Here is a 57,671-nt window from a genome sequence, read left to right on the forward strand (position 1 = left end):
GAATGTAAATTCGACAAATACCTTATAGATACGTTATTTCAGGGTTTTTACGAAAAAAATGTATATTGATTTTATCGTGCCGACTTACTTATATTTGGCATTGAGTTAGGTAAATTAAAATGTACCAATTAGGGCATTAGATACAGCAATCATGCGATCGCTACACTGTCGGTTCGCAGACTAATTGAAAAAATTTCAACGGAATAATCAGGGTTCTAACTTACTTTGTCGCAGACAAAGTGAAAATCTGTCACGGAGTAGATGAAAAATTCCTACCAAAATCGCGGACTAATTGAAATTTTCGGGGTGAAATGAGCATCCATTCCGAAACTTACGCTAAGGATTTGATGACCTGTTTTTAACATCCTCTTTACCTACGAGAAACCTGTACCAATTGAAGTCTCTGAAATTTAGGAGCCTCAAACCAGTGCTGTGTCGTATGAAATTGTTGTACCAAATAGAGTTTGGGTTAATTGGTACGTTGAGAATTACCAAAAATATTGATTAACAGAATGCTTATCCAGTATGGGTTACAGCCTTAGCGTAACTTTCTGTACGATTGCTCATTTACCCCCATACCCAACCCCATACAGGCTTTTAGTTAAGCCCAAAAATTAAACATAGCATTAGCCGATTCTATCTCTAATAGTAGCACAAAAAGTCAAGGGGTATTAATCAATCTTGTAAAAACGTATTTTCGTTAACTTATTGATAACATTCTCAATAATATTGAGAATAGAGAGAGATATTCTCAATAAACATCAACTTTACCAATTTTGTAAAAATGTTCATTTAAAAAACTTATACTTCTCAAATAACGGTTGGTTGCTTTGGTTGAGACAAGGAAGCACAAAATTTAAATTCAAAATAAAGTCAGGGTAAAGCGCAATGCTAAACCCCTACTTTGCTATCATTATGCTAAGTGCATAAAAATCATTTTTAGCAATTCAGCGCGAGTAAAAGGTTTAGTTAAATATCCCGAAGCACCGACAAATCTCGCTTTTACCTTATCTATAATTCCCTTATTGCTAGTCACAAAAATAATGGGAATATTTTTAAACAGGGAATTATTGCGGATAATACGACATAGTTCATAACCATCAATTCCTGCCATATTTAAATCCAGTAAAATCAGATCCGGCTTATGTCGAATAATTGACATAACTGCTTTTACTGGTTCATTAATAGTTACCAAAGTAAAATTCTCATCTTCTAAATAACGGCTGATTTCCTTGAGAATTGTGGGACTATCATCTACAGAGATAATTTTGTAAGTCTTTTGTGTAGTTCTCGGATTGACTTTTACTTTTTGGGAATCAGCATCTATTTTACTATCAACAGTTTCGGGTTGTAAATCATCTGGAGGTAAATCAGCAATGTCTGTTACTAGCGGTTCAACCGCAACATTATTTTCAGAAATAATTGAAGTTTCTGGAGGAGGATCTTTGCTTAGTGCTACATCGGAAATAAATAATTTTTCCTTCACCGATTCTGTGCTATCTTCAGAAAATGGTAATAGACTGCCATTTGTTTTTGGTAATTTATCAAATGGAGGATCTGGCTCATGTAATACTATCGAACCCTTGACAATATAGGGGTATAAACTTAAAGCTAGTTGCAATTCATCCTGATTCATGATAATCGCTAGATGACGCAAGCTAAAACCCTTCATCCAATTAGTGATATTCTCTTTTAGTGGTGGTAATCTTTTATCCTGAAATTTGCTACTAACTAACAAATATGGACGCTGATAGGGAGAAGAGATATATCTACCAAGATATCGCCAATTTTGTAACTGATTTTGACATTCTTCGATGACAGTATTGATATCTAACTGACAAATTTTTGTCAAATCATGGATTGGTTCTGCTAATTCATAAGTGCCTGTTTTAATGAGGATAAACCATTCAATTACCTCTTTAACTAATTCTTGAATAAGTAATGTTGCTTGAGTAGGCAGAAGATGTTGTTCAGTGACAAGCCAGTTAATCGCTTCGTATTCTGGAGGTTGGTTTGGGAAATGATCATGATCTTCAGCTTCAAATACCAAGCGCATTTGTACGCGCACTTCATTATCTACGAGCGGTATTTGTTGATGGAGACGACGCATTTGTCGTTCTAATCTATCAAAAGGTTCTACGGAATGAGTCGCATAGATAATTTTTCCTTGTTCTATATATATCAACCAAGATACAGAGTTACTAAATGCTTGTAAACAGGTAGTTTCATAACAGTTGCTTAATTGTCTTAATAAACCTGCGGGAGGTAGTTTGGTAAATGTGCCAGTATTTTTCATATTTTTACAATTTTTTGGGCGGATACATCAATATAGTATGGGAAAAGATTAAATATCAGGCTGTAATATGATATCACTGGAAAATATAGTCATGATCACAAGTTATTAAATTATGAATATCAACGAAAAACATTTTCTAAAAATTCTCCTACCTAGCGATCTTGAATGTAACAAGTTTTGTAGTTTTTCGTGCTAATTCTTGAGCATTTGCTTAGATAAAAATCTCCTGCTTGTCAGATTTTTCAGCTATTTGATCTTGATAAATCACATAGTAATCCGAGCAAGAATGCTGAGATCTTTCGGATAATTTAAATTCATCAACCGTCAGAATGATATTCGTCCTGTTTGGGGATTTAAAAATAATGAATTTATTTACCTGAAGACAGACGAAATCTCACATAGAATCTTTAAAAATTTATGGAGGTAAATGTATATGTTGATTATAGCACTCAGCTATCGGACAAGAGCAAGAATAGCAAAGAAGAGAAAGTATTCATTTCCTGGAAATTACACCCAGGAAATTAGTTGTAATTCCCTTTGAGTGAGGTTATTCATACTTGAATTATGCAACACTTAGTTATGAGGAGTTGGAGAGATATTTGGCAAATTTACCGCAAATCAATATCTTTACTGAAAAACTCAAGTATTTTCGACAAAAAAATACCATAATTTTAGTCATACTAGCGCTAGAAACTATATACTTTGAGTAAAAGGAAAATAAGACTTTGGATTATAACATAACACAAAAAGTTATGATTGATACATTTAATCTTGACGAAGTTGTAGAATTTGCGGAAAATCCCGAACCCCGTTGCCCATGCGTGCTATTGCTAGATACCTCCGGCTCAATGCAGGGGGAACGAATCGAAGCTTTAAATCAAGGTTTGTTGAGTTTAAAGGATGAACTGGTAAAAAATTCTCTAGCATCCAGAAGAGTGGAAGTGGCAATTATCACCTTTGATAGTAGTGTAAATGTCGTGCAGGACTTTGTAACTGCTGATCAATTTAATCCGCCAATTCTGACAGCCCAGGGTTTAACCGTCATGGGTTCAGCAATTCATAAAGCATTAGATATTATTCAAGAGCGTAAATCCCAATATCGAACTAACGGTATTGCTTACTACCGTCCATGGGTATTTATGATTACCGATGGTGAACCCCAAGGTGAACTAGATCATGTTGTCGAACAAGCATCCCAAAGACTGCAAGGAGATGAATCTAATAAGCGGGTGGCCTTCTTTACGGTGGGCGTAGACAATGCGAACATGAGTAGATTAAGTCAAATCGCTGTGCGGAGTCCACTCAAGCTAAAAGGATTAAATTTTATTGAGATGTTTGTATGGTTGTCCGCAAGTATGTCAGCGGTATCCCATTCTCAAGTAGATGAACAGGTAGCACTACCACCAATTGGGTGGGGATCTGTTTAGATGAAAATTACAGCTTGTTGTTTAAACTGAACTAGCTGTGGAAAACAAATTATATGAATACATCAAAACAGATTTCTCAATGGCGCATAGTAGCTGCATCTGTATGTGGAACTAGTCACTCAAAAAACCAGCAACTTTGTCAGGATGCTCACCATTGGCAACTATTAGCCAATAATGTGTTGGTAATAGCAGCAGCCGATGGTGCGGGTTCTGCTAAACTAGGAAAGGTGGGATCAATGATTGCTGTAGAAACGGCAATAGAGCATCTTTCTCACCAAGAGATTACCAGTAATACCCTGGCTAATAATGATTTTTTGGGTTATTTGCTAACTGATGCTATGTTAGCAGCCCGTAAAGCCATAGAAATTGAGGCGGATATTTGTCACAATCAACCTCATGATTTAGCAACTACCTTAATTGTCATGATTGCTACACCAGAAATTGTGGCTGTGGGGCAGGTTGGTGATGGTTTAGCTGTAGCTAAAAATAGTATGGGTAATCTGATAGCCTTAACCATCCCCAGCAACGGTGAATATATCAATCAAACGACCTTTTTAACATCTCCCGATGCCTTAGAGACAGCACAACTGAAAATATGGCGGGAAGAGATAGTTAATGTTGGTGTGCTTACCGATGGGTTACAGATGTTAGCTTTAAATATGATTGTTGGTGAACCTCATAAACCTTTCTTTTTACCTTTATTCGAGTTTGTAGCTAACGCTGAAGATAGAATATTAGCCAAAGAACATTTAATGAGATTTTTAAGCTCTGATAAAATTACTAAGCGGACTGATGATGATTTGACTTTAGTTCTAGCTGCATTTATTAACTCATGAGTTATGGTAATCAGGAATTATTTGCAGGTTGGTGGATAACTCCTACCTCCTCAAACCAGCTAAAGCCATCCTCTTGAGTTGCTGAACTTTTGACTGATTCCAATTACTTCACATAACCTTAATTCTGCCATGCAGGTACTACGTCGTTTTCCCAACCCGGAAATTCTCAACCTCTCTGTCAGTGTGGGACATGGTGGTGAAGCTTGTATCTATGCAGTGCCATTGGATGAAAATCTAGTGGCGAAAATCTATCACAAACCAACTATCTCCTATGCCCAAAAACTGCGGGCAATGCTGGCTAATCCTCCTGTTAATCCGACGGACAATTTAGGGCATATTGCCATTGCTTGGCCACAGGAGTTGTTACAAGCAGCAGATAGTAGCGGTAAGATTGTGGGCTTTATTATGCCCCGGATTCGGGGAATGCGGCCAATTATGGATTTTTATAATCCGGGGATTCGCCGACAACATTGCCCATTGTTTAATTATCAGTATTTATTGCGGACTGCCCGTAACCTAGCCTCAGCTTTTGCGGCTTTGCACGCCAGCGGATACTGTATTGGTGATGTGAATGAGTCAAATATTTTGGTTAGTGATACGGCATTGGTGACATTGGTAGATACAGATTCGTTCCAAGTGACCGAACCATTAGAAAATCTGGTCTATCGTTGTTCTGTGGGTAAGGCGGAGTATACTCCGCCAGAATTACAGAATAAAACTTTTGCTGATTATGACCGCGAAAATTATCATGATTTATTTGGGTTGGCTGTACTGATTTTCCAATTGTTAATGGAAGGAACTCACCCATTTTCTGGGATATTTCAAGGTGGGATAGAACCTCCAACCTACCAGGGGAGGATACTTTCTGGGCATTTTACCTATAGTCAAAAGAAACAAGTCCCCTATTTGCCCACTCCGATTTCCCCTGGTTGGGATCTGCTTCATCCCAGCTTACAGGATTTATTTATGCGTTGTTTTGAAGATGGTCATCACAATCCCCGGTTACGTCCTAATGCTCAAACTTGGTTATCGGCATTAGCGGCAGTGGAGGAAAGTTTGCTGACTTGTGCGGCTAATCCTCAGCATCTTTATCATAATCATTTAGATAAATGTCCTTGGTGTGAGAGGACTAGACGATTAGGTGGAAGAGATCCGTTTCCGTCACTCGTAGCGATCGCTTCTAAACAACATCTGCAACCACGCCAAAAACCTCAGTCTAAACGTCGCTATGTTCCGACTCCACGGATTACTCAGCCATTAAAATCAAATTCTCCGGTCTATCATTGGCAACCCACAAACCAGCAGTTTTATCATGTTCCGTCTCGGAAAAAGTTAAACCCCAAGGTATACGGTGTCATTGTTGGGGTGATGGGATTGGGTCTTTTGGGTTATTTGGACGTAATGATTAAATTTACCCGTCCTTTTGTTTCCCAAAATCCTTATACTCAACAAAGTTTGATGTCTCGTGCTGCTAATCAAACTCCTGATTTAACAAAGCTTTCTTTTACGGATTATTATCAGCGTGGTCATACTGCTTATCAACGGCAAGACTATGAACAGGCAGTGGTCAACTTTACCCAAGCTATTAAAAAGAATCCCCAGTCTGCCAAAAGCTATATAGATTTGGCTAATTCCCAGTACAATTTAAATAATTATGAAGCTGCATTAGCTAATTATAACCAAGCTTTGAAGTTAGATCCTCAAGAAGTTAAAGCTTATGTAAATCGCGGTAATGCTTATTATATGCTTGCCAACTATAGTAGTGACCCTAACAGAGAATATAAACAAGCAATCGCGGATTTTAATGCTGCCATCAATATAAATAAAAATGATGCTGAAGCTTATATCAGAAGGGGTGTTGTGCGATTTGAAATCAATAAATACATCAATAATTCTTTTCAGGAATACGAAAAATCAATTGCCGATTTTACTAAAGCAATTAAACTCAATTCATCAAAAGTAGATGCTTACTTTCAACGGGGTTCGGTTCGCTATCAAATGGCTCAATATAGCACTGATTATGCAGCAGAATATAAACAAGCGATCGCCGATTTTACTGAAGCAATTAAACTCAATTCCCGGTTGGCTAAAATTTATCTAAAACGTGGTATGGCCTACTATGAACTAGCACAATATGGAGAAGGTATAGCTGATAAAAATCATGTTCAAGCAGTTGCGGATTTAGAAGCAGCCGCTAAAGTTTCTTTAGAAGAAAATGATATGGATAATTATCAACAGTCCCTCAGTAGCATTTGTATTGTTGTCGCTAATAAATGTGACAGTTTATTATCTAACTCAACCCTACTTGGACAAAGTAATTGATATAGAAGGAGTCAGGAGAAGAAAAAATAAGAAGGAAGAATAAGGAAGAAGAAAAAATAAGAAGGAAGAATAAGGAAGAAATTAAAATCATCTAAAATGTCAATAATCGGTAAAAATAACAGTTAAAATGCTACCTCTGACTTCATCAAGAAATCGGGGGTTTTTGTTTTTGTGATTAAAATTACTATCGCAGTATGTGGATTGAATTAGGTACAAAATTTACGAAAAAAGACCACCACCAAAAGACTTTTATTTCTTCTTCTTCCTTCTTATTTTTTCTTCTTTCTTCTTCCTTCTTTCTTCTTCTTTTTTATTCTGACTCCTGACTCCTGACTCCTGCTATAAATATTTTACAGATAAAATATCTTAATTTACTTATTCTTTATAATTTCCTAGAAAATAACAGTTAAATTATGTTTATCTACCCAATAAAGAGAAAGAAAAAAGCATTCAAGTTTTCTGCCATCATTGTGCATTCTCTTCATTTCCATCAGTTGAAATTATCACCCACCTGCAAATTTTTGAGGTAACTACATGAAAGCAGTGATTTTAGCAGGAGGTCTGGGTACAAGGTTAAGTGAAGAAACCAGTATCAGACCCAAACCCATGGTTGAAGTTGGTGGTAAGCCAATTCTCTGGCACATAATGAAGACTTACTCATCTCACGGTATTAATGATTTCATTATTTGTTGCGGTTACAAAGGGTACGTTATTAAAGAATACTTTGCTAACTATTTTTTACATATGTCAGACGTGACATTTGATATGCGATTTAATCAAATGAATGTCCATTCTGGATATGCTGAACCCTGGCGCGTCACCTTAGTAAATACAGGTGATAATACAATGACCGGTGGGCGGTTAAAGCAAGTTCGTGAACATATTGGGAATGAAACCTTTTGCTTTACCTATGGTGATGGTGTCAGTAATATCAATATTACAGAATTAATTAAATTCCATCAAGAACAAAAGACATTAGCAACACTCAGCGCAGTGCAACCAGCAGGAAGATTTGGCGCAATTTCTTTAGGACAAGAACAAACTAAAATTACCAGTTTTCAAGAAAAACCTGAAGGTGATGGTGCTTGGATTAATGGGGGCTATTTTGTTCTAGAACCACAAGTAATTGATTTTATTGCTGATACTTCAACTGTGTGGGAGAAAGAACCATTAGAAAAGTTAGCTAATTTAGAACAGTTATCGGCTTACAAACATGATGGTTTTTGGCAACCCATGGACACATTAAGAGATAAAAACTATCTTGAAGACCTTTGGAAAAGTGGTAAAGCTCCTTGGCAAGTTTGGGAATAGAAATTTTGGATTTAGGAAAAATTACTAATGTATGATTTTGCGATTATTGGTGGGGGAATAGTTGGACTTTCCACAGCCATGGCTTTAGGAGAACGTTATGCAAATGCCAAAATACTAGTCTTAGAAAAAGAGAGTGAATGGGCATTTCATCAAACTGGTAATAATAGCGGTGTAATTCATTCTGGGATTTACTATAAACCAGGAAGTTTTAAGGCGAAATTCTCCCGTGATGGCAGCCGTTCCATGGTAGAATTTTGCCAAAAGTATGATATTGATCATGATGTTTGTGGCAAGGTAATTGTTGCCACTAATGAACAAGAATTACCCCGCTTAGAAAATCTCTACACCCGCGGTTTAGAAAACGGTATTCCTGTTAAAAAAATTAGTCCTCAAGAAGTCAAAGAAGTTGAACCTCATGTTAGTTGTGTTGGTGGAATTCGGGTATTTAGTACAGGGATTGTTAATTACAAACAAGTTTGTTTAAAATACGCGGAATTAATTCGCAATCAAGGGGGAGATTTACGTCTCAATACCCAAGTTGTGAAAATTACCCGCAGTGGCAAAAATCAGGTATTAGAAACTAACAAGGGCAGTTTTGAAACTCGATTTGTGATTAATTGTGCCGGATTACATAGCGATCGCATTGCAAAATTAGGTAAAGCTAATCCTGAAGCTAAGATCGTTCCCTTTCGCGGTGAATATTACGAACTTACCCCCGCAAAACGCTATCTGGTCAAAACTCTCATTTATCCAGTTCCTAACCCAGATTTCCCCTTTCTCGGTGTGCATTTCACCCGGATGATTGATAACACAGTTCACGCAGGACCAAATGCAGTTCTCAGTCTCAAACGTGAAGGTTACAAAAAAACCGACTTTGATTTTAGAGATTTTGCCGAAGTTATCACCTATCCCGGCTTTTGGAAATTAGCAGCAAAACACGCTGACGAAGGGATTCAAGAAATCATTCGTTCCTTTAGTAAAGCAGCCTTTGTCAAAAGTCTGCAAACACTAATTCCCGAAGTTCAAGCAGAAGACGTAATTCCTACTCATGCAGGAGTTCGCGCTCAAGCATTGATGAATAATGGTGCGCTTGTTGATGACTTTTTAATCATTGCAGGTGAGAACTCTATTCATGTTTGCAATGCACCTTCACCCGCTGCAACTTCTTCTTTGGAAATTGGTAAAGCTATAGTTAAGCAAATACCAGAACCTACTCATTTGCACAGTTTAGTAAGTTAGTAGGGTGCGTCAGATACTAAAAATCTGTTAACTTTACTAACAAATCAAGTCTGACGCACCCTACAAGAGAATTTTATTTGCGGACTTTTCAAGCAACAACATATTTTCACACATCAAAAATTTTAACAATCATGAAGATTTTAGTAACTGGAACAGAAGGTTATCTTGGTTCTTTATTGCCTTCTTTATTAATGCAAAGAGGACATGAAGTTCTTGGTGTTGATACTGGTTTTTATAAGGTTGGTTGGCTATATAATGGCACTCACTTAACAGCTAAAACCCTAAATAAAGATATTCGTGATATCAATCCCGAAGATTTAGAAGGTGTAGAAGCTATTGTTCACATGGCGGAATTATCTAATGATCCAACTGGACAATTATCTCCTACCATTACTTATGATATTAATCATTTAGGTTCAGTTCGTCTAGCTAATTTGGCAAAATCAGTAGGTGTCCGCCGTTTTGTTTATATGTCTTCTTGTAGTGTTTACGGTGTGGCTAGTGAAGGTGATATTACAGAATCATCACCAGTTAATCCACAAACAGCTTACGCCGAATGTAAAACATTAGTAGAAAGAGATGTTCAACCATTAGCTGATGATGATTTCTCTCCTACTTTCATGCGGAATGCTACTGCTTTTGGTGCTTCTCCCAGAATGCGATTTGATATTGTTTTAAACAACTTGGCTGGCTTGGCTTGGACTACAAAAGAAATTAAAATGACCAGTGACGGTACACCGTGGCGGCCATTAGTTCACGCTTTAGATATTTGTAAAGCCATTGTTTGTGCTTTGGAAGCATCCAGAGATATTATTCACAATCAAATCTTTAACGTTGGTGATACAGCGAATAATTATCGAGTTAAAGAAATAGCAGAAATCGTTGCTGATGTCTTTCCCGGTTGTCAATTATCTTTTGGTACTAACGGTTCAGATAATCGCAGCTATCGAGTATCTTTTGAAAAGATTAACACTATTCTTCCCGGATTCAAGTGTGATTGGAATGCTCAACTTGGTGCTAGTCAACTATTTAATTTGTTCAAGCAAATTGATATGAATGAAGATACTTTCTTGTCTAGAGGATTCACCCGCTTGAAACAATTAGAGTATCTAATTCGCACAGAACAAATTGACAAAGATTTTTTCTGGAATAAGCAGGAAAATTATTAATTTCTTCCGAAAAGATCGTAGGTTGGGTTGAGCGACAGCAAAACCCAACATGATTAATAATTTTGTTGGGTGTTGGGTAACATACGTCAACCCAACCTACATTTTCTTAACCGAACATTATTGCATCAAGGTGGATTAAATTGAATTTTATTAATTCAAGATATTCGATTTAAAAGCCTCTTTTAAATTTATACCAAGTAATATCCTTGTACCAAGATTATCGTATTATGCAAAAGTTACTAACTATTGCTATTCCTACATACAATCGTGCTGCATTGCTAGATAAACAACTGGCTTGGTTAGCAATAGCAATTAAAGGTTTTGAATCGGAATGTGAAATTATTATTTCTGATAATTGCTCAACAGATAATACACCAGGAGTCGTCAAAAAATGGCAATCTGTTTTTAGTAATACTGTATTTATAGCGAATAGAAATCGGGAAAATATAGGGTTAATGCCGAATATTGCTTTTTGTCTTCAAGCTGCTGGTAGTAAATATGTTTGGACTGTGGGTGATGATGATCCAATTCAGGAAAGAACCCTAGCTCATGTCGTAACTACAATTAAAAGAAATCCCAGTTTATCACTGATGTTTCTTAACTGTTGTGGACGTGATCACAAAACAAATCAAGTTTTGGTAAAACACTGGTTTCCTAGTGATAGTGATGAAATAATCACTAATAGTAAACCTGTATTTGAACAGTATTTACAGAGTAGTTTTGGTGGGGTACTATTCATGACGGCTACCATTTATAAAACTGAACTAGTTCAGCAAGCTTTACAACAGTGGACTACTTCTTGTAAAAATTTGGCATCCCAAGCATATTGGACTGGATTTTGTGCGGCTCATGGAAATGTAATTGTCACTCAAGATAATTATTTGGAATGCACAATGCACGCTAGTTCCTTGGAAGAAAATCCTCGCTGGTCATTAATGATGCGATATGTTTATATACCGGAGGTTTATCTGAAGTTGTTAAACTTAGGATATTCTCCTCAATTTTGCCAACGGATGATTCTAGAAAATATTTTCAAACTGAGTGATTGGAAAATATTACTAGGTGCTTTTAGAAGATGGCCAGTTCTAGCCACAAATATTATAATTACCTACTTGCAATTGCTAGGAAAATTTATCTATCAACTGAATTTCAATCAGAAAAAATCAGATATGGCTTGATGAAGTTTCTCAAATTTTTTTCTATCAAAAACCATGAACAAACTCCTAACTATTGCTATTCCTACTTACAATCGAGCCGATTTACTAGATAAACAATTAACTTGGTTATCTCAGGCTATTAAAGGATTTGAATCAGAGTGTGAAATTTTAGTTTCTGATAACTGTTCTACGGATCATACTCAATCTATTATTAGTAAATGGCAAAATATTTTCACAAACATCACATTCAAATCAAATAAAAATCCTGAAAACATAGGCGTAATGCGAAATATTTTTCATTGCCTAAGTTCTGCTACAACCAAGTATGTTTGGACAATTGGTGATGATGATCCAATTCAGGAAAGAGCAGTTGCCTATGTGATAAATAAAATTAAAAATATTGATGATTTATCATTATTGTTTCTGAATTTTTCTGGTCGAAACAAAATTACTGGTGAAGCAGTACATCCACCAAAAATAGTTGGTAATCGCTGGTTTGATGCAGATACTGAAGATGGTAAAGGTGATGGTAAAGCAATATTTGAACATTGTTTTAGTAAAAGTGTAGGAGCGGTAATTTTTCTAACTGCTACAGTATATCGTGCTGATTTAATTAAACGCGCTCTCCAAATTTGGCCAACTGCTAGTAATAATTGGATATCTTTAGCATATTTAGCCGGTTATTGTGCTGCTAATGGCAAAGTAATTGTGACTAAAGATGTCTATTTAGAATGTATTGTTGGTGTGAGTTATTGGCAAAAACAACCAAAGGCTGCACTTTTAATGCAATACCAACATATACCTGAAGTGATTTTAAAACTTGAGCAAGTTGGTTATTCTAAAGCATATTGTTGTCGGATGCTTTTACAAAACTACCATGAAGTAGACTTGAAAGTTTTTTTAGGAGCGATGAGAAGATGGCCTGTTTCAGCTATCAAAACAGTAGTTCCTTTTTTAGCTTTAGTAGGTGTGGCTGCTTTTGAATTAATACCCATGAGAGAATTGAAAGTAGCGGAAACAGAAATGGACAGAACAACGACTTCAGAAGTCAGAAACTATCAGGGATAAATCAGCAATTGTTTGGACAAAATAACTTTTGATTGGGAGGTATTTGGATTGTGATTAATAAAGTTGCAGAAAAAATATCAGTCTTAAAAGATGAGTTAGCTTATCAAGTGAAACTTTGGCATCATAGCAAAAATTTACCTGCTATTAGTGCAAAAGATCAATTGATTGTTGATACTCTAAAAACATCAGGTGTTTATATCACGTCTTTGGAAGATTTAGGTTTTTCATCTACTGCTAAAATGTTAGCTACTGCTAATAGTTGTACTGATAGTATGGTAAATCCCAGAGATATCCATGCAGGATATAAGTTACCGCAAATTTATACGGTTACAGATTTACCGGAATTTTTGAATTGGGGAATTGAAACCCGATTACAAAACATCATTGAACATTATATAGGTTTACCTATTGCTTTTCATGGTGTTCATGTGCGGAAAGACTTTCCTAATGAAAAACAATTGGAAACTTTACTATGGCATAAAGATTCTGAAGATAGACGCATGATTAAGGTGATTATCTATCTAAATGATGTAACTGAAGAACATGGACCATTTGAATATATTCCCCTACCTGCTAATTCTCTAGAACAAGTAAATAATTATCGAGTTGATTATGAATTATGGCGGGTAAATTTTTTAGGAATTAACGATGATAAAATGATGAAAGTCATTCCTAAATCAGCTTGGAAATCATGTCCTGGTAAAGCTGGAACTGTGATTTTTGCAGATGTAAGAAATATTTTCCATCATGGGACTGTGAGAACTCAAGAGCGGTCAACGCTATTTTTTACATACACAGCTAACTCTCCTAAACGACCTGAACTTTGTACACAATATTATGATGATACCTTTCCCAAAATAAGTCAACAATTAGGATTAAAGGTATAAACCTGAAATGCAAGAATTGAAATCTTGTAAGGGCGAAGCATTCGGGTGATAATCTATCGCCAAAACCATTAGTAAGGGCGAAGCATTCGGGTGATGATCTATCGCCAAAACCATTAGTAAGGGCGAAGCATTCGGGTGATAATCTATCGCCAAAACCATTAATTTTATGTCCGAATGCTTCGCCCCTACGATTCTGTTATGCTCAATAAAACTTTCCTAAATAACCATGATTTTTACCTCTACTAAACTTGCTGGTGCTTTCATTATTGACTTAGAAGAAAAGCCCGATTCTCGTGGTTTTTTTGCTCGAACTTTCTGTGCTGATGAATTTTTAGCACATGGTTTAAAACCCACAGTTGCCCAATGTAATCTTTCTTTTAATCATAAAAAAGGCACATTGCGAGGAATGCACTATCAAACTCTTCCCGCAGCCGAAACAAAATTAATTCGCTGCACTCAAGGAGCTATTTATGATGTGATTGTGGATATGCGTCCTGAATCTCCCACTTATCTAGCGCATATTGGTGTAGAACTGAGTGCAGAAAATCGTCGCGCTCTTTATGTCCCAGAAATGTTTGCTCATGGTTATCAAGCTTTAACAGATGGTGCAGAAGTTGTCTATCAAGTGGGTGAATTTTACACTCCTGGATATGAACGAGGTTTGCGTTATGATGACCCAATTTTAGAAATTTCTTGGCCATTGAGTGCCACAGAAATGTCTGATAAAGATCGCAATTGGCCTTTACTAGAATCTATTTTAATAGGAGTTTAATCATGATTATTGTTGATAAAGCTTTACAAGCACGGGCTGCATTAGGTAAACCAGTCAAAGTGGCCATGATTGGCGCTGGTTTTATGGGTCGAGGGATTGCTAATCAAATTATCAATTCTGTGCCAGGAATGGAGTTGGTGGCTATTTCTAATCGGCATATTGATAACGCTAAACGAGCTTATTTAGAAGCAGGAATTGAGGATATCAAGATTGTTGCTAATTTAGCTGATTTAGAAGATGCCATAGCTCAAAATAAATATGCAATCACAGAAGATGCTATGCTCTTGTGTGAAGCAGATGGCATAGATGCAATCATTGAAGTGACGGGAACAATTGAATATGCGGCTCATTTGGTGATGTGTGCGATCGCTCATTACAAGCATATCATCCTCATGAATGCCGAACTAGATGGCACAATTGGTCCCATCCTCAAAGTCCATGCAGACCGGGCTGGAGTCGTCCTGAGTGCCTGTGACGGCGACCAACCAGGGGTAGAAATGAATCTGTATCGCTTTGTCAAAAGCATCGGTTTAAAACCCCTCCTGTGTGGCAATATCAAAGGTTTACAAGACCCCTACCGCAACCCCACCACCCAAGCCGGTTTTGCCCAACGCTGGGGACAAAATCCCGCCATGGTAACAAGCTTTGCCGATGGTACAAAAATCTCCTTTGAGCAAGCCATAGTCGCCAACGGCACAGGCATGAAAGTAGCCAAGCGGGGGATGTTGGGATATGATTACACCGGTCATGTGGATGAAATGACCAAAATGTATGACATTGACCAACTGCAAGAATTAGGCGGTATCGTTGATTACGTAGTTGGCACTAAACCCGGTCCAGGAGTATTCGTATTTGCTACCCACGAAGACCCCAAACAACGCCATTACCTCAACCTTTATAAACTCGGTGAAGGCCCCCTCTACAGTTTCTACACCCCCTATCACCTATGCCATTTTGAAGTTCCCCTCTCCGTAGCTCGGGCTGTCCTCTTCCATGATGCTGTGCTTGCACCAATAGCAGGTCCCGTTGTTGATGTCGTCACCACTGCCAAAATTGATCTCACAGCCGGAGAAACCCTTGATGGTATTGGTTATTACATGACCTATGGACAATGTGAAAATTCCCCCATTGTGCAACAAGAAAACCTACTCCCCATGGGTCTAGCGGAAGGATGTCGCTTAAAGCGCGATATTCCTAAAGATCAAGTCCTCACTTATGATGACGTGGAACTACCTGAAGGCAGACTTTGCGATCAATTACGCGCTGAACAAACCGTTTACTTTGCTCCTGCGAAAACTTTAGCACTCACAAAATAATTTTCAAATTAGCAACAAGATAATTCAGAGGTTTCCTGATATTTTCATTTAACCTCTGAATTTACATATATACAATAGATAACAGAGATTATTTTCATAATCTTGTAGGGTTTTGCATGATTCAAGCTCATATTAAACTAGATAAATTAATTGATACAAAATAATTGATAAAACCTAGTAATGCAACATGAAAACTTAAATTCCTAGAGAATAAATATTAAAACCAATTGTCAATTACCAAATCGTAGGGAATCCGGTATGAAAATAGCTCTCGTCCATGATTACTTAACTCAACGCGGTGGAGCAGAGCGCGTATTTGAATTACTGTGTAAACGCTATCCTGAAGCTGACATTTTCACCTCATTATACGACCCGCAGAAAAGTATTGATTTAGGTGAACGAATTATTAATACCACATTTTTGCAAAAAATTCCTGGTGCAACCAAATATTTTCGGATGTTAGCTCCTTTGTATTTTCCTGCATTTCGTTCCTTGGATCTCCAAGATTATGACCTAATTATCAGCAGTAGCACCAGTTTTGCCAAAGCAGTACGGAAAAAACCTGAAGCTAGACATATTTGTTTTTGTCATAATGTTACCCGCTTTTTATGGGACACAGAAACATATTTACGGGAATACGGAGATTATAGATACTTTGCTCCTCTCATCGAAAGAGTTTTTCAAATGATGAGAAATGTAGACCTGAAATATGCTCAAGAACCCGATCTCTACATTGCTAACTCTAGCATTGTTGCCCAGCGAATTCAAAAGATTTATCACAAACAAGCCATTGCTATTAACTATCCAATTGATACTAGCAACTTTGTTTTTTCCGATACCAAAGAAGAATATTACTTGGCATCGGCGCGGATGATAAGTTATAAACGTCTTGATATAATAGTCGAAGCTTTTAATTGGTTAGGCTGGAACTTATTAATATCAGGTGATGGACCAGAACAAGAAAGATTAAAAGCCCACGCATTACCAAACATCCAATTTCTTGGTCATGTTAGTGATAGAGAACGTAAAGACTTATTTTCTAAAGCTAAGTCAATTATTGTTGCAGCTTTAGAAGATTATGGATTAGTTCCAGTCGAGGCAAACGCTAGTGGTACACCAGTTATTGCCTATGGAGCAGGTGGAGTCTTAGATACTCAAATACCAGGGAAAACTGGGGTGTTTTTCAAAAGACAAACACCATGCTCTTTACAAGCAGCAATACTCGAAGCTGGAGGAATAGCTTGGGATTACGAAAATATCCGTAATCATGCTGTTAGCAATTTCTCAGAACAGTCATTCTTTAGTAAAGTTGAGCAAGTTATTGGTAAAACTAGTAGTTCGTCAAATTTATTTTGACGGTTAATGATCGGAAAAAACTTCTGTTTTTCCCTCCCCTACTCCCCCTGCCCCTCCTCTCCCCCTGCTTGCCTTTACCCGTCATTTTTGGATTGACAGACCACTAGTGCAGCATGGCAAAAATAACTAATCATTAAAAATTCCTAGAAAGCTTATATAATTTGCTTTTTTAATTTTTAATTCTGCCCCGCAGTATTAGAGGTGTGCATCGCTAATTCATTTAATTTTTAGGTGTTTGCGTAGTGTATCGCAGATAAGGATAATAAAAGTGGTTCAAACTAGTCTAAATCCCAATATAAATCCAGCATCAGAAACAGAACCAGGTTATGGACAAATGTTTGCAGTAATTCTGCGAAGATTTCCCTGGTTATTATTAGTATTGCTGAGTTCTACTGCTATTGCTGGCATCATCACCTTGAAAACAGAACCCAGCTTCAAAAGCACCATGCAATTGTTAGTAGAACCTAACTATCAAGGCAAGAAAGAAACTGATAACACAGAAAGTCAATTCACTGATACTAATGTGGAGGTAGATACTGCTACTCAATTAAACTTGATGCAGAGTTCTGGACTGATTAAAAAAGCAGTTGATAAACTCAAAGCTGAATATCCAGACTTAACCGTAATGGATTTAAAAAAATCCTTAGTCTTAACTCAAATTAAGAGTCCAGAGGATAAGGTTGCCACTAAAATATTTCAAGTTGATTATACCAGTAACGATCCAGGAAAAGCCCAAAAAGTCCTGCAAACAATACAGCAAGTTTATTTAGAATACAACAAACAACAGCAAAATTCGCGGTTACAAAAAGGTCTCCAAGTCATTAGAGAGCAATTAAGAAAAGCGACAGATGAAGTAACTGTTTCCGAAGCAAATCTACAAAGGTTTCGCAGAAATCAAAATCTAATTGATCCAGATGCTCAGGCTAAAACCGTAGAGACAACTTTAAATACTGTCCAACAGGAACGACAAGCAACTCGTTCTTTGTATGAAGAAGCTTTAGCAAAGCAAAAATCTTTGCAAGTACAACTGAATCGTTCTCCACAAAACGCCTTAGTTTCTTCTCGTTTGAGTCAGTCTACCCGCTACCAAGGCTTACTCAACGAAATCCAAAAAACCGAACTGGCTTTAGCACAAGAACGCTTACGTTTTACTGATGATACTCCCGGCGTTCAAAAATTGAACGAACAACTACAAAGTCAAAAACAACTTTTACAAAAAGAAGTCAGCAGAACTTTAGGAGAAAGCACTAATCCTGTCTTTAGTTCTGGAGATAATCTTTTAGCACAAGGACAACTTGGACAAATTGATCTGAATCTCACAGGTCAATTGGTAGAAACGCAAACTACTATAGTTGCATTAATCGCCCGCGATCAAACTTTAGCCGCAAAAGAGAAAGAATTACAAGCAGACCTCAAGCGTTTTCCTTCTCTATTAGCTTATTACAATCGCATCCTGCCCCAACTACAATTTAGCAGAGAAAGATTAGAACAATTATTAAGAGCCGAACAAAAATTACGCCAGGAACTTTCTAAAGGCGGATTCAATTGGGAAGTGGTAGAAGAACCACAAGAAGGTTCTCACACTGGGCCTAACATGAGACAAAATCTCTTATTAGGAGGAGTCATTGGCTTAATGTTAGGAGGGGCTGCTGCCTTCATTCGTGAAGCATCTGATGACGCTGTACATACTACTGCGGAATTAGAAAAACAGGCTGCTCTCCCCTTATTAGGAACAACTCCTAAATTGCCACCTGCCAGACCCAGAGAATCAATGATAAAATTGCCATTTGGCAAACCAGAAGTTCTTGCTCCTTGGACAATTCAAGTATTGCAATCTTCTCCCCGCTGGGAATCACTTGATCTCATTTACAAAAATATCGAACTGCTGAATAAAGTCTCAGATTTAAGATCATTAATGGTAACATCAGCATTACCAGATGATGGTAAATCAGCTTTGGCATTAGGTCTAGCCATGAGTGCGGCTCGTCTACATAAAAAAGTCTTACTAATTGATGCTAATTTACGCGATCCTAATCTGCACAAACAATTAAATCTTCCTAATGAACAGGGACTTTCCAGTTTATTAGAAAGTGAAGTTAATCTGCCTAATCATATTAGTGTTCCTTACTCTGGATCATCTTACATTGATATTTTGACAGCCGGACCAATCCCGACAGATCCTGCCCATCTTTTGAGTTCTCCCCGCATGATCCAATTGATGGCTGCATTTGAAGAAAATTATGATTTGGTAATCATAGATGCCCCCTCAGTGCTTGGTTTAGTAGATGCTATGCTCACAGCATCCTCTTGTCGAAGTGTGGTAATGATGGCAAGTATTGGTAAAGTAACGCGTACCCAACTTAATCAAGCCACAAGGATGTTGAGTAAGTTAAATTTGATTGGTGTTGTGGCTAATGGTGCATCTCCATCTGATAGCACCTATGTACCTTATGTCAAGCCAAAACAATTGGTTTTACAACCGGCAATGGAAAAATAAACCAGAATATTTGCTCAATATTTAACCAGCTACGATAGATTTACCCCTGCACTTGACAGGGGTTTTTGCATTTAAACAACAAGATCAAAGATCCCCGACTTCTTTAAGAAGTCGGGGATCTAAGTTGAGGAACTAATCCGCTCTAGAGTTATTTTTATTTACCTGATAAGCAAACTATAAGATGTTTTATAAACACAAAATGTTGGTTAATTTTATTTAGTTACCATTAATTCATTTTACCATATCTTAATATTGTGGAGAAAAAAGTAATATTTATTTAAAGAGTGAATAAAGAAGTTGTTTCTTGATGATTTATTTATCAAGAGTCTTATATTGTAGAGATTGAAACCCATCATCTAACTTTCAAAGACAAGAGCAAATAAATTCAGAAATCAAAGCGGATTCCTATATGTATTTTAATATAAACAAATTTTACAAGGAGGAACGCTGGTTAGTCATAAAAGTTAAATCTGCTTATCTTTAATGTATTTTTTACGATTGAGAAAATTTTAATTTCCTGATCGTACAGATCAAGTCAATCTTTTACTACTTTATCACTTTTAATCTATGCCAATTTCAGTCATTTCTAGTCTAAATAATAACTCTATTATACCTCAGTCATCTGAAAATTTTAACTTCCTATCATGTACCTTGCAATGGCGGAGAGGAAAGTTATTGGTGAAAGCTTCTGAAAAATTGCCACAGCCCCATTTAGCTGCACTAGAAAATGAAGCATCGTTAATAGATTGCTTAAAACATTCTCCAGTTAGTTTAGTGAGCATAGATCCAAAAATTGGTGATCCTTTATTAAAAGTTTGGGCAAATGCTTGTCAAAAAGCTAATAAACCAATATTTATGAACATTTCTGGTTATCAAAAATCGCCAAAAAAAGGTAATCAAATTTTCAGGAATTTACGAATCATAATTGATTGGGCTTGGGCTTTATTTCTGCTGCTGTTTATGAGTCCAGTTATGCTCGGAGGGTTAATAACTATTCAAATATATTCTCCAAAGTTACTGTTTGATTATGAGTGGTATATGGGAGAAAATAAACAACTTTTTCGAGTTATTAAATTTAGCTCAACAGCTAAAAATGAAATGACTAATTTAATTGTTGTATTAGGTACATTTTTTCTAAATAATTTATCTAATGGATTGAATCTATTTCAAGGAAAATTTTGCCTACTTAATAATCGTTGTTTGTCTTTAGAAAATGCGGTTAAATTAAGCTTAGAAGCCCAGAGAAAAAAGTTAAATCAAAAACATAACTTCAGCGGTGCATGGCAAATAGAGAATAAGGTCAATTTGCCTATAGTTTAGAATAAATATATTCACTCTGTGTTTTTAAGCGCTTTTATCTAATTGATGAATACTTCCTGTTATCATCTTGATGACCATGAATTATGTACCTAATTCAAAAATAAGAAATATCATGCAAACAGCGATTTGTACCGTATTTGAAAAAGACTATCATTATGGTGTGGGGGCTTTAGTAAATTCCTTATATCACCACGGGTTTCGAGGCATATTTTGGGCTGGATATCGGGGAAATGTGCCACCTTGGGCTAAGTCTTTGAAAACAGAAAATGGTTATCAAGAGTTTTCTTTAGGTGAAGGTTGTGCAATCCGATTTGTCAAGCTAACAACTCCAAAACATTTAGGTTTTTATAAACCTGATTTTATGTCCCAATTATGGGAAGATTACTGTCCAGATATTGATGCCTTATTTTACTTTGATCCTGATATTGTCAATAAATGTGAGTGGAATTTCTATGAAAATTGGGTAAGTCGAGGAATTGCTCTTTGTGGTGATTCTTGGTATCTTGTACCAGCGAATCATCCTCGACGATTAGCATGGAAAGAATTTGCTGAAAATAATGGTTTTGCTTGTGAGCGTGAGCTAGATTATCACTACAATAGTGGCTTTATTGGAGTTCATAAAAATCACAAATATATTTTGGATATTTGGCAAAAATTAGAAGAATTGGGTGAAATGGCAGGATATGCCAATTTAGAGGATCTTTATAACGGTAATACCTTTAATCATTATCCATATCTGTATGGAGATCAGACTTATTTAAACTTAGCATTGATGCTGACTAATTATCCTTTGAGTACCGTTGGCCCAGACGGCATGGATTTTGTTCCTGGTGGGACTATTATGTCTCACGCTACAGTTCCAAATATTAAACCTTGGCGCAAAAAATTGCTTCTCAGTGCTTTAGAAGGTAGCTCTCCCACCATAACTGATAAATTATATTGGCAACATAGTCAAACACCTATTCAACTTTATTCAATGGCAAAAATACTATGGCAGAAATTTGAAATTCTCTGTGGTTCTGCTCTTGGTCGTTTTATTCGTCGCGCTCCTATGTAAGCATATTTATTTTCTTGAGATTGATGCTTCTGTGCTTAATTATCAAAATTATTGGTCAAAATTTTTATGGATTCCAAATTTCTACCGTCAACAATGAAAATCTTTCAAGCTACAAGTTTGTGGCAAAATAATCGGGTAATATTACGAGAATTTAAACACTTTCGAGTTGTGGCTATTTTAGCTATCGTATTTTCCGCTTTAGCTGCCAGTTTTGAAGGGTTTGGTTTAGGATTTTTGCTGGTATTTTTGCAAAGCTTAACTACTCCTGGGGCTGAACCTGTGAAAACAGGAATAGGCTGGTTTGATATTTTGATTTTAGGAATTAATGCTTCCACAACAGAGCGATTATATCGAATATCAGCTTTAATTATTGTTACAACCTTTATGCGAGCATCCTTCAATTATATAGGACAGATTTGCATTCAGTTTAGTGAAGTAAGTTTAGTAGATAATCTCCGTAAACGAATTTTTCAACAGTTAGAGGCTCAAACTCTTAATTATTTTAGTCATAAAAAATCTGGAGAATTAGTTAATACACTCACCAGTGAAATGGAGAGAATTAGGCAGATTTTTGGTGGACTAGCTTTTTTAATCACTAGAAGTTTTACACTGATTATTTATTCTATTTCCTTGTTTATTCTTTCCTGGAAACTGACTATAGTTTCTATTTTGCTATTTAGTCTTTTAGCGGTAGCATTATCCACTCTAAATAAACAAATTAGAGAACGTAGTTTTGCGATTACTTCTGCTAATGATAATTTTACGGCTAGGGTGCTAGAGTTGATCGAAGGTATTCGCACAATTCATGCTTTTTCTACTCAAGAATTTGAGCGAAAACGGTATTATCAAGCCAGTGAAAAAATTGTTAATACGTGGAAAAGTGTTTATTGGATTTCTTTAATAGTTAAGCCTTTGGCTGAAAGTATATCTACGCTAATTCTAATTAGTATGATTATTGTGGCTTTAACCACAGGATTAATGAAAGTTTCAGCTTTGTTAACTTTCTTTTTTGTCCTGTTCCGCATTATTCCTATGACTCAAGATTTGAATGGAGTCGTGGCTTTTTTAAGTACCCAAGCGGGAGCAGTAGAAAATATCAAGGAGTTGTTAAAAACTGATGATAAAATCTATTTTCAAAATGGCGCACTCAGATTTCCTGGTTTTAAAAGATCAATTGATTTAGTGTCGGTAGATTTTGATTATAGTCTTAATCAACGAGTTTTACATAATATAACTCTCTCCATTAAACAAGGGGAAATGACGGCTTTAATTGGTTCATCTGGGGCTGGAAAAACCACACTTGCAGATTTAATTCCGCGCTTTCATGATGCGACTGATGGCTATATTTATATAGATGAAGTTGATATTCGCAAATTTGACATTAACTCTCTGCGTTCTCAGATAGCAGTTGTGAGTCAGAATACTTTTATTTTCAATACTTCTGTTGGAAATAATATTGCTTATGGGACACCAACAGCTACAGCAACAGAGATTAAAGAAGCTGCAAGATTGGCAAATGCTTTAGAATTTATTCTAGAAATGCCGGAAGGTTTCGATACGCAATTAGGAGATAGAGGTGTGCGGTTATCAGGTGGACAAAGACAAAGAATTGCGATCGCTCGCGCATTGCTGAAAAACCCCGAAATCCTGATTCTAGATGAAGCTACAAGTGCCTTAGATTCAGTGTCTGAGCGGTTAATTCAAGAATCCTTAGAAAAGCTATCTGTTGGCCGCACAGTAATTGCGATCGCTCACCGTCTTTCTACTATTGCAAAAGCAGATAAAGTTGTGGTTTTAGAACAAGGAAAAATCGTAGAACAGGGAGCATATCAAGAGTTACTTCAACAACGTGGTAAGTTTTGGCAATACTATCAAATTCAAAATGAAGTGAGATAAATAAGTGCAAAAACATGAAACATGAACAGTTAACTAACTTTAATGGCAAAATATATTTTTTCTGTTTACCTAGAGGAGAAGGTGAAAAAGAAGATCAATTTCAGCATTTGCTGATTTGTTTAGGAGAAGGCTTTCGAGAATTAGGAATATCCTTTGTTTCTAATATCAATTACTGGCAAGAGTCAACGGAAAAACAAGAATATCTCTTTCGTCATGATCCAGCTATCACAACCGATGACTGTTCTATTGTCGTATTTAGTAATAATTGGTTCAATATTAATCATCCTCTGCCAGATAATTTATTTCATGCAGAACGAAAATATTTAACCGTTTATTTAGATGGTAATGATAACGATAAAGATTATCATAAATTACCAGAATATAAACAATTTGATTTCATTCTCAAGACCCATTCCAATCACCATCTAAATTATCTAGATAATTTTTATCCCTGGTCTTTTGGATTGAGTAACCGGATATTACATGAATTGAAAGAAGTTCCCAATTTCCAGGACAAAAAAAGACAAATACTTATTAATTTTCGACATTGGCAAACTGGTCATCCCGTCAGAAATATTAGTTCTAGCCTATTAATCCCAAAAATTAGTGATATTTTCCAAATCAATAATACTGTTGATAACCAAGCTGAATATCCAACTGAACCCTATCATCATCTCCATTGGTTACAAACTGGTAAACGTCATTATCCAAATTACTATAACCGTCTCAAATATTCAACCGCTTGTGCTTGTTTTGGTGGTTTTTTTGTCCCTGCTTGGCCTAAAAATTCAGGTGGTTTAATTAATCGGAATATTCAACGGGTAATAAAAAAATTGCGGTTAAAATCAAATACAATTCTACAATGGGATAGTTGGCGATTTTGGGAATCTTTAGCCGCAGGATGTGTGACATTTCATGTTGATTTTGAAAAATATGGGATTACTTTACCTGTAATGCCTGAAAATTGGCGACATTATATTGGTGTAGATTTAGATCATGTCCAAACCACAGTAGATAGAATTGCAGAAAATCCCGAAATTCTCGAATATATTACTCAAGAAGGAAGAAGTTGGGCAATTAAAAATTATAGTCCTGTCCCTACAGCTTTGCGTTTTTTAGAGATAGTTTCCCAAAAACAAACAACAACTAAAAGTAGTTTATCTTCTCATGCTCCAATCAATGTTAAATATTAACTCCTCCGAACCTTTGGTAAGCGTCATTATCCCCACCTATAATCGCCCAGAATACCTAAAACAAGCTATTTCTAGTGCCATTCAACAAACTTATCAAAATCTAGAAATTATCGTTTCTGACAATTGTAGTTCTGAAAATCCCCAAGCACTAATTGAATCATTTCCAGATTCACGCATCAAATTTTGGCGACATAAAGAAAATATTGGGATGTTAGCTAACCAGTTTCATGGTTTTAAAATTGCTACAGGTAAATATGTGGCTAGTCTCCATGATGATGATATATGGAATGAGGATTTTTTATCTAAACTTGTCCCCAATTTAGAAGCAAATCCCGATTTAATTTTGGCATTTTGTGACCAATATATTATAGATGGTGATAGTAAAATTAATATTGCTGCCACTGAAAACAATACCCGCAGTTATAAACGTGACCAAATCACTCCTGGAGTTCATGAAAATTTTACTCAAATTGGCTTAATTGATAAAAGTATTCCCACTGCGGCTGCTTGTGTAATCAGAAATGGTGTGCTTAATTGGGATAGTATTCCTTCAGAGGTTGACGGAATGTGGGATTTATATTTAACTTATCTTTGTTGTATTTCTGGCTATGGAGTTTACTATGTTCCTGAAAAATTAACCAAATATCGAGAGCATGAACAAACTGATACTATGCTCAGTGGTAGTCGCAATGTTCAAGCAAAAATTCGTAAAGGTAAAAGTGAGCTATTCTGTTATCAAACCTTTATGAAAGATCAACAGTTACAAGAATTTAATTCCTACTTTAAAACTAAATGGTTAGAAGCTAATACAACTTTAGGAATTGGCTTATTACGAGATCAAAAAATTACAGATGCTCGCCGTTATTTTTGGCAAACTTTAAGTGAGCAAAAATTTAACTTACGCACTTTAGCGGCTTTAATTATTAGTTTTATTCCTACCAAGTTAACGAATAAAATTTGGAAGATTTCCTAATTTAGTAAATTACAAGAGGTTATGAGTGAAAATTTGTATTGTTACCCACAAAATCAGAAAAGGTGATGGTCAAGGTAGAGTTAATTATGAAGTCGCTCAAGAAGCCATTCGTCGTGGTCATGATCTGACATTATTAGCTAGTGAAATTGCCCCAGATTTAGCCGATAATAGTGCCGTTAATTGTATTTTTATTCCAGTAGAAATGTATCCTACGGAATTTATTCGCAATTTCATTTTTGCTCAAAAAAGTGCCGATTGGTTGCGTAAAAATCGAGCCAATTTAGATTTAATTAAGGTCAATGGCGCGATTACTATGGGAGCAAGTGATGTCAATGCCGTGCATTTTGTACATGGTTCTTGGTTGAAATCGCCTGTGCATATTTCCCATAACCGTAAAGATTTGTACGGGTTATATCAATGGTTATTTACTGCGGCTAATGCTTATTGGGAAAAACAAGCTTTTTGCCAATCTAAAATTATTATTGCCGTCTCAGAAAAAGTTGCCCAAGAATTAGTAAATATTGGTGTACCTCGTTCACAAATTCGGGTGGTTGCTAATGGTGTAGACTTACAAGAATTTGCTCCCGGTGTCAGTTCTCGGACGGCATTAGGATTACCTGAAAATGTCAATTTGGCCTTATTTGCAGGTGATATTCGGATTTCCCGGAAGAACTTAGATACTGTACTTCATGCTTTGGTAAAAGTTCCTAAATTACATTTAGCAGTTGTCGGTGGTACTCAAGATAGCCCTTATCCGGCAATGGCAAAAGCATTAAATATTAGTGAACGAGTGCATTTTTTAGGTTATCGCCATGATATGCCCCAAATTCAACGGGCATCAGATTTATTTGTGTTTCCGTCCCGTTATGAACCCTTTGGACTTGTAGTGATTGAAGCGATGGCTTCAGGTTTGCCCGTGATTACCGCCACTACTACTGGTGCGGCTGATTTAGTTAATCGCGACTGCGGCATCGTTTTAGACGATTGTGATGATGTTAAGGCTTTAGTAGAGGCGCTGGAGTTGTTAAATAGCGATCGCTCACTGCGTCAACAAATGGGTAAAGTTGCCCGGACTATTGCCGAACAACATAGCTGGTCAACAATGGCACAAACCTATCTAAATATATTTGAGGAGTTAATCACCCATGAGAAACACAGTTCTCATCCCCACCTATCGCCGTCCTCAAGACCTAGCCCGGTGTCTGAAAGCACTGCAACAGCAAACTAAATCAGTTGATCAGGCGATCGTTGTTGTCAGAGATACAGACACAGAAACCCAGCAATTCCTTCAACAATTTCCGCCTCACCTCCTCCCCTTACAAATTGTCACCGTCACCCAGCCGGGAGTCGTCGCCGCCCTCAACGCCGGACTGGCACAAGTGCAGGGAGACATTCTTTCCATCACCGATGATGATGCCGCCCCCCACCCGGATTGGTTAGCCAAAATTAATACTCACTTCAGCGTTAATTATACCATTGGTGGCGTAGGTGGTCGTGATTGGGTGTATCAAGGAGACAAATTAGAAAATGGTTCTCGTCCCATAGTTGGTAAATTGCAATGGTGGGGGCGTGTCATTGGCAACCATCATTTAGGAGTAGGCGCACCCCGTGAAGTTGATGTTCTCAAAGGTGTGAATATGAGCTTTCGTACCCAGGCGATTGGCAAATTGCGATTTGATGACAGAATGCAAGGAACGGGCGCACAGGTACATTTTGAAATGTCCTTTGCCCTCACCCTCAAACGCGCTGGATGGAAAATGATTTATGATCCCAGCATTGCAGTAGATCACTATCCCGCCCAAAGATTTGACGAAGATCAACGCCACAACTTTAACGACACCGCATTAATTAACCTAGTCCACAACGAAACCTTAATTTTATTAGAACATCTTTCGCCCCTGCGTCAAATTGTATTTTTATCCTGGTCAATTTTAGTTGGGACAAGAGAAAGTTTAGGAATATGTCAATGGTTAAGATTATTTCCCCAACAAAAAGAAATTGCCAGTAAAAAATTGCGAGCATCCTTACAAGGAAGATGGTTAGGATATCAAAAATATAGAAAGATAGGAAATCACCATCTTGTAGGAGTCAGGAGTTAAGAATCTTTATCCGCGTTCATCTGCGTTCATCTGCGTTCAATACCTCTTTAAATACTCCTTCCTAATACAAAATAGGCAAACATAGAGAATGATTTCCAAACCAATACTTTTCAATACAGTTTTAAAAGAACAATTTTCTCCCCAAGATCGATCTGCCCAAAGTTGGATGATCATTCTTGCTTTTATCCTCCTAATCACAGCTTGCTACTTTACCAGTACAGGTAGTTTACGCCTCGTTTTTCCCGCCACTGCTTTTCTAGTAGCGGCGTTTTTATACTTGCGGCATCCCATTCACTATATCGGCTTCACCTGGTGGATATGGTTTCTCACCCCCTTAATCACTCGTTTAGTTGACTATAAAATTGGCTGGGACCCCACCAGACAAATGTTAATTGCACCTTATTTAGTCGTATTCCTGACAATATTCACCTTTTTAAAACATCTACCTAGCACTCTTCGTCAAGGGGGACTACCATTTCTTTTAGCTGCTATAGGAGTTTCTTATGGATGTTTAATAGGTTTAATTTACAATCAACCACTCCCTGTAGTTCGGAGTTTTTTAGATTGGTTAAGTCCGATAATTTTTGCTTTTCACCTATTTTCTAATTGGCGAGATTATCCCAGTTATCGTCAACATCTGCAACGAACATTTATTTGGTGTGTACTCATCCTTGGTGCTTACGGTGTCTATCAATTTGTTGTCGCTCCTGAATGGGATAGATATTGGCTAATTCAATCGAAAATGTTTACCAGTGCTGGACACCCAATTCCTTTTGGAATGCGCGTCTGGAGTACACTCCACTCACCAGGTCCATTTGGGACTGTCATGCAAGCTGGGTTACTATTATTATTTACCAGCACTGGTCCATTAATTTTCCCAGCTTCTGCTGTGGGTTATTTATCATTTTTACTTTCCCAGGTGCGAACAAGTTGGGGCGGCTGGTTATTAGGAATTATTATGATTTTTGGTTCAGTAAAACCCCAGATTCAAATGCGATTAATTACTATAATTTTAGTGATGACAATCTGTGTTATTCCCTTGGTAACTATTGAACCGCTTTCTAAAGTTATTACCACTCGATTTGAAAGTTTTTCTAATCTCGAACAAGATGGTAGTTTTAGAGATAGATCCGCAACTTATGACAGAAACCTGAATTTAGCTCTTTCTAATGTTGTCGGTAACGGCTTTGGAAATATCTGGAAAGTAAATGAAAAAACTGGACAAATAGAAGTAATTGTTATTGATAGCGGCATTTTAGATATGTTTTTTACCTTGGGTTGGATTGGTGCTATACCCTATATTGGTGGGTTGGTATTAATGCTAATTACTGTTAGTAATTATACAGAAGGTCGCTTTGATAGTTTTCTCAGTGCTGCCCGCGCTATTGGTATCAGTTCTTGCGCTCAGTTAATTATCTATAGCGGGATGTTGAGTATTGCAGGGATGATTATGTGGGGATTTTTGGCAATGGCTATGGCCGGACATAAATACTATAGCAGACCACAGAGTTGAATTAAAACCCCTCCTGAAGGTGGGGAAATAAAAGAAATTGGCTTATTTGCTCCTTTGTGCGATGACACCACAGAGGAGTTATAATTATTATGATCACATTTTATTGATAACTTGTGATAAAATTTAGTACAAATATTTCCTGTCTGAAAAGTAGTTGAACTATTAAACAAGAGGTGAAATACCATGTTAAAAATACAACCTCCAACTATAATTGATTTTCAACCAGCAATTGCTGCTAAAGATAAAGATGATAAATCTATTTTGATGATAGATGTGAGATTTTCCGCTATGTATTCTTCCCCGGATATTAATATCTTAAAAATGGAACAATACCAGCATATTCCTTTTTTAATGTTTGTTAATTCTAATGTCATGAGAATCTTTAAGAGTCCGACTTTTACAGAAGTAGCAAGATTGGACACAAAAAATGTTTTAAAACATTATGATGTAGGCAGTATTGAAGGTATCATCTATCAATCTACTTTAATAACTTTAACTCAATCATGGTTAAGAGATTTAGCTTATCATTGGAAAAGTGAAACCCCTCCTTATATTGGGAAAATGCAGGAAATTGGTTTATTTACTCTTTTGTTTGATGGTACGACAGAGGAGTTAGACTTATTATGATTATTATTTATTTACAAACTAATTCATAAGTAAGATATTTTGTGTTACAATACTTGTATTGCTATGGTTATATTGATATTCATTTGAGGTTAAGTAATGAAAGCTTTTGAAGTCATGGGAAAAGTTGATGAAAAAGGTCAATTATTATTAGATAAACCTTTAGAAATTTATAAATCTAGTCAAGTGAGAGTAATTATCCTTGTATCAGATGACATTGAATCTGATCTTGATGATACTTCGGTTGTGGAAATTAAAGCAAGTTTAAAAAAAGCATTACAAGAAGCAAAAGCAGGAAAAAGAATCCCTTTAGAAAAAATGTGGGAAGGAATTGATGCAGAATGATTCTTTCTTAATTAATATTGATTTAACTCCTGAATATCAGAGAAATTTAAAACATTTAGCCAAAAAATACCGAAATATTCGTTCTGATACTCAATCTTTCATTACAGAATTGCAAAAAGGAAATTTATTAGGAGATAGATTAACTGGTTTTAATGAAGATGTTTATATTTATAAAGCTAGAGTCAAAAATAGTAATCTTCAAAAAGGTAAAAGTGCTGGGTATCGGGTAATTTATTTACTTGAATCAGAAACCAGCATTTTATTGTTAACAATTTACAGTAAATCTGAACAAGAAGACATTAGTGATTATGAGATTAATTCTATTTTAGAGGAGTTTTATAGAGATGAATAAAAAACGCCAATAAGATAAAGATAATAAATGTTGGGTTTCCTTGCGTCAACCCAACCTACTTGCTACTTGCTAATGAAAAATCAACCCACGTTCGCGTAGCGTTCCGAAGGAATAGGTGGTCTCAAATTGCAATTGCGAAATGTCGGTTAAATCTCTCTAAATGTAAACATCCATACTGGCCAAACCATTAGCACTAAAGACTTTACCAGGTTCATCTCTTCCATCACCATCAAAATCACCAACGAACCATTGTTGCTCAGGCCAAAATCCACCTTGACGAGTTGCCGCTCTGTGCATGATAAAGCCCTTGCCGGTAGAGATGTGAAAATCAATACTGGCTAGACCATTATCATTAAAGGCTTTACCCATATCATCTTTTCCATCACCATCAAAATCACCAACGAACCATTTTTGACCATCCCAATATCCACCTTGACTAGTTGCCCATCTTTCCATGGTAAAGCCATTGCCGCTAGAGAGGTTGTAACTAAATCTAATTTTTGTTGGTCTATCGAAAGATTAGCAAATTCATTTAATCCACAAATGATTGGAATAGGAATCAAAAATCATGTGAATTGGTGTCCAAATAACACAGATATTCAACAACAAGCAATTAATGATGAAGTTAAAATTAAACAAAAAATATCTTACATAAACCTCAAACAATCCCCCAAAATTACCTATTTTCACGGACGGACTAACGAACTATCAACTCTATCCAAATGGCTAGAAAATCCCAATACTCGCTTAATCTCAATCTTGGGAATTTCCGGTATTGGTAAAAGTACATTAGTGAAATACTTTCTTGATACTCACACAATACCATTTGATGCAATTATCTGGAAAAACATTAAATTATCTAACTCTTTAAATTCTATCCTTACAGAAATAATCACCGAATTAAATGTAAATAGCCAAGATATAAATACCAATAATTTATTAAATCAATCCCTAGAATTATTTAATCAAAAACGCTGTTTAATTATTCTCGATAACCTAGAAGAAATATTTACCTCTCAACAATATTCAGGACAATATAAACCTGAATATCAAGATTATAAAACTTTCCTGCAAATGATCACAGAAATTGAACATCAAAGTTGTTTAATTCTCATCAGTCAGGAAAAATGCCAAGAAATGATTTCTTTAGATAGTGAACTTTATCCAATTCATTCTTTAGAATTATCAGGATTAGATAATGCAGCTACAGAGATATTAAAAAATCAAGGATTAAACAATGAGGAAACTTGGTTAAACTTAATTAAGTTATATGAAAATCATCCTAAATATTTACAGTATATCAGCATCTTAATTAAAGATGTCTTTCAGAGTGAAGTTGCTGAATTTATCAAAGAAAATAGTTTAATTTTAACAGAAGATTTTAAAACTCTATTTGATTTAATGTGGATGAGATTATCTGAAGTTGAAAAAGAGATATTATTAAAAATTAGTCAAAATGATCAACCTATATCTAGAGATGAGATAAAACAACTTTTATCATTGTCATCAATGGATATAATTAACGGGTTACAATCATTAACAAGAAGATTTTTAGTAAGCAAATTAGAAAATGATCAAAAACTATATACTCTTTCCCCCATTTTTAAAGAATATCTCAGAATTTATCGTCATTAATCATCTTCCCTTCCTCTTGCTATTGGCATCTGGACTGTGAGAAAATTATTTATGCAGCATCTCAGCACAAAAGGCTATGGACTGATAGAATGTGTTCACTTTCATAGCTAAGTTGCTTATAAATGAGGTATTTATGAATCAAATTCATCGGGTGGCGATTGTTGGGGGAAATCACGGTAATGAGTTAACGGGAGTTTACTTGGTGAAAAAGTTTCAGCAATATCCCCATTTAATTCATCGAGGTAGTTTTGAAACTTTATCATTACTTGGTAATCCTCAAGCTATTGCTGCACGGACAAGATATATTGATACGGATCTGAATCGTTGCTTTAATCAAGATAAATTATCAAGTTCAAAAATATCAAGTTATGAAGAATTAAGGGCGCGAGAAATTCAACAAATATTACAACCAGAAAATCAAGAATCTGTAGATACAATTATTGATGTACATACGACTACTGCCAATATGGGATTATGTATTATTCTAGGAAATTGGCACCCTTTCCTGCTCAAATTAGCTGCGGATTTGAGTGCAGTTAATCCTTTGGTGAAGGTTTATATTCATGAACAACCTCAAGGTAGTGGTTTTCTACGTTCTTTGTGTGATTTGGGTTTTGCGATTGAAGTTGGTGCTGTACCCCAAGGGATTTTAAATGCGGAATTATTTCAACAGACTGAACAACTTATTTATAGTGTTTTAGATTATTTTGAAGACTATAATCAAGGAAAAGATTTGCCCAAAAATAACACACTAACAGTCTATAAATCAATTGGTGTGATTGATTATCCGAGAAATGAAGTAGGGGAAATTCAGGCGATGATTCACCCCCAACTTCAATTTCAAGATTATGAACCTTTGCATCCTGGTGATCCTATTTTTCTGACTTTCACAGGAGAAGAAATTTTCTATCAAGGAAATTCTACTGTTTATCCAATCTTTATTAATGAAGCTGCCTATTATGAGAAAGGAATTGCGATGCACATTAGCGAAAAAGAATTAATTAAGATTGGCTAATTCTCTGGTTTCCATGACTCTGATGATATTATCTTTTCTCATTAATTCACGATATATATTTAGTGTTTCTTCATTCACTCTTGCGGCACTAAATCTTTCTAAATTTTGTTGGGCGCGGAATTTCCACTGATCTAAAAGTTGGCGATCGCTCAATAATTGTGTCAAAGTATTAGCTAAGGCTGGAATATCCTTGGGTGGCACTAAAATCCCGGCCTGACTATAATCTAAAGTCTCAGGAATACCATCTACATCACTGGCTATAATCGCACAACCAGCTTCCCGCGCTTCCGTTAGCACTAAGCCAAAAGATTCACAATGTGAAGCTAAAACAAAAATATCTGTTGCTAACATATAGCGTTGTGGTTCTGACTGAAATCCTTCAAAATGAATGCGATTCCTAACATCTGTATTTTGTACCATTGCCTCAAACATCGAACGATCTGGACCATCTCCCACTAAATACAAATGTGCTTGCGGAAAGTCTATGGCAACTATTTTAAAGGCCTCAATTAACTCATAAATACCTTTGCGGGTATACATCCCCGCCACAGTAGTTATAGATGGATGTGGCATTTCTACTGGTTGATAATCTGCCAGTTTTTTATGTCGAGGACTTTCTAAAGTCCCATTACTAACTACTCGTAACTTTTGAGGTGGAATACCCCGTTTAATCATTGAATTAGCTACTGCTTTACTAACTGCAATTACCTGATCAGCTAACCCCATAAGGATAGCACTATGTTGAAATTCATTATGGACAGTAGAAACTAAATGATATTCTCGATTCTTGCGAAGAATCCCTGCTAAAATTGCCCCTGTCATCATGTGTACATGAACAATATCCGGTTGAAACTCTTTAATGATTTGGCGATAATGCCAAGCAGCCTTAATGAGATTTAATGGTGTCCGACACTGATTGAGATGAAAATGTTCAACACCGTGATCTGCTAATAATTTTTCATATTCTCCACCAGCAGAAGCTACAGCAATATCCAGACCACTTTTTGCTTGTAAACAAGCTAAATCTACAGCAACATTAACAATTCCATTACCGATTTTTTGGACATGATTAGTAATATGTAGAATCCGCATTTAAATTCTCTCCACTGTAATTATTGATAGTAAATCTTCAGATGCTTACCACTCACAACTTCACTCGGATTTAAAAAATATTTCTTCCGAATATAAAAATCTGTTAATAAATCCCCGAGGTAACATCTCAAGCTGGGAAGGATAGGCAGCAATAGCTTTTTGTTTTTTCTCTTTTACTGATGCTACTGATAAGCGATAAGCCGCTGCAATATCTTGTAACTTCAACAGAATAAATAATGGCGATCGCCAAAATACCCAAATAGGATACTGAAGTATTTCTGTAGTGATTTTAGATTGGATAATTGCCTCTTTCACTAAATTATAAGTAGCTTCATGATCTTGATGACAATCTTTGCGGTGAGGTACATAAACCTCTCCAGGTTGATACAAATTTAGTAATTCTGAAATCTCAGTAATTATCTGTTGCCTTTTCTCTATATTCAAAGAAGCCAAACTGCCATCTTGATAATTTAAAAAATGAATCTCTGAAGTGTTCACACCCAAAATATCTAAAGCTATCAAAGATTCTTGTTGACGAATCTGGATAACTTGATTTTGAATATGGGGATCTAAACAATGAGAACCTCTACCGTCAGTTAAAAAAGTTATCCCTACTTGTATTCCTTGTTCTCTTTTGCGGGCAATCATCCCTCCACAACCAAAGGTTTCATCATCTTGATGCGGAGAAAAAACCATTGCTGATTTTTCTGAAAAATTTAAAGGCTGACTTCCCCAATGCAAAATCCACCAGGAAACTAGACTACAATGAATATATTGTATCTGATTTAGCAATCTATTAGGAATTATTTTTTCTAATGAGGTGAGTGTTTTTTTATGATTCATAATTTTAAAATTGATTCAAGACAAAATTAAAGTTTTCTAGATAACAAATATTGATGCTTACCATAAATTAGAACAACTATTTTTATGATAGTCTTGATTCCAGATAAACTTAAAGTTTTGTAGATGACACATATTGATGCTTCTCATAAATCAAAACAACTATTTTTATGATAGTTAAGCCCTAGATCATATTATTTATTGTTTTAATAAAGTTATCCTGAAAATCTCAATAAGAGGATGTTTGAAAATCGGACAGGGTGTAAAAAATCTTTCAGTAGTATTCAGGAGTCAGCTAAAAGCAGGAATAGTCAAGAAGAGGAAGTTTTAATTACCCGTGTTTTACGGAAAGCTGTATTAGCTGACGACTGACGAGTGAATGCTTACTATTTTTCTACTCAGAAGTGTTTCTCTAGAAACAGTAAATTGTTAGTTAGGTTAGTTAGAATTTATGGAAATCATCGAAATCTCTATAACCTACTATATAAAATTAAGCAGTGCTTAATCACCGTAGGGGTTGATGTTTACCATTAAATTCAGCTAGTTTTTGTATTCTATTAGACCGTGATGATTACTGAATTTTGGCTGAAGTTATAAATTGAGTAATTATTCCATTAGTATAAGTTATCTTGGGTATGCAATGGTGTGCCACTATCATGCAGATGAATTGGATTAGTTTACTAAAAGCGCAACAAACTGACTTCTTAAACCGGGTGAAAAAACCGAAAACGGCGGATCTTTCTCTTTTAGAAAGTCGAGTTAAAGGTTATCACAGTGAGGTAATGGCATTTGCGGGGGATTCATTCACAAAAATTCTCGAATGTTCCCGTCAGCAAGCTGAAATTCTCGCCAAAAATCCGCCACCAATACCACCAGAATATCCTGAATATCCTGATTGGATCATTCCCTTTCCTACTTATTTTCAACGTCAAGCAGAAGATTATCTTGTCCGTGAACAAATTGTTGATTGGATGATTACGGAACGCTTAGGAAAATTGGTGAGAAAAGTGCCACAAGACACTTTAGACAATATGGTTTTGGATGATGAGGGAAATTTACGTAGTGAAAGTAAGTTTACTTATTTGTTAGCTAATAACCCAAAAGTGAGTATTCAAATTCACGTAGCAGATGGAGAAAGTTTTAACGGTATTAAAAAAGATAAAATTCGTTGGTCTATTAGTCAAGAAGATATCAGTAACCACCAAGTATTAATTTTCTTGTGTTTGTTTTATCCTGGAAATAACAAATTAGGATACCACAAACAAACTGTAATTACTGGTTTTTTACCCACAAATCAACTAGATTTTTCCAACGCCAAAACTTATCTAACTCCCAGTAGTCTATTATATGCGGGAGGATTAAATTGGTATTTACAATCTCTGGGTGGTAAGCCAGATGATGTGCCAATAACTGATGAGAAAATGATGGTAGAAACCATTCAAACCTTACCATCAGATCATCCTAAAAAGAAGATTATTGGTGATTGGGAATGCTGGCAAACATTGATTGGACATACCAGAGGTATTAACTGTTTAGCCTATGCTATCAAAACCTTAGTAGTTGAAGATGCTGGATCTAAAAATGTGAAAACAATCCCGATGTTAGCTAGTGGTAGCAGGGGAGAAACAAAATTATGGGACTTAGCCAAAGGTGAATTAATCGAGACATTATCAGAATATCCTTGGGTGATTTCTGATCATGTTAATGAAGTTAATTCTCTGGCTTTTAGCACCGACGGACAAACATTAGTGAGTGTAGGTGCAGATTCCACCGTTAAAATTTGGCATACTGGGGCGTTGGATCTAATTGATATTCTCCATAAACATCATGGAGATGTCCGTTGTGTGGCGTTTACTCCTGATGGTAAGATGTTAGCGACTGGTGGCCATGACCGCAAGATTTTATTTTGGAATTTGCGCGATCGCCAAGTTGAAAATACTCTATCTTTAGATGATACAGCAGCCCATTCAATGGTATTAAGTCAAGATGGGAAAATTTTAATTACAGGTAGTTATCGCAAAATCAAAGTTTGGGAAACATCCTCAACACTCAATCAGAAAAAATTGCCAGATATACAACCAATATACACCCTGATGGGTCATTCTCATATTGTTAGTTCCCTAGCCATAAGTGCTGATGCTAAATTTTTAGTCAGTGGTAGTCAAGATCAAACTATTCGAGTTTGGAATTTAGCCACTGGGGAATTAGTTCACACTCTTAAAGGACATCGAGATAGTGTGAATACAGTTGCTTTAAGTCCTGACGAACAAATTATTGCCAGTGGTAGTGCTGATAAAACTATCAAATTGTGGCATTTACAATCTGGGGAATTATTAGGGACATTTACAGGTCATGCTAATACAGTCACAGCTTTATCCTTTACTGCTTCTGGAGAAATGTTAGTTAGTGGAAGTTTGGACAAAACAATTAAAATTTGGCAGCGGAGTTAGGTAAAAACTGCGGTTGTCCCTACAAGTTTGTGCCACTTACAAAACTGGTACAAATTTTGTCTGAATAACTGCTTTATTTACTGCCCTTTTCGTGATTTTAATTAAGTACAGTTACGGAACTGGTAAGTTACTCTCACCTGATTTTTTACTAATACATACAATTGTGTTGTTAGGAAGTAATTACAAAGTGGGAAATATGCAAACATTTAATCAACAAAAAGATAGTCCTGCTTGGGTTTTTCAAACATGGGCAGCTTTTATTCTATCTATTTCTATGACTACTTTTGGTGTTGTCAATTTACCTGTAGACAATTGGATAAAAGGATTTATGGGAATGGGTTTAGCTTTTTCTGTTGGTTCTACTTTTACTTTGGCAAAAACTACCAGAGATATGTATGAAACCAAACGATTAACTTCCCGCATTGAAGAAGCCAAGGTAGAAAAATTGCTTTCTCAACATGATGTGATTTTGAAATAAGAAATTTTTGTCATAACTGCTTTGATAAAATAGAAAAAATCAGGGGTTTAGCATTGCTAAACCCCTACTTCATTAATGATGAATAATTCTAGTAAATTACATAAATCCTAAATATTTGGAAGTCCGATAACCCAGCCATATTCCCAAAAGTCCCCCCATCACACTAAATAGGATTGAGGTAAACGAAAATAAACTTCCACCCCATAAAAGCGGAATATAGCTACCAATGGTAGAACCAAAAAACATTCCGATACTGATAAGTAATTTATTCAAGCTTTTATAGCCAGTGATTACACACCCAATGTACTGGATTTTACAGATATTTCCCAAAAACTAATTTTCGACATTATCGTTGATAATATAAATATGCTTTCTAGTTACCAATTATGACTATAGCCACTGAACGCCCGATTACACTAGAAAATTTTCTCAAGTTACCGGAAACTAAACCAGCATCAGAATTTATTAACGGGGAAATCCTACAAAAACCTATGCCACAAGGTGAACACAGCTTAATTCAGACTACTTTTATTGAAGTTGTCAATGGACTCACTAGAAGTCAAAAAATTGCCATAGCCTTCCCAGAACTACGTTGTACTTTTGGTGGTAGTACCATTGTGCCTGATATTGCGGTGTTCCGGTGGGAAAGAATCCCCAAAACTGAATCTGGGAGAATTGCTAACCGGTTTGAAATTCATCCTGACTGGGTAATAGAAATTCTTTCTCCTGAACAACCACAGAAAAAAGTATTAACTAAATTATTGCATTGTTCCCGTCACGGAACTGAATTAGGTTGGTTATTAAATCCAGAGGAAGAAAGTGTATTAGCTGTATTTTCTGGACAAAAAATAGAAATATATGAAGGTGATGATAAATTACCAATTTTGGAAAATATCAATTTAGAATTAACTGTTAAAGAAATTTTTGGTTGGTTGAGTTTTGGTTCATGATTATTAAGGGCGGGGAAACCCCGCCGCTGCATTAAAATTGTTGTAAAAAGCGCAAATCGCTATTATATAAACGGCGAATATCATCAATTTGATGTAATACCATTGCAAACCGTTCTACACCAAAACCGGCAGCAAACCCGCTATAAACTTCTGGATCATAACCCACAGATTTTAAAACATTGGGGTCAACCATACCGCAACCCATAACTTCTAACCAACGTCCTTTCCATTGTAAATCTACTTCGGCTGAAGGTTCGGTGAAAGGAAAATAACTGGCACGAAACCGAATTGGTAAATCGCCAAATATTGATTGTAAAAATATTTTCACAGTTCCTTTGAGGTCTGTAAAAGTTAGTCCTTCATCTATGGCTAAAAGTTCAATTTGATGGAAAACCGCTGAATGGGTCGCATCTACATCATCTCTGCGATATACTCGACCTGGGGCAACAACTCGAATAGGTGGTTCTTCCTTTTCCATGTAGCGAATTTGCACTGAAGAAGTATGAGTCCGCAATAAATTACCATCTGGTAAATAGAAGGTATCCTGCATATCACGGGCTGGATGATCTGGGGGGGTGTTAAGAGCTTCAAAATTGTAGTAATCTGTTTCCATTTCTGATCCTTGGGCAACGGTGTAACCCATGCCGACAAAGATATCTAGGGTTTGGTCAATAATGCCATTGAGGGGATGAATCCGACCTTGGGGACGGTAAATACCCGGCATGGTGACATCTATTGTTTCCGCCTCTAGTTGTACCAGAATTTGAGCAGATTCCAGGGTTGTGCGTTGCTGGTCAAGGCTGTTTTGAATGGCTTCTTTGACAGTGTTAGCGATCGCCCCAATCTGAGGACGTTCTTCCGCGCTCATTTGCCCCATACTTCGTAACAGCAGCCCCAATTGCCCTTTTTTGCCCAAATAGTTAACTCTGAGTTCTTCTAGGCGTTCTAGGCTATCAGCAGCAGCGATCGCTGTTTCTCCTTCTTGTCGTAATGCTAAAAGTTGGTCTTCTAAATTGCTAGTCATTAGTTATTAGTCATTGGTGATTAGTCATTAGTTTATAGTAGGGAACGGGGAACAGGGAAGCAGGGAAGCAGACAAGAGGCAGGGGATGTAGGGGATGTAGGGGATGTAGGGGATGTAGGGGAGAGGATTTTTCCTACTGACAACTGACAACTAACTGTACGGGCGAAGCATTTGGAGAACTATTTTTGGCAATGACCGATAATTTATCTTCCAAATGCTTCGCCCCACAAATGAAATTATTAATTAGCAACGATGATGGAATTTCTGCTTTGGGTATTCGTACCCTAGCCAACACCTTAGCAGCAGCGGGTCATGAAGTGACAGTAGTTTGTCCAGATCGAGAGAGATCCGCAACAGGGCATGGATTAACCTTACTGCAACCCATTCGCGCGGAAATAGTGGAATCTGTGTTTCATCCTGATATTAAAGCTTGGGCTTGTGATGGTACGCCTTCAGATTGTGTAAAATTGGCACTATGGGCTTTATTGGATTCTCCACCCGACTTAGTGCTATCTGGAATTAACCAAGGTGCAAATTTAGGGACAGAAATCCTCTACTCTGGGACTGTTTCCGCAGCAATGGAAGGAGTTATTGAAGGTATTCCTAGTATTGCTTTTAGTTTAACCAGTCATACCCATAAAGATTTTCAACCAGCAGCTAAATTTGCTGAAGTCCTGGTTGCTAAAATTGCCGCCCAACCACTGCCAGAATTGATGTTACTCAATGTCAACGTCCCCCCCTTATCTTGGGAAGAAATAGCTGGAGTTACTTTCACTAGACAAGGAGTACGACGTTATGTGGATGTTTTTGACAAGCGAACTGATCCTAGAGGTAAAACTTACTACTGGTTAACTGGAGAGGTAATCGAAGATGTAGAACCACCTATAGAATTAAACTTACCAACCCACATTCCCCTTGATGTTCATGCCATTCAAAAAAAATATATCAGTATTACTCCATTGCAATATAATTTGACTTATGGGCATGGACTTAATCAGCTATCTACATGGGAATTTAAACTTCCGTAGATTTAGGCAACTTTGACAAAACTAGAAAAGGTTATTTTCAGTAAAGTTACTGAATCTTTACTAGCTATTAATTAAATAAATGTAGTAAACTATATAGAATAGGACTTGTGTATCCATGCAAGTAGGCGGTACTCGGCTAATTTTTGATGCTGGTACAGGATTTTACAGATTATGCAGTCCAATTTGACCTTTCACAACGTGCAAATCGGACAGCCTATCCATAATAGTTAATGTCGTTGAAATCGCTTGTCTAGCTAGTTCAATACTTTGAGTTTGTTTGCGAGCAATGTAGAAAATGTCAGTTAGTGTTGTTGCAGTCACATATCCAATTATTTGCCCAGAATCAATCGCTTGAAATAACATTTCTGCATCTTCTAAAAACGGTTCTCGTTCTAATAAGTAATCTAAAATAATATTGGTATCAATGAGAATTTTCACTAAAGATACTTCTCTACTCGATGTTGTTCTAACATTGCATTTACCTGTTCATCGGTTGGTGCTGGTTGATTGGTTTTTAATAAACCTTTCATTTGTTTGATTATGCGAGTCCGTTCAGATTTTTGACTGGGTTGATTTTGCAATGACTCGATGATTGCGCGGACGAGTTCTAAGCGATCGCTCTCAGGTAGTTGAAAGGCTTGCTCTTTCAGTTCTTGTAAGGACATAGAGGTTATTTTAGGCTATATTTACCTTTATTTTATTTTATTTTATTTTATTTTATTTTATCTGAAAGCGATCGCACTCCCAAAATCATCCTACAAGCGATCGCACCCCTCCAAAATCTCACTATCTCAACAATATAGTATTTTAAGTTACTTTTCTTCTGTTTCTAAATAGCTGTCAATCACAGTCTTAATATTTATACCTATTAATTTAATATAATCGTCCATATATTTTGGTAGTGGTGTAAATGTTTCTTCATTTGAAGAATAAGCTGGAAGCCAAAATTCACTTTTTATATCTAATTCTTTCAATGGGTTGTTAGTTTTTTTAAGATGCTTTTGCAGTAGATATTCATAAACAAATTGTTTTCTAACGCTTTTGTTTTTTATTTCTTCTATATTGTCTAGATTTGTGTAATGATCAGAATCAGAGTATTTTATATCAATAATGCTGAATTGACTCATAACAACTTGAATAAATTTTTGAAATAACGTTTCTCGGTTTTTTTCACCACCAGAATCTCGCAATAATGAGGTTGTAAAAATATCGTAAGGTTCAAGATACTGCTGATAAAAATTTTCAAAACATAAAAAACCTTTTTTAATAGCTACGAAAAATACATGATTCAAATTATTCATCATTTGTATTTGTTGAAGGTTAAAATCTTCATATTCATCAGGACTTATATACCAATAAGAATAAAATTTATTAGGCAGCGAACTTATTTGTACCAATTTATCGCTACCTGTTTTAGATAACCTTCTTAACTCATAAAATGTATGATAATTTTTTAATTGATTAGCATAAGCTATTCTTATATTTTCATCATTAATCTCAAAACTTGTATAATATATATACCAATCATTGTAGTCATTTTTTTTAAGTTGATATGTGATTGATTCAGAATTATTTTTTAAAGTATCAAAAAAATTAGATAAAAGAATAACTGCATCAGGAAATACTTCAATACCATTAATTTTAAATATTTCTAAAATATCAATAATCTTCCTACTATTATTTAACTGGCGCAATATTCTATTAGAAATAAATTTATCATCCAAGTAAAGAATAAAAATAGGATCTATTATTTTGATTAAGTATATCAAACACATTGACTCCCAGATAGTATGAAAATTACTAAATCCCCACACTTTACCTTGAATCTAGCTACCTGTTAATTTTCAGATCCCTGACTTCTTTGAGAAGTCGGGGATCTTGGGGATCTTGACACTTTCCCAATTAGACATCTCCGAGAAATTTAATTCTAGTTGGCTTTTACACCCGCCAGACACCCGCCAGGGAATTTATTCCCTGTCTAATAGCTGAAGTCCGTTAAAACGGACTAGGAACTTTTTTAAGTGTTTAGTCATCTCTAGATGACTTTTGTTATTAGCAAGGAACTTGAGTTCCTTGCGAGATAGAGGTTTTAGATTAAAGTTTTCATCAAAGACAGTTCAATGTAGTCCTCTCTGGGCTGTTTAATGTTGACTTCTACACCTGGACCAAAATACTTGGTCATTTTTTCATGCTTTTGTTGCCAGGTATCAAAGGTGATGAGTGGTGAATCGAATTCTAGGATTAGGGTATAAGCGCCGTTGATTTCGGTTTCTCGCAAACCGGTGACGACTGGTCTGACTTCGTCAGTGGGACTTAAACCTAGATAAGCCAGGGCTAAATCTAGATGGGATTTTTGCCCATAACAGAAGCGGGTGATGTCCTTGCGGATTTTAGTTTGTGTGACAGTTGCCTGTTGCTTTCTGAGTTCGAGGATTGATGGTGTGGTAGTTTGGCTGAAGGGGATGGGTTTAAGTTCATTAGCTTTTAGGGCTAAACCTCCCAGTAATAGCGGAAAACCATAGAAAAATCCTACTAGATTGAGGGTAGCGTTATCCATGAAGTAGGCAACAAAACCTGTGATGGTGAGTATACTACCTACTGTTAAACCAAGTGTTCCCAAAGAAATTCCGCCGAGCATAATTTAAGCTTAGTATAATTTATTTTCATCTTTTATTATCATCGCTGATTGGTGGCAGATTGGGAAAGGGATATGGAGATTTTTCCTTTTTGCGTTAACTTTAGATTTGAAGTGTTTCAAAACTGGACGCAAAAAAATGGATATTCAGACAGTTAAAGACCGAATTAGCACTGTTCAAGGTAAACGTGAGCGGTTGCTGAGTTTATTAGAACAACCCAATTTAGGAACTTTAAGGGTTGATGTCAATCAAGCTTTGGAAGAATTAGATGATTTAATTGATGAATTTAAACGGACTATTCCCCAAGCAGGAAATAATTAACCTAAGTTGTTAGTTATCTAAAATTTAGACAGGAGAAAAGGTAATTGATAATTGTCAATTGCCTTTTGCCTGATCTAATTTGTACTTTTTTAATTATTAATGATGTTGGGTTTCCCAGGGTCAACCCAACCTACATAAATTTATGATTAGGCAGAGTTCAATATTTCTTCTGGAAATGAAGAATACCTATGTCTGTTCCCTAACTCTCTGACTAAGGCAATGAGTTCCTTTGTCGGAATATCTTTTTTGCAAACTTTATCAAAGTTATGCCTAGTTTTGTTTTTTCCAAAAGATACTTCATCTACAGAGGAATAAGCCAGAATTTGAGTATTTGGAGATATAGCTTTAATGTAATGAGATGCTGACCAACCATCCATAATTGGCATTTGTAAATCGAGAATGATCACATCAGGTTGATAGCATTGAACTATTTCTATAGCTTCTTGACCATTACTAGCTAAACCAACAACCTGGATATTTTCTTGAACAGAAAAAACTAATTGTAGGCTTAAACGAGTGAGTTCATGATCATCAACTATGAGAACGCGCAAATTAGAAGACTCACGGGACAACATTAACATTCCAGAAAAGAATAAATATGAATTCTTATAGTTTATGAGTACAAGTGAAATACTTCACTCTATCTTATGGATGAATTTTAGCCACTAAAAGTTAATTTTTATGCAAATTTTCCATAAAAAACTGTTTTTTTTTGCATAATACTGGGCGCGACAGATTCAGCACTTATGAAACTGGCATATTATCATAGTGCATCATCTCCAAAATATGTTATTCATCACCGAATATCAAGTCTAATGTCCTCAACAATATACATTTAGTCTGATAGTTGTGTAAGTCTGAAGACTATTTAAAATATATATATCTATTGACTCAAGAAGAATTTACAGCAGGGTACGTCAATTAAGCTATGGTTGAGATCCCCGACTTCTCCGATTAATTATTTGCATGAGAAAATTGATCAAAGAAGTCGGTGATCTTGGCAGAGGTTATTATTCACTTTTGCTGCAACTAATGAGAGTTTAATTTATGCCTACAGATCGTAATGTCATAGACATAATAGTTTTTTGAGAATTAGCTTCTGGACAGTTATCACAAGGACATCTTTGAATATAACTACCATCAGGTTGTAATTCCCAAGCATGACGATTATCTGCCAACATAATTCCTAAAATCTCTTGCAAGTCCTTAGCAATATCTTGGTCTTTAATGGGGGTAATGACTTCCACTCGACGATCTAAATTGCGACGCATCCAGTCCGCACTGCCAATATATATTTCTTCTTGACTATTGTTGTAGAAGTAAAATATGCGGGAGTGTTCCAAAAAGCGACCAATAATGCTGATGACGCGAATATTTTCGCTCAGGTTTGGCACTCCGGGACGCAAACAACAAATACCGCGAATAATTAGGTCAATTTGTACACCTGCACGAGAAGCTTCGTATAGTGTAGAAATGATTTGTGGATCAACGATGGCATTCATTTTAGCAACGATGCGACCAGAAAATCCATTGTGGACATTTTCAATTTCGCGCTTAATTAATTCCAGAAAGCGATCGCGCATATTCACAGGTGCTACCATAATTTTTCGATAGGATTTTTGGCGAGAGTAACCTGTTAAAAAATTAAACACATCTGTTAAATCTGCACCTAATTCTTCCCGACAACTAAATAAGCCTAAATCTGTATAGAGTCGTGCAGTTTTTGGGTTGTAATTCCCTGTACCAATATGTACATAACGGCGCATTCTGTCTTTTTCCCGACGCACTACCAGAACAATTTTGCTATGGGTTTTTAAACCAACTAAACCATAGACAACATGAACACCAACACTTTCTAAACGCCTTGCCCAGTAAATGTTATTCTCTTCATCAAACCGGGCTTTTAATTCGACTAATACAGAAACTTGTTTGCCATTTTCTGCCGCAGCAATTAAAGCATTAATGATGGGTGAGTCCCCAGAAGTCCGGTAAAGAGTCATTTTAATGGCAAGAACATGAGGATCATGGGCAGCGCTAGTAATAAAGCGGACTACTGTACCAGAAAAGGATTGATAGGGATGGTGGACGAGTAAATCTTTTTCGCGAATGATGGAAAAAAAGTCTCTTCCTTCTTCTAGTTCGGGAACGTCAGCATCAATACAGGGTTCTCTGAGCCGTTGCAAGCGGGAAGGAACAACAGATTGACGGGGGGGATATTTAAGTTCTGGTAATGGTAATGCCAGAAAATACATTAAATCCCGCAGTGCTAAAAGACCATCAATTTCATAAATATCGCTTTCGGTTAATCCCAAATCTTGTAAGAGCCGGGAACGAATTGATGCGGGGGTTTGGGAGCGAATTTCTAACCTGACGGTATTTCCACCCATGCGGCGTTTGCGAAGTTCCTGTTCAATAGCTAATAACAGGTCATCTGCTTCATCTTCTTCTAGTTCCAGATCAGCATCACGGGTAATGCGGAAGGGGTGATATTCTTGGATACTCATCCCTGGAAAGAGGGATTCTAAGTTATGAGCGATCGCTTGTTCTAAGGGAACTCCGATCCAATGAGCAGTTTTACCATCTTCCTGAATTCCCAACTCTGGTGGTAAGGGTAAAAATTGTGGCAAGACTTTCGGAACTTTAACTATGGCAAAGGACTCCTCCTCAGTATCGGGATTTTTGACCACCACTGCCAGGTTTAAACTGAGATTAGAAATGTGGGGAAAGGGATGACCAGGATTAACAGCGAGGGGAGTTAGCACCGGAAAAACCTGTTCTTCAAAATAGTTATTTAAGTAATTTCGCTGTCTTTGATTCAGTTCTATGTAATCGAGAATATAGATTCCCTGTTTTACTAACTGTGGTCGCAGAACTTCCTCAAATTCTGCGTTATGTTTTTTGAGTTGGGGAGTCAAATGCAGACGAATATCATCTAGCTGTTTTGCTGGTGTGCGTCCATCTGGCGTTAATAAATTAATACTGGCTTCTACCTGTTGCTTTAAACCTGCTACTCGTACCATAAAGAACTCATCCAGATTGGAACTAAAAATGGCCAAAAATTTCAGCCTTTCCAACAGAGGAGTTGTGGGATCACAAGCCTCATGTAAGACCCGATGATTAAATTCTAGCCAACTTAATTCACGGTTAATGTAGTATTGTGGATCACTTAGATTTATGGAAGCAGAATTCTTTTTTGGTTTTGCCATGATCACTTAGATTAAGGCAGATATTGCCCATAGAGCATGAATATCAATATCTTAATGGCTGGGGCATAGATTTTGACGATTTTTGATCTAGAAACCTGATTAAGTTTTCAAATGGGTATTTTTATGTATAGAAAATAATTATTTTTTGATAAAATATTTCGATTTAAGTGTTTCAATAGTAACTGAGTAATTTATTCGATTAGATCACACAAGGATAGGAAGCATGAAATCATACTCAGCTTATTTTATTCGCACGGAAGATTTTGCTCTGGCACAAACTAGTACAGTACAGTGTAAGTAAGACAACCATTAAAAATCCCTAAAAAGCTTATACAATCTGCTTTTTTAATTTTTAATTGTTAATTTTTAATTCCGCCCTGCGCTACTAGTGGTCTGTCAAATTTATTTTGACGGGTTTTTGGTAGTGCGGGCATCTTGCCCGCGTGAGCGAGACGCTCACACTACAGTCCCCCGAATTTTTAAAGAAGTCGGGGATCTCGATTTTGAAAGCTTATTAATTTTATGTCTATTTACCTTTTTCAAGCTACTCGTCGGCGGTTGGCGATTTGGTACACTACTATAACTGCGATTTTACTATTATTATTTGCCAGTGGAGTATATTTGTATGTTCGTAGTACATTAATTGAGAGAATTGACGATACATTATATCACGTAGTGGAAGTTGTCGAGCGCTCTTTGGTAATTGAACCGATAAACTTTCAACCAAATCAAGTGCGAGTAAATGTAGAAGCTAGTTTTCCTAATAATGCTGAAAATACCGAAGATGATCGGATTGATTTAGAGTGGTTTAGTCCTAATGGTGAATTATTGTGGTCAACTTTTTCGGCAATACTAGATATTCCTATTCATACTAATCATACAGGTGAAACTGTGCAAATAGAAGGCATAGGAGGATGGGGAAAATCTGCACAGTTATTTAGACAAGTTACAAAAAGGATAGAAGTAGGAAGACAGATTTTAGGCTATTTACGGGTTAGTCATCCTTGGTTTGAGGTGACGAAACCTAGCAGAGAATTAATTTTTGATTTGGCTTTAGGTATCACTCTAATGATCTTGTCAGTAGCCGCTAGTGGTTGGTTTTTATCTGGCAAAGCTATGGAACCAGTTGGAGAATCTTACCAACGCTTAAAACAATTTACTGCTGATGCTTCCCATGAATTAAGAAGTCCGATTGCTTTGATTCAAACTAATGTGCAAATTGCTTTGGCTGATTTGGATGCAGGGGAAGAAGAAAAAAATACGGTTCAATATAAACAACAATTAAAAGTAGTAGAACGACTTACTCAACGATTGGGAAAGTTAGTTAATGATTTGCTATTTTTGGCTAGACAAGATAGTGGGATTAATACAGATTTATTTTCATCTTGTCCTCTTGATGCTTTATTGATGGAAGTTGTAGACGAACAACAATTTGTAGCTAGAGAAAAACAAATTAATCTGGGTTTGAACTTAGTTGATTCTCCGTTGATGGAAGTTAATCCCGAATTATTAGAAAACTGGTTTACTCTCACGGGAAATTGGGAGCAATTAGTCAGATTATTTACAAATTTGATTGGTAATGCTTTGCAATATACTCCACCCCAAGGAGTAATAAAAGTGGAGTTAGCAAGAATAGAGGGGATAAATCGAGTTACAGGAATGCGTTACACTAATTCTCATTTACAAGTAAAGGTTAGTGATACTGGCTCTGGTATTCCTGCGGACGCGCTGCCAAAATTATTTGACCGCTTTTATCGAGTTGATCCGGCACGAAGTCATAAAGGTGGGAAAACGGCTACAGTCACAACTACTGGTTCAGGATTAGGATTAGCGATCGCTCAAGCCATTATCGAGCATCATCAAGGACAAATTCAAGTAGCCAGCAATCTGGGTGAAGGTACTACTTTCACTGTGATTCTACCCATTTTTGATAAGAGGAGTCAGGAGTCAGGAGTCAGGAGTCAGGAGGAGGAAGAAGAAGAAGAAGAAGGAAGAAGGAAGAAGGAAGAAGGAAGAAGGAAGAATAAAATTACTCATTGACAACTGACAACTGACAACTGACAACTGACAACTGACCAATGACAATTGACCAATCTATCTGATAGCGTGGCGTTAGCGATAAGATTCCAATATTCGGACTAGTAGGTGGTAGTGTGCCAAAATATATTCGGTTGATTTCTCTTTTAGTTGCCTGTAGTGTATGGAGTTTGCCAAAAGCTGCTCATGCTCAAGCATTCATTCCGCATACAGTGCAAGTTGATAATGCTCAATTAGAGAAACAGGGCTTGAATTTAGCCCAGCAAGCGGCTCAATTAGCTCAGTTTCAGCAGGTTGAACCAGCTTTGCTCAGAGCGCAGTTGGCTACGAAATTAGCCCCGCAGAATGACAAAGTATGGTGGCTACTAGGGAGTTTGCATTTACAAAATAAAGAATTTGATCAGGCTGTTACCTCCTTGAGCAAAGCCCAAACCCTCAATCCTAAAAATCCTGAAGTGCAGTTTGCGTTGGGTTCAGCTAAGTTTCAAAAAAAAGATTACCAAGGAGCTATTACCAATTATCAAGCTGGTTTGAAATTAAAACCCAATTATTCTGGAGGGTTGTTTGATTTGGGCAATGCTTACTTGATGTTACAGAAATTCCCAGATGCGATCGCTCAATTCAATTTAGCAGTCAACCAAGATAAAAAGTTTTGGCCAGCAATTAACAATATTGGTTTAATCAAATACGAACAAGGTGATGTCACCGGAGCGATCCAGCAATGGCAAACAGCAGTAAGCATTGATAAAAAAGCCGCAGAACCTTTATTAGCTTTAGCCGTAGCTTCCTATAATCAGGGCGATAAACAAAAAAGTTTACAAATGGGAGTATCCGCGCTCCGCATAGATTCCCGTTATGCTGACTTAGATTTTCTCAAAGAAAACCTGTGGGGCGATCGCTTACTTACAGACACCAAAAAATTCTTAGAATTACCACAAATTAAATCAGCCTCACAGCCCCAGGAGGAAGCACCCTAGTGGTATGGAGCAGGGAGCAGGGAGCAGGGAGCAGGGGGCAGGTAGCAGGGGGAAAGAATTTGCCAATGACCGGATGACAACGGACAACGGACAACGGACAACGGACAACGGACAACTGACAACTGACAACTGACAACGGACAACGGACAACTGACTATTCTGGTGGTAAAAGAGCCATAATTTTGTCAATAAACAGTTGGTGATCAACCACAGGCTTAGAAATATAAGCATCAGCACCGCTTTGGTTCAAAAAATTCTCCCGATCTCCTTCCATCGCGTGTGCCGTCACTAAAATCACTGGTAAGTTGGCTGTTTGCGGGTTAGACTTTAACATTTGTGTAATTTTGATCCCATCAACAGACTTACCTTGGTATACACTACGTGATAGGGACACATCCATTAAAATCAGGTCAATTTCACGAGCTTGGGCAATTTCCATGACCTCTTCTACATTTTCCGTATGTTTTACCCCCAATCCCCCCCGTTTACTCAGAATTTTAGAAAAAACGCGAGCATTAATTAAATCATCTTCCACAATTAGAACAGTTTTCATGAGACTTTATACTAAATAGGGTTAACACCTGACCAATCTGTATTGTATTTTTAATAATCTATAAGCTTAGATCACATCAAGGATAATACTACTGCTTTTTATCTTCATGAGTATCAAGATTGTGTGAGTATTTCTATTTAATCCGTTATGCTGTGATTGCGGAGCGTGTCAACTTCTAGCGGCTGTTGTGTAGTCAAAATTCAGGGAAAAACCTCATGGCAAAACAGTTAAACCTTCTCTCCAAGGGACAGGTCATCACCACCGCCCTACACACCGAAATGCAACGGTCATACCTAGAATATGCCATGAGTGTGATTGTGGGGCGAGCCTTACCAGATGTTCGAGATGGGTTAAAACCAGTACATAGGCGGATTCTATATGCCATGCACGAACTCGGTTTAACACCAGATCGACCTTACCGAAAATGCGCTCGTGTAGTGGGAGACGTTCTCGGTAAATATCATCCTCACGGCGATCAATCAGTTTATGATGCCTTAGTTCGGCTAGTCCAAGACTTTTCCAGTCGTTATCCCTTACTGGGAGGACATGGTAACTTTGGTAGCGTGGATAATGACCCACCGGCAGCCATGCGTTACACGGAAACCCGTCTTGCACCAGTGGGACATGAGGGAATGTTGGCAGAAATTGCCGACGAGACTGTGGATTTTACTGGTAATTTCGACAATTCCCAACAAGAACCAACCGTACTCCCGGCTCAATTACCATTTTTGTTACTGAATGGTTGTGCAGGAATCGCCGTAGGGATGGCTACAAATGTCCCCCCCCACAACTTGGGAGAAATCGTTGATGGCTTAATCGCCTTAATTGACAACCCAGAGTTAAGCGATGAAAAATTATTTCAATTAATTCCCGGTCCCGACTTTCCTACTGGTGGGGAAATTGTTGATCATGGCGGCATTAGAGAAGCCTATACCACTGGTAAAGGTAGTATTATTATGCGCGGCATCGTCACAATGGAAGAAATTCCTGCCACCAGGGGAACTAAACGCCGGACAGCATTAATAGTCACTGAACTGCCCTTTCAAGTTAATAAGGCTGGTTGGATTGAAAAAATCGCCGATTTAGTCAACCAAGGTCGTTTACTAGGAATTTCTGACATTCGAGATGAGAGTGACAGAGACGGAATGCGTGTAGTTATTGAACTCAAACGCGATACAAATCCCCAGGAATTGCTCCAGCATTTATATCACCAAACTGCTTTACAAACTAACTTTGGCGCGATTCTGTTAGCTATAGTTGATGGACAACCTCGCCAATTAACCTTACGACAACTATTAGACGAATTTCTCAAGTTCCGAGAACATACCCTCAACCGTCGCTACAGTTACGAATTAGGAAAAGCGGAAAATCGGGTAAATATCCTGGCAGGATTACTGAAAGCTTTAGCAAATTTGGATGATGTTATTGCTATATTACGGCAAGCGCCCGATGGCAGTACCGCCAAAATGACACTTTGTAATCGCCTAGATTTAAGTGATGTCCAAGCAGATGCCATTTTGTCTATGCCCTTACGTCGTCTCACTGGGTTAGAACAGCAAAATTTACAACAGGAATTTGACCAACTTAACCAGGAAATTAGCGTATTGCGGACATTACTGGACGACAGACGGGAATTACTCAAAGCCCTGAAAAAAGATTTGCGAACTCTCAAACGGAAGTACAATGATCCGCGACGAACGAAAATAATTCACACTACAGAAAAACCAGTTTCCGAAGAGAAAGGTAAGGCTAAACCAGCAGCAGTAGACGCAGCAGATAATTCTCCAGCGAAAATTCCCACTCCTAAACCGGAAGCACCGCTAGAGGAAACTATTGTCGAAGTTACTCAGCGGGGTTATGTCCGGCGGATTTCCCCCAACAGTAAAAAAACAAAAGGGGAAAACGGCTTGTTGGATCATGATTTCCTGATCCAAACGGCATTAACTAATACTCACAAAGACCTGTTAATCCTCACTAGCGGTGGTAAAGTCTATCCCATTACGGTGGGAGATATTCCTCTAACTACTGGACGTAGTTCGACTTCGCTCACTACAAGTTCAGCGCGAGGAACGCCATTGATTACGATGCTTACCAGTACCGCTCAAGGTAACACGGAAGGTATCATTACTCGGTTCTTGTTGCCAGAAAAACCCGAAACGTTGGAAATGGTTCTGTTGACGAAGGAAGGACGGATTAAACGCCTATCTTTGTCGGAGTTTGTGAATTTCTCACGGCGAGGAATTACAATTTTGAAGCTTAAAGATAAGGATGAGTTAGCGTTTACCCAATTCCTCAGCAGCGGAGAACATCTAATTTTGGCGAGTTCTAGCGGTCGTCTATTAAGGTTTCCGGTTAATGATGAACAACTACCGATTATGGGTCGGGCTGCAATGGGTTTACAAGCTTTCCGCCTTTTGAAAAATCAGCAAATGGTTGGTTGTGTCAATGTCAGTAAAAATCACCAATTATTGCTAGTGACTGAAGAGGGATATGGCAAAATTATGGATGCTAATCAGTTGAGGGCTGCGAATCGGGGGGATTTAGGAATACAACTTGTGAAATTTAATAATAAAACCGACAATTTAGCGGCTATGGTAGCAGCAAAGCCAGGTTCGGAGGTTGCATTATTGACAAATAAGGAGCGAGTTATCCGCGTATCGGTAGATGCAGTTCCTAATCTCAACAAAGATAGTAAGGGTGAAAGTATTTGTCAACTCAATAGGGATGAGAGGATTATTAGTGTGGTGGAAGTAGAGTAGGATTTTTGATAATCCCCGGTCTCTAGATACGGGGATTTTTAAGACCAAATCAATCATTTTAACGGCAATGTCAGTAATAATTTTTATTTACTCTCTTCTTCCTTGTTCTTTTAATAATATATCCATCCATTCTCGATCTTCCGCTCACAAGTCTGGTACAGGAGGAATATGATAATCTAAAGTTAAATCAAATGCAGCTTGTTCATATATTTCTAAGAACAAATTCTGTAAATTTAACTCTATTTCCTCCTCTCCTTTTTGTAGAGGTATGGGAAAATTAGGTATAGTTTGTTTGACGGAAAATGCAAATAATTGAGCCGATGGAAACCGATAGGATCTCACAATTAAAATGCGATAATCTGTATCAGAAATCCTGGTGACAATGGGCATTTTTTCCCCAGTTCTAATTAAGTCAATTTCTACTAAATTAGTATCACTTTGCAATATTTTCTCCCGTTTATCTAAATAGGATTTTCTACCTTCTTTAGTTTTTTTATTAGTGGGAGAAAGTATCTCAATTATAGTTACTACCTTACCTGTAGAAACTTCTCTAATTTCTAAATATCCTTCTTTAATTTCTAAAGGTAATGGTAAGGTTACAGTAATCGCCCTATTCTCTGTTTCTGTGGGTAAAGTCGCTATTGCAGTTTTCCTAATACTTGGTTTTTGTGCTTGTTTAACTGATAAAATTGCTACATCAGGAATACCAATTAATAAAGAGTCTTCAGTATCAAGTCTATAGGTACGTTTTTCTATAGCTACTCGATATTGAGGACGCAAAGTAGGAGAGATAGCAATAGCGATCGCTGTAATTAATCTATGATGTACTTCTGACCATAAATCAGGATTTTCTAAGTAGGGATTCATCCCTGGAAATGGTGAACTCATAAATTTATCACTACAATATTCTAGGAGTTACCATTTTAGTATAGCATTTATCTGGATAACGTTATTTTGATCTTAGAGATTTATGGCAAGATCTAAAGGATTATATTGACATATATGGTTATTGGGAGGAGCGTATATTTTGGCTAGACTGGCTGATTCAAGAATCAGAAAACCATCAAGATTGGCAAACCTTTATAGAAGCAATGTCTGATAAAGGTTGGACATTAAGCATGACAAATAGGCATCAGAGTTTAGATGACTCAGATAAAATTTTTAAAAAGGTATGGGATTTACGTCATTATTCAAATATTAAATCCCAGTCCGTATTAGCCCTTAATATTGCTGTGCTTATTACTCATAAGGAGAAAGATTATGAAGAAGCACATAGATTTATTGACATAGCAGAAAATCTTATAAATAAAAGTAATATTGAAGATAGGCAATCTAAACGTTATCTAATTTTCTTTAGTTATTACAGAGCCGAAATATTGTTCTTTGAAAAAAAATATGAACAATCAAGGTTAATATTTGAAAATATTCTGCAAAATACTAAGGAAATTAGATGGCATAGATTTAATAACTATGCCCAAAATTGGCTTGCTGAGATTTCTATAATTCTAGGAGATTTAGATAAAGCAGAACATCTTTTGAAAGAAGGTTTAATTATAGCAAAAATAAATAATGAAAAACGTCGTATTGCTCACCACTATGAATCTTTGTGTAAATTAGAGAAAGAACGTGGTAATTTAGTTAAGACTATTGAATGGTTAGAACAAGCCCAGGATTATTTTCATCGTCTTGGTATGAAACCAGATTTTGACAAGATGGAAGAATTACGCAAATTAATCAGTAAAGAGACGATTTAATGGATGGTAAATCTCTATCCAAAATGACTTTAAAACAGCCCTTACCCATCATCAAGAATCAATTGAAATCTTAGATAAAATTGGTGCAAAATGTGATCTAGCAGAAGCCTACTTTCAACAAGCATTAACCTATCAAAAAATAGGAGATAAAGCCAACAGTGAAGAATATTTTCACAAAGCCATGTATCTTTGGAGTCCCCAACAAATAGACGCACCCAAGCAAATCGAAAGAGTATTAAAAGCCATGAATAGTGAACCTTGAAATAAATTTCTGGCTAGTAACTATAATTGAGATATTATTAAGTTATAATTCAAAGCAGATACAAAGGGTACTATGATTATGGATAGACTAGAGTTTCCAGTAGAATATAGCTTTGATAGTGATAGCAATATGGTAATTGCTACCATACCCCAACTCAATTATATTTCTTCCTTTGGTCAAGATTTTTCTGAAGCAGAAAAAAATGTTACTGAAGCAGTATTAGCTTATTTAGAAACATTAGAAAAACGGGGTTTACCTATTCCCAGAATTGAGAAAAATTCGGGAACATTTCTAATTATCGAGTTAGTTTCATGAGCGATAAATTATCTGCTATTACTCCTAAAAAAGCATTACGCAAATTAAAAAAAGCAGGATTTATAGAAAATCATCAAAAAGGTAGTCATTTAGTTTTAGAACATTCCGATGGTAGAATGGTTGTATTACCAATGCACAGTAAAGATATTCCGATTGGCACATTATACGCTATTGTAATTCATCAAGCTAAATTAAGTTTAGAAGAATGGAAAAATCTCTAAAAATGAGAGATAAAGCAATGTATCTTGATTATTTCTTACTCATAACTTGCTAATAAGTGAAAATAATCCGTTCTTTACTCCCAACTCATCACTATGACACAGGACCACGACCACCATCATCACCACGAACATGGACACCATCACAGTCACGCCCCAGCCACATTTAGCCGGGCTTTTGCCATTGGGACTGCACTGAATATAGGATTTGTCATTGTTGAAGCAACCTATGGCTACTTAGCCCATTCCTTGGCTTTGTTTGCTGATGCGGGTCACAACCTAAGTGATGTATTGGGACTCCTCCTGGCGTGGGGTGCAAGTTCCCTTGCCCGTCGTCCTCCCAGCCACCGCTATACCTATGGCTTGCGTGCTTCTTCGATTTTAGCTGCTTTAATCAATGCTGTGGTCTTGCTTTTGTCTATGGGTGCTATTGCTTGGGAAGCTATTCGCCGCTTTAATGATTCTGGTCCAGTATCGGGAGAAACTATTATTGGTGTTGCCCTGGTCGGCATTATCATTAATACTGCTACTGCACTCATGTTTATGTCAGGACGCAAAAGTGATTTAAACATTCGGGGAGCATTTTTACACATGGCTGCTGATGCCTTGGTATCCTTGGGAGTTGTGGTAGCTGGAATTGCGATTTTATTTACCCATTGGCTGTGGCTTGACCCCTTAGTTAGCTTAGTGCTGGTGGCTGTTGTTGTAGTTGGGACGTGGCATTTACTTAGAGACTCCGTAAATTTGGCACTTGATGGCGTACCAGCAGGAATTGAACCCAGGGCTGTGAAAAATTACTTAATTGAATGTCCTGGGGTGTCGAAAATTCATGATCTTCACATTTGGGCTATGAGTACGACAGAAACCGCACTCACAGTTCATTTAGTCATGCCAGAAGGCTATCCTGGTGATGCTTTTTTATGGGAAGTTTCTCAGGAACTTGAACACCATTTCGGGATTCAACACTCTACTATTCAGGTAGAAACGGGGGATTCGGCGTATCCCTGTGCTTTAGAACCAGACCACGTGGTTTAAGCATAAGATCCTCATATACATATAATCGCAAAAAAAATGTAAATAAATGTTATTTTTTTGC

The 57,671-nt window shown here is 36.8% G+C and carries 53 protein-coding genes; 39 read left to right on the forward strand and 14 right to left on the reverse strand.

What is annotated here, in order from left to right; genetic code table 11:
• Window positions 1–913: 913 nt before the first annotated feature.
• Window positions 914–2,296 (reverse strand): response regulator, encoded by a 1,383-nt coding sequence (locus tag AN490_RS12765; protein WP_300003719.1) that lies wholly within the window; start codon window positions 2,294–2,296, stop codon window positions 914–916.
• 752 nt (window positions 2,297–3,048) lie between these two features.
• On the opposite strand from AN490_RS12765, the gene AN490_RS12770 reads away from it, so the two are divergent.
• From AN490_RS12770 to AN490_RS12810, 9 genes are all read left to right on the forward strand, one after another.
• Entirely contained in the window at window positions 3,049–3,723 is a 675-nt protein-coding gene (locus tag AN490_RS12770) for a VWA domain-containing protein (protein WP_271820520.1), read from the forward strand.
• Between the two features lie 53 nt (window positions 3,724–3,776).
• Window positions 3,777–4,559: a PP2C family serine/threonine-protein phosphatase gene (locus AN490_RS12775; RefSeq protein WP_300003722.1), complete on the forward strand. Its 783-nt coding sequence runs from the start codon at window positions 3,777–3,779 to the stop codon at window positions 4,557–4,559.
• 129 nt (window positions 4,560–4,688) lie between these two features.
• Window positions 4,689–6,881, forward strand: coding sequence for a tetratricopeptide repeat protein (locus tag AN490_RS12780; RefSeq protein ID WP_300003724.1), 2,193 nt, complete (start codon window positions 4,689–4,691; stop codon window positions 6,879–6,881).
• Between the two features lie 534 nt (window positions 6,882–7,415).
• Window positions 7,416–8,192, forward strand: coding sequence for a glucose-1-phosphate cytidylyltransferase (gene rfbF, locus AN490_RS12785; protein WP_300003727.1), 777 nt, complete (start codon window positions 7,416–7,418; stop codon window positions 8,190–8,192).
• Between the two features lie 27 nt (window positions 8,193–8,219).
• A complete protein-coding gene (lhgO, locus tag AN490_RS12790) occupies window positions 8,220–9,431 on the forward strand; it encodes an L-2-hydroxyglutarate oxidase (protein WP_300003730.1) in 1,212 nt (403 codons plus the stop codon).
• A gap of 131 nt (window positions 9,432–9,562) precedes the next feature.
• Window positions 9,563–10,600, forward strand: coding sequence for an NAD(P)-dependent oxidoreductase (locus tag AN490_RS12795; RefSeq protein WP_300003733.1), 1,038 nt, complete (start codon window positions 9,563–9,565; stop codon window positions 10,598–10,600).
• A gap of 227 nt (window positions 10,601–10,827) precedes the next feature.
• Window positions 10,828–11,778, forward strand: a complete 951-nt coding sequence (locus AN490_RS12800; protein WP_300003736.1) for a glycosyltransferase family 2 protein — start codon at window positions 10,828–10,830, stop codon at window positions 11,776–11,778.
• Between the two features lie 33 nt (window positions 11,779–11,811).
• On the forward strand, window positions 11,812–12,825 hold the full coding sequence (locus AN490_RS12805; RefSeq protein WP_300003739.1) for a glycosyltransferase family 2 protein: 1,014 nt from the start codon (window positions 11,812–11,814) through the stop codon (window positions 12,823–12,825).
• Window positions 12,826–12,872: 47 nt separating this feature from the next.
• Window positions 12,873–13,712 carry a phytanoyl-CoA dioxygenase gene (locus AN490_RS12810; protein ID WP_300003901.1) on the forward strand — a complete coding sequence of 280 codons (840 nt, stop codon included), beginning with the start codon at window positions 12,873–12,875 and terminating at the stop codon, window positions 13,710–13,712.
• On the opposite strand, the gene AN490_RS12815 is transcribed toward AN490_RS12810, so the two are convergent.
• Window positions 13,701–13,871 (reverse strand): hypothetical protein, encoded by a 171-nt coding sequence (locus AN490_RS12815; RefSeq protein WP_271820512.1) that lies wholly within the window; start codon window positions 13,869–13,871, stop codon window positions 13,701–13,703. The genes AN490_RS12810 and AN490_RS12815 overlap by 12 nt on opposite strands.
• Window positions 13,872–13,938: 67 nt before the next feature.
• Here AN490_RS12815 and rfbC point away from each other — a divergent pair, with 67 nt between their 5' ends.
• From rfbC to AN490_RS12890, 15 genes are all read left to right on the forward strand, one after another.
• Window positions 13,939–14,484, forward strand: a complete 546-nt coding sequence (gene rfbC, locus AN490_RS12820; protein WP_039204310.1) for a dTDP-4-dehydrorhamnose 3,5-epimerase — start codon at window positions 13,939–13,941, stop codon at window positions 14,482–14,484.
• A 2-nt stretch (window positions 14,485–14,486) separates the two neighbouring features.
• Window positions 14,487–15,800, forward strand: coding sequence for a Gfo/Idh/MocA family oxidoreductase (locus AN490_RS12825; RefSeq protein ID WP_300003746.1), 1,314 nt, complete (start codon window positions 14,487–14,489; stop codon window positions 15,798–15,800).
• Window positions 15,801–16,058: 258 nt separating this feature from the next.
• Window positions 16,059–17,156, forward strand: coding sequence for a glycosyltransferase (locus AN490_RS12830; RefSeq protein ID WP_300003749.1), 1,098 nt, complete (start codon window positions 16,059–16,061; stop codon window positions 17,154–17,156).
• A 268-nt stretch (window positions 17,157–17,424) separates the two neighbouring features.
• Window positions 17,425–19,653 (forward strand): polysaccharide biosynthesis tyrosine autokinase, encoded by a 2,229-nt coding sequence (locus tag AN490_RS12835; protein ID WP_300003752.1) that lies wholly within the window; start codon window positions 17,425–17,427, stop codon window positions 19,651–19,653.
• A 567-nt stretch (window positions 19,654–20,220) separates the two neighbouring features.
• Complete coding sequence (hepC, locus tag AN490_RS12840) at window positions 20,221–20,973, forward strand: heterocyst development glycosyltransferase HepC (protein WP_366925039.1); 753 nt, start codon at window positions 20,221–20,223, stop codon at window positions 20,971–20,973.
• A gap of 112 nt (window positions 20,974–21,085) precedes the next feature.
• On the forward strand, window positions 21,086–22,030 hold the full coding sequence (locus tag AN490_RS12845; RefSeq protein ID WP_300003758.1) for a hypothetical protein: 945 nt from the start codon (window positions 21,086–21,088) through the stop codon (window positions 22,028–22,030).
• Between the two features lie 66 nt (window positions 22,031–22,096).
• Window positions 22,097–23,926 (forward strand): heterocyst formation ABC transporter subunit HepA, encoded by a 1,830-nt coding sequence (gene hepA / locus AN490_RS12850; RefSeq protein WP_300003761.1) that lies wholly within the window; start codon window positions 22,097–22,099, stop codon window positions 23,924–23,926.
• Window positions 23,927–23,940: 14 nt separating this feature from the next.
• On the forward strand, window positions 23,941–25,119 hold the full coding sequence (locus tag AN490_RS12855) for a glycosyltransferase family 1 protein (RefSeq protein ID WP_300003764.1): 1,179 nt from the start codon (window positions 23,941–23,943) through the stop codon (window positions 25,117–25,119).
• Window positions 25,106–26,092 carry a glycosyltransferase family 2 protein gene (locus AN490_RS12860; RefSeq protein WP_300003903.1) on the forward strand — a complete coding sequence of 329 codons (987 nt, stop codon included), beginning with the start codon at window positions 25,106–25,108 and terminating at the stop codon, window positions 26,090–26,092. The genes AN490_RS12855 and AN490_RS12860 overlap by 14 nt, the downstream gene beginning before the upstream one ends.
• 25 nt (window positions 26,093–26,117) lie before the next feature.
• Window positions 26,118–27,320, forward strand: coding sequence for a glycosyltransferase family 4 protein (locus AN490_RS12865; protein WP_300003767.1), 1,203 nt, complete (start codon window positions 26,118–26,120; stop codon window positions 27,318–27,320).
• Window positions 27,238–28,191, forward strand: a complete 954-nt coding sequence (locus AN490_RS12870; protein ID WP_300003770.1) for a glycosyltransferase — start codon at window positions 27,238–27,240, stop codon at window positions 28,189–28,191. Before AN490_RS12865 ends, AN490_RS12870 begins: the two co-directional genes overlap by 83 nt.
• 88 nt (window positions 28,192–28,279) lie before the next feature.
• On the forward strand, window positions 28,280–29,704 hold the full coding sequence (locus tag AN490_RS12875; protein ID WP_300003773.1) for an O-antigen ligase family protein: 1,425 nt from the start codon (window positions 28,280–28,282) through the stop codon (window positions 29,702–29,704).
• Between the two features lie 183 nt (window positions 29,705–29,887).
• Window positions 29,888–30,331 carry a hypothetical protein gene (locus AN490_RS12880; protein WP_300003776.1) on the forward strand — a complete coding sequence of 148 codons (444 nt, stop codon included), beginning with the start codon at window positions 29,888–29,890 and terminating at the stop codon, window positions 30,329–30,331.
• Between the two features lie 96 nt (window positions 30,332–30,427).
• On the forward strand, window positions 30,428–30,673 hold the full coding sequence (locus AN490_RS12885) for a hypothetical protein (protein ID WP_300003779.1): 246 nt from the start codon (window positions 30,428–30,430) through the stop codon (window positions 30,671–30,673).
• Window positions 30,663–31,025 (forward strand): type II toxin-antitoxin system RelE/ParE family toxin, encoded by a 363-nt coding sequence (locus AN490_RS12890; protein ID WP_284082214.1) that lies wholly within the window; start codon window positions 30,663–30,665, stop codon window positions 31,023–31,025. The genes AN490_RS12885 and AN490_RS12890 overlap by 11 nt, the downstream gene beginning before the upstream one ends.
• A 156-nt stretch (window positions 31,026–31,181) precedes the next feature.
• Here the strand turns inward: AN490_RS12890 and AN490_RS12895 are convergent, their stop codons facing one another.
• Window positions 31,182–31,481 (reverse strand): hypothetical protein, encoded by a 300-nt coding sequence (locus AN490_RS12895; RefSeq protein ID WP_300003786.1) that lies wholly within the window; start codon window positions 31,479–31,481, stop codon window positions 31,182–31,184.
• On the opposite strand from AN490_RS12895, the gene AN490_RS12900 reads away from it, so the two are divergent.
• Both AN490_RS12900 and AN490_RS12905 read left to right on the forward strand, forming a co-directional pair.
• Window positions 31,458–32,660, forward strand: coding sequence for an NB-ARC domain-containing protein (locus tag AN490_RS12900; protein WP_300003789.1), 1,203 nt, complete (start codon window positions 31,458–31,460; stop codon window positions 32,658–32,660). The genes AN490_RS12895 and AN490_RS12900 overlap by 24 nt on opposite strands.
• A gap of 133 nt (window positions 32,661–32,793) precedes the next feature.
• Window positions 32,794–33,675 carry an aspartoacylase gene (locus tag AN490_RS12905; RefSeq protein WP_300003792.1) on the forward strand — a complete coding sequence of 294 codons (882 nt, stop codon included), beginning with the start codon at window positions 32,794–32,796 and terminating at the stop codon, window positions 33,673–33,675.
• Here AN490_RS12905 and AN490_RS12910 read toward each other — a convergent pair.
• Complete coding sequence (locus tag AN490_RS12910) at window positions 33,658–34,767, reverse strand: glycosyltransferase family 4 protein (RefSeq protein WP_300003795.1); 1,110 nt, start codon at window positions 34,765–34,767, stop codon at window positions 33,658–33,660. The genes AN490_RS12905 and AN490_RS12910 overlap by 18 nt on opposite strands.
• 60 nt (window positions 34,768–34,827) lie before the next feature.
• The gene (locus tag AN490_RS12915; RefSeq protein WP_300003798.1) at window positions 34,828–35,610 is read right to left on the reverse strand and encodes a PIG-L family deacetylase; all 783 of its coding nucleotides are present in this window, start codon (window positions 35,608–35,610) and stop codon (window positions 34,828–34,830) included.
• A 237-nt stretch (window positions 35,611–35,847) separates the two neighbouring features.
• Between AN490_RS12915 and AN490_RS12920 the strand changes: the two genes are divergently transcribed.
• The 4 genes from AN490_RS12920 (at window position 35,848) to AN490_RS12935 (ending at window position 39,485) form a co-directional block, all read left to right on the forward strand.
• The gene (locus AN490_RS12920; protein ID WP_256370329.1) at window positions 35,848–35,979 is read left to right on the forward strand and encodes a hypothetical protein; all 132 of its coding nucleotides are present in this window, start codon (window positions 35,848–35,850) and stop codon (window positions 35,977–35,979) included.
• Between the two features lie 284 nt (window positions 35,980–36,263).
• The gene (locus tag AN490_RS12925) at window positions 36,264–38,057 is read left to right on the forward strand and encodes a WD40 repeat domain-containing protein (RefSeq protein WP_300003802.1); all 1,794 of its coding nucleotides are present in this window, start codon (window positions 36,264–36,266) and stop codon (window positions 38,055–38,057) included.
• A gap of 196 nt (window positions 38,058–38,253) precedes the next feature.
• Window positions 38,254–38,535, forward strand: coding sequence for a YiaA/YiaB family inner membrane protein (locus AN490_RS12930; protein WP_148759734.1), 282 nt, complete (start codon window positions 38,254–38,256; stop codon window positions 38,533–38,535).
• A gap of 386 nt (window positions 38,536–38,921) precedes the next feature.
• Window positions 38,922–39,485 (forward strand): Uma2 family endonuclease, encoded by a 564-nt coding sequence (locus AN490_RS12935; RefSeq protein ID WP_213718175.1) that lies wholly within the window; start codon window positions 38,922–38,924, stop codon window positions 39,483–39,485.
• Between the two features lie 31 nt (window positions 39,486–39,516).
• Here AN490_RS12935 and pheS read toward each other — a convergent pair whose 3' ends face one another.
• The gene (gene pheS / locus AN490_RS12940) at window positions 39,517–40,509 is read right to left on the reverse strand and encodes a phenylalanine--tRNA ligase subunit alpha (RefSeq protein WP_015078029.1); all 993 of its coding nucleotides are present in this window, start codon (window positions 40,507–40,509) and stop codon (window positions 39,517–39,519) included.
• Between the two features lie 230 nt (window positions 40,510–40,739).
• Here pheS and surE point away from each other — a divergent pair, with 230 nt between their 5' ends.
• Entirely contained in the window at window positions 40,740–41,537 is a 798-nt protein-coding gene (gene surE / locus AN490_RS12945; RefSeq protein ID WP_015078030.1) for a 5'/3'-nucleotidase SurE, read from the forward strand.
• A 162-nt stretch (window positions 41,538–41,699) separates the two neighbouring features.
• Here the strand turns inward: surE and AN490_RS12950 are convergent, their stop codons facing one another.
• The 4 genes from AN490_RS12950 to AN490_RS12965 form a co-directional block, all read right to left on the reverse strand.
• Window positions 41,700–41,975, reverse strand: coding sequence for a PIN domain-containing protein (locus AN490_RS12950; protein ID WP_168631849.1), 276 nt, complete (start codon window positions 41,973–41,975; stop codon window positions 41,700–41,702).
• Window positions 41,975–42,202 carry a hypothetical protein gene (locus AN490_RS12955; RefSeq protein WP_300003815.1) on the reverse strand — a complete coding sequence of 76 codons (228 nt, stop codon included), beginning with the start codon at window positions 42,200–42,202 and terminating at the stop codon, window positions 41,975–41,977. The genes AN490_RS12950 and AN490_RS12955 overlap by 1 nt, the downstream gene beginning before the upstream one ends.
• 147 nt (window positions 42,203–42,349) lie before the next feature.
• Window positions 42,350–43,306 (reverse strand): hypothetical protein, encoded by a 957-nt coding sequence (locus AN490_RS12960; protein WP_300003818.1) that lies wholly within the window; start codon window positions 43,304–43,306, stop codon window positions 42,350–42,352.
• 320 nt (window positions 43,307–43,626) lie between these two features.
• Window positions 43,627–44,175 carry a DUF2854 domain-containing protein gene (locus AN490_RS12965; RefSeq protein WP_015078034.1) on the reverse strand — a complete coding sequence of 183 codons (549 nt, stop codon included), beginning with the start codon at window positions 44,173–44,175 and terminating at the stop codon, window positions 43,627–43,629.
• 136 nt (window positions 44,176–44,311) lie between these two features.
• Here AN490_RS12965 and AN490_RS12970 point away from each other — a divergent pair, with 136 nt between their 5' ends.
• Complete coding sequence (locus AN490_RS12970) at window positions 44,312–44,494, forward strand: hypothetical protein (RefSeq protein WP_015078035.1); 183 nt, start codon at window positions 44,312–44,314, stop codon at window positions 44,492–44,494.
• 146 nt (window positions 44,495–44,640) lie between these two features.
• Here the strand turns inward: AN490_RS12970 and AN490_RS12975 are convergent, their stop codons facing one another.
• Window positions 44,641–45,075 (reverse strand): response regulator transcription factor, encoded by a 435-nt coding sequence (locus AN490_RS12975; protein ID WP_015078036.1) that lies wholly within the window; start codon window positions 45,073–45,075, stop codon window positions 44,641–44,643.
• Between the two features lie 459 nt (window positions 45,076–45,534).
• A complete protein-coding gene (gene ppk1, locus AN490_RS12980) occupies window positions 45,535–47,700 on the reverse strand; it encodes a polyphosphate kinase 1 (protein ID WP_300003824.1) in 2,166 nt (721 codons plus the stop codon).
• 522 nt (window positions 47,701–48,222) lie between these two features.
• Here ppk1 and AN490_RS12985 point away from each other — a divergent pair.
• Window positions 48,223–49,740: a HAMP domain-containing sensor histidine kinase gene (locus AN490_RS12985; protein WP_300003827.1), complete on the forward strand. Its 1,518-nt coding sequence runs from the start codon at window positions 48,223–48,225 to the stop codon at window positions 49,738–49,740.
• 113 nt (window positions 49,741–49,853) lie between these two features.
• A complete protein-coding gene (locus tag AN490_RS12990) occupies window positions 49,854–50,714 on the forward strand; it encodes a tetratricopeptide repeat protein (protein ID WP_168631842.1) in 861 nt (286 codons plus the stop codon).
• Between the two features lie 154 nt (window positions 50,715–50,868).
• On the opposite strand, the gene AN490_RS12995 is transcribed toward AN490_RS12990, so the two are convergent.
• Complete coding sequence (locus AN490_RS12995) at window positions 50,869–51,267, reverse strand: response regulator (RefSeq protein ID WP_015078041.1); 399 nt, start codon at window positions 51,265–51,267, stop codon at window positions 50,869–50,871.
• A 215-nt stretch (window positions 51,268–51,482) separates the two neighbouring features.
• On the opposite strand from AN490_RS12995, the gene AN490_RS13000 reads away from it, so the two are divergent.
• Complete coding sequence (locus tag AN490_RS13000; protein ID WP_300003833.1) at window positions 51,483–54,026, forward strand: DNA topoisomerase (ATP-hydrolyzing) subunit A; 2,544 nt, start codon at window positions 51,483–51,485, stop codon at window positions 54,024–54,026.
• Window positions 54,027–54,170: 144 nt separating this feature from the next.
• On the opposite strand, the gene AN490_RS13005 is transcribed toward AN490_RS13000, so the two are convergent.
• On the reverse strand, window positions 54,171–54,914 hold the full coding sequence (locus tag AN490_RS13005; protein WP_300003837.1) for a DUF4058 family protein: 744 nt from the start codon (window positions 54,912–54,914) through the stop codon (window positions 54,171–54,173).
• A 203-nt stretch (window positions 54,915–55,117) separates the two neighbouring features.
• Here AN490_RS13005 and AN490_RS13010 point away from each other — a divergent pair, with 203 nt between their 5' ends.
• From AN490_RS13010 to AN490_RS13025, 4 genes are all read left to right on the forward strand, one after another.
• Entirely contained in the window at window positions 55,118–55,780 is a 663-nt protein-coding gene (locus AN490_RS13010) for a hypothetical protein (protein WP_300003840.1), read from the forward strand.
• Between the two features lie 340 nt (window positions 55,781–56,120).
• On the forward strand, window positions 56,121–56,357 hold the full coding sequence (locus tag AN490_RS13015; RefSeq protein ID WP_015078047.1) for a type II toxin-antitoxin system HicB family antitoxin: 237 nt from the start codon (window positions 56,121–56,123) through the stop codon (window positions 56,355–56,357).
• Entirely contained in the window at window positions 56,354–56,578 is a 225-nt protein-coding gene (locus AN490_RS13020) for a type II toxin-antitoxin system HicA family toxin (RefSeq protein WP_015078048.1), read from the forward strand. Before AN490_RS13015 ends, AN490_RS13020 begins: the two co-directional genes overlap by 4 nt.
• 93 nt (window positions 56,579–56,671) lie before the next feature.
• Entirely contained in the window at window positions 56,672–57,610 is a 939-nt protein-coding gene (locus tag AN490_RS13025) for a cation diffusion facilitator family transporter (RefSeq protein ID WP_300003845.1), read from the forward strand.
• Window positions 57,611–57,671: the final 61 nt, after the last annotated feature.

The organism is Anabaena sp. AL09 (genome assembly GCF_001672255.1).
Taxonomy (GTDB): Bacteria; Cyanobacteriota; Cyanobacteriia; order Cyanobacteriales; family Nostocaceae; genus Dolichospermum; species Dolichospermum lemmermannii.

Coding starts and splice junctions, on each gene's coding strand:
- AN490_RS12765 (WP_300003719.1), bottom strand. CDS start 2,296: ATGAAAAATACTGGCACATTTACCAAACTACCTCCCGCAGGTTTATTA.
- AN490_RS12770 (WP_271820520.1), top strand. CDS start 3,049: ATGATTGATACATTTAATCTTGACGAAGTTGTAGAATTTGCGGAAAAT.
- AN490_RS12775 (WP_300003722.1), top strand. CDS start 3,777: ATGAATACATCAAAACAGATTTCTCAATGGCGCATAGTAGCTGCATCT.
- AN490_RS12780 (WP_300003724.1), top strand. CDS start 4,689: ATGCAGGTACTACGTCGTTTTCCCAACCCGGAAATTCTCAACCTCTCT.
- rfbF (WP_300003727.1), top strand. CDS start 7,416: ATGAAAGCAGTGATTTTAGCAGGAGGTCTGGGTACAAGGTTAAGTGAA.
- lhgO (WP_300003730.1), top strand. CDS start 8,220: ATGTATGATTTTGCGATTATTGGTGGGGGAATAGTTGGACTTTCCACA.
- AN490_RS12795 (WP_300003733.1), top strand. CDS start 9,563: ATGAAGATTTTAGTAACTGGAACAGAAGGTTATCTTGGTTCTTTATTG.
- AN490_RS12800 (WP_300003736.1), top strand. CDS start 10,828: ATGCAAAAGTTACTAACTATTGCTATTCCTACATACAATCGTGCTGCA.
- AN490_RS12805 (WP_300003739.1), top strand. CDS start 11,812: ATGAACAAACTCCTAACTATTGCTATTCCTACTTACAATCGAGCCGAT.
- AN490_RS12815 (WP_271820512.1), bottom strand. CDS start 13,871: ATGGTTTTGGCGATAGATTATCACCCGAATGCTTCGCCCTTACTAATG.
- rfbC (WP_039204310.1), top strand. CDS start 13,939: ATGATTTTTACCTCTACTAAACTTGCTGGTGCTTTCATTATTGACTTA.
- AN490_RS12825 (WP_300003746.1), top strand. CDS start 14,487: ATGATTATTGTTGATAAAGCTTTACAAGCACGGGCTGCATTAGGTAAA.
- AN490_RS12830 (WP_300003749.1), top strand. CDS start 16,059: ATGAAAATAGCTCTCGTCCATGATTACTTAACTCAACGCGGTGGAGCA.
- hepC (WP_366925039.1), top strand. CDS start 20,221: ATGCCAATTTCAGTCATTTCTAGTCTAAATAATAACTCTATTATACCT.
- AN490_RS12845 (WP_300003758.1), top strand. CDS start 21,086: ATGCAAACAGCGATTTGTACCGTATTTGAAAAAGACTATCATTATGGT.
- hepA (WP_300003761.1), top strand. CDS start 22,097: ATGGATTCCAAATTTCTACCGTCAACAATGAAAATCTTTCAAGCTACA.
- AN490_RS12855 (WP_300003764.1), top strand. CDS start 23,941: ATGAAACATGAACAGTTAACTAACTTTAATGGCAAAATATATTTTTTC.
- AN490_RS12860 (WP_300003903.1), top strand. CDS start 25,106: ATGTTAAATATTAACTCCTCCGAACCTTTGGTAAGCGTCATTATCCCC.
- AN490_RS12870 (WP_300003770.1), top strand. CDS start 27,238: ATGAGAAACACAGTTCTCATCCCCACCTATCGCCGTCCTCAAGACCTA.
- AN490_RS12875 (WP_300003773.1), top strand. CDS start 28,280: ATGATTTCCAAACCAATACTTTTCAATACAGTTTTAAAAGAACAATTT.
- AN490_RS12880 (WP_300003776.1), top strand. CDS start 29,888: ATGTTAAAAATACAACCTCCAACTATAATTGATTTTCAACCAGCAATT.
- AN490_RS12885 (WP_300003779.1), top strand. CDS start 30,428: ATGAAAGCTTTTGAAGTCATGGGAAAAGTTGATGAAAAAGGTCAATTA.
- AN490_RS12890 (WP_284082214.1), top strand. CDS start 30,663: ATGCAGAATGATTCTTTCTTAATTAATATTGATTTAACTCCTGAATAT.
- AN490_RS12895 (WP_300003786.1), bottom strand. CDS start 31,481: ATGGAAAGATGGGCAACTAGTCAAGGTGGATATTGGGATGGTCAAAAA.
- AN490_RS12905 (WP_300003792.1), top strand. CDS start 32,794: ATGAATCAAATTCATCGGGTGGCGATTGTTGGGGGAAATCACGGTAAT.
- AN490_RS12910 (WP_300003795.1), bottom strand. CDS start 34,767: ATGCGGATTCTACATATTACTAATCATGTCCAAAAAATCGGTAATGGA.
- AN490_RS12915 (WP_300003798.1), bottom strand. CDS start 35,610: ATGAATCATAAAAAAACACTCACCTCATTAGAAAAAATAATTCCTAAT.
- AN490_RS12920 (WP_256370329.1), top strand. CDS start 35,848: ATGTTTGAAAATCGGACAGGGTGTAAAAAATCTTTCAGTAGTATTCAG.
- AN490_RS12925 (WP_300003802.1), top strand. CDS start 36,264: ATGCAGATGAATTGGATTAGTTTACTAAAAGCGCAACAAACTGACTTC.
- AN490_RS12930 (WP_148759734.1), top strand. CDS start 38,254: ATGCAAACATTTAATCAACAAAAAGATAGTCCTGCTTGGGTTTTTCAA.
- AN490_RS12935 (WP_213718175.1), top strand. CDS start 38,922: ATGACTATAGCCACTGAACGCCCGATTACACTAGAAAATTTTCTCAAG.
- pheS (WP_015078029.1), bottom strand. CDS start 40,509: ATGACTAGCAATTTAGAAGACCAACTTTTAGCATTACGACAAGAAGGA.
- surE (WP_015078030.1), top strand. CDS start 40,740: ATGAAATTATTAATTAGCAACGATGATGGAATTTCTGCTTTGGGTATT.
- AN490_RS12955 (WP_300003815.1), bottom strand. CDS start 42,202: ATGTCCTTACAAGAACTGAAAGAGCAAGCCTTTCAACTACCTGAGAGC.
- AN490_RS12965 (WP_015078034.1), bottom strand. CDS start 44,175: ATGCTCGGCGGAATTTCTTTGGGAACACTTGGTTTAACAGTAGGTAGT.
- AN490_RS12970 (WP_015078035.1), top strand. CDS start 44,312: ATGGATATTCAGACAGTTAAAGACCGAATTAGCACTGTTCAAGGTAAA.
- AN490_RS12975 (WP_015078036.1), bottom strand. CDS start 45,075: ATGTTAATGTTGTCCCGTGAGTCTTCTAATTTGCGCGTTCTCATAGTT.
- ppk1 (WP_300003824.1), bottom strand. CDS start 47,700: ATGGCAAAACCAAAAAAGAATTCTGCTTCCATAAATCTAAGTGATCCA.
- AN490_RS12985 (WP_300003827.1), top strand. CDS start 48,223: ATGTCTATTTACCTTTTTCAAGCTACTCGTCGGCGGTTGGCGATTTGG.
- AN490_RS12995 (WP_015078041.1), bottom strand. CDS start 51,267: ATGAAAACTGTTCTAATTGTGGAAGATGATTTAATTAATGCTCGCGTT.
- AN490_RS13000 (WP_300003833.1), top strand. CDS start 51,483: ATGGCAAAACAGTTAAACCTTCTCTCCAAGGGACAGGTCATCACCACC.
- AN490_RS13005 (WP_300003837.1), bottom strand. CDS start 54,914: ATGAGTTCACCATTTCCAGGGATGAATCCCTACTTAGAAAATCCTGAT.
- AN490_RS13010 (WP_300003840.1), top strand. CDS start 55,118: ATGTCTGATAAAGGTTGGACATTAAGCATGACAAATAGGCATCAGAGT.
- AN490_RS13015 (WP_015078047.1), top strand. CDS start 56,121: ATGGATAGACTAGAGTTTCCAGTAGAATATAGCTTTGATAGTGATAGC.
- AN490_RS13020 (WP_015078048.1), top strand. CDS start 56,354: ATGAGCGATAAATTATCTGCTATTACTCCTAAAAAAGCATTACGCAAA.
- AN490_RS13025 (WP_300003845.1), top strand. CDS start 56,672: ATGACACAGGACCACGACCACCATCATCACCACGAACATGGACACCAT.